This is a genomic window from Streptomyces pratensis (assembly GCF_037137275.1).
Classification (GTDB): Bacteria; Actinomycetota; Actinomycetes; order Streptomycetales; family Streptomycetaceae; genus Streptomyces; species Streptomyces pratensis_B.
The window spans coordinates 80,784-136,507 of sequence record NZ_JBBBEN010000085.1 but is presented as its reverse complement, the minus strand read 5'-3'; the positions used below and the strand labels follow the sequence as shown (position 1 = coordinate 136,507).

The window sequence follows — 55,724 nt, the reverse complement described above, 5'->3', positions numbered from 1 at the left end:
ACGAGGTCACGGCTGTCGGCGTCCAGCCGCCCGAGGCCGAGCCTGCCGTCCTCGACGCGTACCTCGATGCCGGTGGACCGCCCCAGGCCCAGCTGCTCGCGGTCGATGCGTACGACCCCGCCGTCGATCTCGGAGACGAGACTCCGGGTCCCGGGCCGCGCGGCCGCGAGGTAGCGGGGGAAGGTGAGGCCGCCGCCTCCGAGGTGGTGGGCGGCGAGCGGCTCGCCCTCGGGAAAGGCGGTGTCGACGACCGACGCGAGGGCGCGCACGTAGACGAACTCCAGGTGGGCGGGGTCGTCGATGTCGACGTAGGAGTGCCGCACGCCGTCCAGAAGCAGGGTGCGGCCGCTGTCCCGGCCGGGGTCAGCGACGATCCGGGCGCAGTGGTAGCGGGTCTCCGCGTCGCAGCCGCCGGGGGCGATCCCGGTGGCGAGGCCGCCGGCGGCAACGGTGGCGAGCGCCAGGCTCACGGCGCGCCTTCGGCGGCGTGCCCGCCGTCCGACCAGTGCGGAGCCGATCACCAGCAGGGCTCCGAGTCCGATCAGGATGGAGCTGACCGGCAGCCGTGAGACCAGGACGAACCCGGTGAGGACCGTGCCGACGATGGCGCCGAAGGTGCCCACACCGGACAGCCGTCCGACGACCGTGCCGGTCTCGGCGAGGCTGGTGAGCCGCACCTTGGTCACCAGCGGGGTCACCGCGGAGAGCAGCGCGCCGGGTACGAGGAGGGTCGCCGCCGCGACCAGCAGGAGCAGCACCGGGGCCCATTCGGCCGCGGTGCGGAGCAGCAGGGGGGTGAGGGCGACCACCACGCCGGAGACTCCGAGCGCCGGGCCGATGAGCCGGTGGGGGTCGACCCGGTCGGCGATGCGCCCGCCCAGCCAGGAGCCCAGGGCGATCGCGGTGAGGGCGATGCCGATCACCATGGTGCTGGTCTCCAGGGTGAGACCGAGATACGGGGCCAGCAGCCGCAGGGCGACGATCTCGACGACCAGGACCGCGGCCGAGGACCCGAACACCAGGACGGCCGCGGCGCGGGGGCCCAGTCGGGGGTCGCGGGGCGGGCCGTCGGCCGCGGGTAAGGAGGGCACTGAGGTCGTCACCGCAGCATCCTCGCACGCGAGCGGCCGGACTTCGGGCCCGAGGGACGACGGTTCCGGAGCCGGGCCGGCCCGCGGGGCCGCGACGCGTGCCGCGCGCCCCGTCCGCCGGTCCACCGTGCGGCGGCCCGTTCACCCCTGCCGGGAGGCGGACCGCGGCGCATCCGGTGAGGATGAGAGGTGAATCACCCGGCATACGGGGCAGGCGAGCGCAGAACCACGCAAGCCCGAGAAGGGACGCAGACCGTGGCACCACCCAGGATTCTCGTCGTCGGCGCCGGCTTCGCAGGCGTCGAATGCGTACGCCGCCTGGAGCGCAGGCTATCTCCCGGCGAAGCTCGCATCACGCTCGTCACACCGTTCTCCTACCAGCTGTATCTGCCCTTGCTCCCCCAAGTGGCCTCCGGGGTGCTCACACCCCAGTCGGTGGCGCTGTCGCTGCGCCGCAGCCGCCGTCACCGCACCCGGATCGTTCCGGGCGGGGCGATCGGCGTGGACACGAAGGCCAAGGTCTGCGTGGTCCGGAAAATCACGGACGAGATCGTCAACGAGCCGTACGACTACATCGTGCTGGCCGCGGGCAGCGTCACGCGGACCTTCGACATCCCCGGGCTGCTGGACAACGCCCGCGGGATGAAGACGCTGGCCGAGGCCGCGTACATCCGCGACCACGTCATCTCCCAGCTGGATCTGGCCGACGCCAGCCAGGACGAGGAAGAGCGGGCGTCCCGGCTCCAGTTCGTCGTGGTCGGCGGCGGTTACGCGGGCACGGAGACGGCGGCCTGCCTCCAACGCCTCACCACAAACGCCCTCAAACACTATCCGCGGCTGGACCCGAAGCTGATCAAGTGGCACCTGATCGACATCGCGCCCAAGCTCATGCCGGAGCTGGGCGACAAGCTGGGTCTGGCCGCCCTGGAAGTGCTCCGCAAGCGGAACATCGAGGTGTCGCTCGGAGTGTCCATCGACCGGGCCGGGCCCCAGGAGGTGACGTTCACCGACGGCCGGGTGCTGCCCTGCCGGACCCTGATCTGGACCGCCGGAGTGGCGGCGAGCCCGCTGATCGCCACCCTCGACGCGGAGACGGTACGCGGCAGGCTCGCCGTGACCCCCCAGCTGAAGCTGCCCGGCGCGGACGGGGTGTTCTCGCTCGGCGACGCGGCAGCGGTGCCCGACCTCGCGAAGGGCGACGGGGCGGTCTGCCCGCCGACCGCGCAGCACGCGATGCGCCAGGGCCGGGTGATGGCGGACAACCTGATCGCGTCGCTGCGCGGGGAGCCGCTGAAGGACTACGTCCACAAGGACCTGGGGCTGGTGGTGGACCTGGGCGGCCGGGACGCGGTGTCCAAGCCGCTGGGCGTCGAACTGCACGGGCTGCCCGCGCAGGCCGTGGCGCGCGGCTACCACTGGTCGGCGCTGCGGACGAACGTCGCCAAGACCCGGGTCATGACGAACTGGCTGCTGAACGCGGTCGCCGGCGACGACTTCGTACGGACCGGATTCCAGGCCCGCAAGCCGGCGACGCTCCAGGACTTCGAGTTCACCGACGCCTATCTGACGCCCGAGCAGATCAGGGCGCACACCGGGTCGGAGGTCATCAGGCACTGACCGCCGCGCACGGCGGGTGGCCGCGTCCGGCGCACGCCTGGCGCGGTCACGGCTGCCGGGAGAGGACCGTCTCCACGGTGTCCGCCTCCTGCGCGGTCTTGTCCTCCCGGTAGCGCAGCACCCGGGCGAACCGGAGGGTGACCCCGGCGGGGTAGCGCGTGGAGCGTTGCAGTCCGTCGTAGGCGATCTCCACGACCAGTTCCGGGCGTACGGTGACGACGTGTCCGTCATCGGCGGTCGCCAGCTCCCGCAGCCGTTCGGTCTGCCACTCCAGCAGGGCGTCGGTCAGTCCTTTGAAGGTCTTGCCGAGCATGGTGAAGGCGCCGTCGGGCCTCCGTGCGCCCAGGTGCAGGTTGGAGAGTTTCCCGGTGCGCCGGCCGTGCCCCCGTTCGGCCGCCAGCACCACCAGGTCCAGGGTGTGCACCGGCTTCACCTTCAACCACGCCGCGCCCCGGCGCCCCGCGCTGTAGGCGGCGGAGAGGTCCTTGACGACGACGCCCTCGTGGCCGCGCTCCAGCGTGTCGGCGAGGAACGCCTCCGCGGCCTCGCGGGCCCGCGGGTCCTGCGGGTCGGCGAGACGGACGCCGCGGACCCGCATCGCCTCGGGGAGCAGGCGTTCCAGGGCCGCGTGACGGTCGGTGAAGGGCAGGTCCAGCAGGTCCTCGTCATCGACCGACAGGGCATCGAAGAAGACCGGGACGACGGGTGCCTGCGCCGCCGCCCGGGCCACGTCCCGCCGGGAGCCCACCCGCGCGGCGGTCTCCTGGAACGCGCGCGGCCTGCCGTCCTCCCCCAGCGCGATCACCTCCCCGTCCAGGACGAAGCGGCCGGCCGGCAGCCCCGAGACGGCGGAGACGAGCTCGGGCAGCCGGTCGGTGATGTCGTCGAGAGTCCGGGTGTAGGCGCGGACCCGGTCGCCGTCGCGGTGCACCTGCACCCGGATTCCGTCCAGCTTCTCCTCGACGGCGCACGGGCCGCCCAGCCGGTCGACGGCCTCGGCCACCGAGCCGGCCGTGTGCGCGAGCATCGGGTGCACGGGCCGCCCGACGGTGAGGCGGAAGGCCGCGAGCGCTCCTGGACCGTCTGCCAGGAGCACCCGGGCGACCTCCTGGAGCGACCCGGCGAGCATCACGGCACGCCGGACGTCGGCGGGCGGCGCTTCCGCGGCGCGGGCCAGCGCGTCGACGGCGACGGCGTCCAGCGCCCCCTGGCGTAGCTCGCCGGTGAGCAGCGCCCGCAGGAAGCGCTGCTCGTCCGCGGTGGCGGCGCCCAGCAGGGCGTGCAGCCGCTCCCGCCGCAGGGCCTGGGAGCCGGGGCCGGTGACCGCGGTGAGCGCGGTCAGCTCGGCGTCGGTGCGCCTCACGGTGAGAGTGGCGTCCGCGGCGGGCGGGACGCTCTCGCCCAGGGCGCGCGGGCCGACGCCGATCCGGCCCTGGGGCAGCCGTCCGGCGAGGTAGGGGATGACGACGGGCGCCTCCTGGGGCGCGGCGTCCCGGAACAGGGCGGCGAGGAGCTCCACCTTCCGGGACCGGGCGGAGGAGGCGGCGACCTCCAGGGAGACGTGGGCGAGCTCGGCGAGCAGCATGCTGCCATGGTGCTACGGGCCGGGGCTCGCCGCCCGCCCGCGGGGCTCTGGGCAAGGCGAGGTGCGGTCCCGCCCGTCAGATGACGTTGAGGGCCGCTGCCGCGCCCACCGACCCGAGGACCATGAAGGCGGGCATCAGGACCTTGATCTCCACCCAGCTGCCGGCCCTGAAGCGCATGGCCTTGGGGGGGCCGATCGGGTACCAGCGCTTGCGGCCCAGCGGTATCGGCCACAGGATCGGGCAGCCCGAGACGGTGAGCGCGTCGCCGATGTCGTGGACGAGGGCGCCCAGCACGATGGGCAGGCCAAGCCAGAGGTACTCCTGGCCCGGCGCGTCGAACAGCCACCCGGCCCCGTGGCCGGGCTGGTCCAGGACGCCCGCGAGTATCCACGCGCTGGTGGCGCCGAGCAACCAGACCAGGACGTCGCTGGAGACCCGGGCGGCCCGCCACAGCAGGCCCTCGACCGCGAGCACCAGGTGGACGAAGAGGATCGCCAGGACCGCCCAGCGCCCGCCGGTGACCGCCGCCGCCGAGCAGCCGCCGCCGACGAGGACGGCCCACAGCCAGGTGTGGGTCAGGGTGCGGTGGCCGCCGGTGCGGCGGGGGTCGCCGGGGCCCCTGGTCGCCTTGTAGACGGCGTACGAGAGTTTGTCGACGACCTCGCAGAGGGTCTTGGAGACCGGCCCGAAGGCACGCGAGATGGTCGCGGACTTGTGGTCCAGGTCGGGGGCCAGCGCCGCGCCCGCGCAGATCAGCGCTCCGACGACCAGGACGGGCCACGGCATCGCATGGCCCGCGGCGGCTGCCGCCGCGCCCACCCCCAGCCAGGCCGCCGCCCCTGACAGCGAGTGTGCCGGTCCCATCATGGTCTGTTCCGTCCCCCGCGTGCGGCGCGCCCATCACCGCTACGGCGTGGACTGGTTGAGACCGCAGCGTATCGTCCGTGATCTTCGTGCGGTCCTCCGGTTCCCTGATCGGGGCGGACGGCATGCAAGATGGGGGCGTGACCCTCATCGACCAGCTGCCCCAGACCGCCGACCCGGACGCCCTCTTCGAGGCCTTCTCGTCATGGACCGAAACCCAGGGCATCACCCTCTATCCCGCCCAGGAAGAGGCGCTGATCGAGGTGGTCTCGGGGGCGAACGTGATTCTCTCCACCCCGACCGGTTCCGGGAAGAGCCTGGTGGCGGCGGCCGCGCACTTCACCGCGCTGGCCCAGGACAAGGTCACCTTCTACACCGCGCCGATCAAGGCGCTGGTCTCGGAGAAGTTCTTCGACCTGTGCAAGCTCTTCGGCACCGAGAACGTCGGCATGCTCACCGGCGACGCCTCCGTCAACGCGGACGCGCCGGTGATCTGCTGTACGGCCGAGGTGCTGGCCTCCATCGCCCTGCGCGACGGCAAGTACGCCGACATCGGCCAGGTCGTGATGGACGAGTTCCACTTCTACGCCGAGCCGGACCGCGGCTGGGCCTGGCAGATCCCGCTGCTGGAGCTGCCGCAGGCGCAGTTCGTGCTGATGTCGGCGACGCTCGGCGACGTCTCGATGTTCGAGAAGGACCTGACCCGGCGGACCGGCCGCCCCACCTCCGTGGTGCGCTCCGCGACCCGTCCGGTGCCGCTCAGCTACGAGTACCGCTTCACGCCGATCACCGAGACGCTGACCGAGCTTCTGGACACCCGGCAGTCGCCGGTCTACATCGTGCACTTCACGCAGGCCGCGGCCGTCGAGCGGGCTCAGTCGCTGATGAGCATCAACATGTGCACCAAGGCGGAGAAGGAGAAGATCGCCGAGCTGATCGGCAGCTTCCGCTTCACCACCAAGTTCGGCCAGAACCTCTCCCGGTACGTGCGCCACGGGATCGGCGTGCACCACGCGGGCATGCTGCCCAAGTACCGTCGACTGGTGGAGAAGCTGGCCCAGGCGGGTCTGCTGAAGGTGATCTGCGGCACCGACACGCTCGGCGTCGGCGTCAACGTGCCCATTCGCACGGTGCTGTTCACCGCGTTGACCAAGTACGACGGCACCCGGGTGCGGACCCTGCGCGCGCGGGAGTTCCACCAGATCGCCGGGCGGGCCGGGCGGGCCGGTTTCGACACGGCCGGATTCGTCGTGGCGCAGGCCCCCGAGCACGTCATCGAGAACGAGAAGGCCGTCAAGAAGGCGGGCGACGATCCGAAGAAGAAGCGCAAGGTGGTGCGCAAGAAGGCCCCCGAAGGGTTCGTCGCCTGGTCGGAGACGACGTTCGACAAGCTCATCCAGTCGGAGCCCGAACCGCTGAACTCCCGCTTCCGGGTCACGCACACGATGCTTCTCGCGGTCATCGCCCGCCCCGGCAACGCCTTCGAGGCGATGCGGCACCTGCTGGAGGACAACCACGAGCCCCGCAAGGCCCAGCTGCGGCACATCCGGCGGGCCATCGCCATCTACCGTTCCCTGCTGTCCGGCGGGGTGGTGGAGCAGTTGGAGACGCCGGACGCCGAGGGCCGCATCGTACGTCTGACGGTCGACCTCCAGCAGGACTTCGCACTGAACCAGCCGCTGTCGACGTTCGCGCTGGCCGCGTTCGATCTGCTGGACGCCGACTCCCCCTCGTACGCGCTGGACATGGTCTCGGTCGTCGAGTCGACGCTGGACGACCCCCGGCAGATTCTGGCGGCCCAGCAGAACAAGGCGCGCGGCGAGGCCGTGGGGCAGATGAAGGCGGACGGGGTCGAGTACGAGGAGCGGATGGAGCGGCTCCAGGAGGTCACGTACCCCAAGCCGTTGAGCGAGCTGCTGTGGCACGCCTACGACGTCTACCGCACGAGCCACCCGTGGGTGAACGACCACCCGGTGTCGCCGAAGTCGGTGATCCGGGACATGTACGAACGGGCCATGACCTTCACGGAGTTCACCTCGCACTACGAGCTGGCCCGGACCGAGGGCATCGTGCTGCGCTATCTGGCGAGCGCGTACAAGGCGCTGGAGCACACGGTCCCGGACGACCTGAAGTCGGAGGACCTCCAGGACCTGATCTCCTGGCTCGGCGAGATGGTGCGCCAGGTGGACTCCAGCCTGCTGGACGAGTGGGAGCAGCTCGCCAACCCCGAGGTCGAGACCGCCGAGCAGGCTCAGGAGCGGGCCGACGAGGGCAAGCCGGTGACCGCGAACCCCCGCGCCTTCCGGGTGCTCGTGCGCAACGCGATGTTCCGCCGGGTGGAGCTGGCCGCACTCGACCGGGTCCGTGACCTGGGCGAGCTGGACGGCGACGGCGGCTGGGACGAGGAGGCGTGGGGCGAGGCGATGGACGCGTACTGGGACGCGCACGAGGACCTCGGCACCGGCCCGGACGCGCGCGGCCCGAAGCTGCTGAAGATCGAGGAGGACCCGGAGCACGGGCTGTGGCGGGTCTGGCAGGCGTTCGCCGACCCGGCGGGCGACCACGACTGGGGCATCAAGGCCGAGGTGGACCTGGCCGCGTCCGACGAGGAGGGCCGGGCGGTCGTCCGGGTCACCGAGGTCGGCCAGCTGTGAACGAATCCCCGACGGGCGCAGCGGCGCACGGGGCGCGGAAGTGGAGAGTGAGCACATGACGAATCCGGCGGAACAGTTGGTCGGCCTTCTCGACCTGGAGCGGATCGAGGTGGACATCTTCCGCGGCCGCAGCCCCGAGGAGTCGCTGCAACGGGTCTTCGGCGGCCAGGTCGCGGGCCAGGCGCTGGTGGCGGCCGGCCGGACCACGGACGGGGAGCGGCCGGTGCACTCGCTGCACGCCTACTTCCTGCGGCCGGGCCGCCCGGGGGTGCCGATCGTCTACCAGGTGGAGCGGGTGCGGGACGGCCGCTCCTTCACCACCCGCCGGGTGACGGCCGTCCAGAACGGCCGGACGATCTTCAATCTGACGGCCTCCTTCCACCGCCCGGAGGAGGCCGGCTTCGAGCACCAGCTGCCGCCGGCCCGCATCGTCCCCGACCCGCAGGAGCTGCCGACGGTCGCCGACGAGGTGCGCGAGCACCTGGGCGGGCTGCCGGAGGCCCTGGAGCGGATGGCCCGGCGCCAGCCGTTCGACATCCGCTACGTCGACCGGCTGCGCTGGACGAGCGAGGAGATCAGGGACGCGGACCCGCGCAGCGCGGTGTGGATGCGCGCGGTGGGCCCGCTGGGCGACGACCCGTTGGTCCACACCTGCGCGCTGACGTACGCGAGCGACATGACCTTGCTGGACGCGGTGCGCATCCCGGTGGAGCCGTTGTGGGGCCCGCGCGGCTTCGACATGGCGTCGCTGGACCACGCGATGTGGTTCCACCGCCCGTTCCGGGCGGACGAGTGGTTCCTGTACGACCAGGAGTCGCCGGTGGCCACGGGCGGCCGGGGGCTGGCGCGGGGACGCATCTACGACCGGTCGGGGCAGCTGCTGGTCTCGGTGGTGCAGGAGGGCCTGTTCCGGCGGCTGAAGGCTTAGGGCCGGGACGCCCGAGGCTCAGGCGCCCGGCAGCGGGTCCTGTTCGACCTCGTGGCGGCGGGTGCGGATGGCCGGCGGCGCGGGGTGCAGCTTGGCGTCGCAGGAGGGCCCGAGGCCGGCCCGGCGGGAGCCCGCGCCGGTGAGGGGGCGGCCGCAGAGGCGGCAGCGGACCACGCGGCGGCCCACCGCGTCACCGGTATGCTCCTGCGGGTCGACTGCGGGCAGCGGCGCGGGGAAGAGTTCGGGAGACTGCACAGGGGGAATCCTCCCTCATCGCACGGCACAGGGCGAAGGGCCCCGAGCGGTGCGCCCGACCGTCCCCCTGTGAACGTTCCGCTGGAAAGGACCCCTGCCCCATGACCGAGATCGTGCACGTGACCGGCCCCGAACTGGTCACGTACGCCGACGAGATGGCCGAGCTGCTGGTGGAGACCGTCGAGGAGGGGTCCTCCGTCGGTTTCCTGGCCCCGCTGGAGCGGGAGGCGGCCGCCGTCTGGTGGCGGGAGCGCGCGGCGGCCGTCGAGGCCGGGCAGCTCGCGCTGTGGATCGCCCGGGAGGGCGGACGGGTGTCGGGGACGATCGCCCTGGTCCGGGCGCCGCTGCCCAACGCCCGCCACCGCGCCGAGGTCGCCAAGCTGATGGTCCGGCCCTCCGCCCGCGGCCAGGGGCTCGGCCGGGCCCTGCTGGACGCGGTGGAGGCCTACGCGGCGTCCGAAGGGATCACCCTGCTGATCCTGGACACCGAGACCGGCAGCCCGGCCGAACAGGTCTACCGCAAGGCGGGCTGGACGGCGGTCGGCAGCGTGCCGGGATACGCGGCCGATCCGGCGGGCAGCCTGAAGCCGACGACCTTCTACTACAAGGAGCTCGCCGCCGTGCGGGCGGGCGGCACCACGAGCACCACGCGATGACCAGGGAGAACTTCATGACGCTGCACGACATTCCGCTGCGCACCCTCGCGGGCGAGCCGACCACGCTGGGCGCGTACGACGGCCGGGCGGTCCTGCTGGTGAACGTGGCCTCCCGGTGCGGGCTCACCCCGCAGTACGAGGGCCTGGAGCGGTTGCAGCAGACGTACGGGGACCGGGGGCTGACGGTGCTCGGCGTTCCCTGCAACCAGTTCGCCGGGCAGGAGCCGGGCAGTGCGCAGGAGATCCAGGCCTTCTGCTCGACGACGTACGGGGTCAGCTTCCCGCTGCTGGAGAAGACCGACGTCAACGGCGCGGGACGGCACCCGCTGTACGCGGAGCTGACGAAGCTGGCCGACGGGGACGGCGAGGCCGGGGACGTCCAGTGGAACTTCGAGAAGTTCGTGATCTCGCCGGCCGGTGAGCCGGTGGCACGGATTCGCCCGCGCAGCGAGCCCGAGTCCGCGGAGGTCGTCGCGGCGATCGAGGCCCAGCTGCCCGCGTGAGCCGGGGCGGGGGCCGTCCGGGANGTCCCGGACGGCCCCCGCCGGCGTTCGGCTATCGGATCGGCACGCCCGCCAGGGTCCGGGCGATCACCAGGCGCTGGATCTCGCTGGTGCCCTCGAAGATGGTGTAGATCGCCGCGTCGCGGTGCATCCGCTCGACCGGGTACTCGCGGGTGTAGCCGTTGCCGCCGAGGATCTGGATCGCCTGCGCGGTGACGTCCCTGGCGGTCTCGCTCGCGTAGAGCTTGGACATGGAGCCCTCGGCCGAGGTGAAGGGCTTGCCCGTGGTGGCCATCCAGGAGGCGCGCCAGACCAGCAGCCGAGCGGCGTCGATCCGGGTGCGCATGTCGGCGAGCTGGAAGGCGATGCCCTGGTTGTCGATGATGGGGCGGCCGAACTGGCTGCGCGTCTTCGCGTAGTCGAGGGCGACCTCGTAGGCGGCGCGGGCGGTGCCCACGGCCATCGCGCCGACGGCCGGCCGGGAGGCCTCGAAGGTGGCCATGGCCGCGTTCTTCACCCGCTCGCCGTCCGTCTTGGCGCGCTCCCGGGCACGGGCGATGCGCTCGTCGAGCTTCTCCTTGCCGCCGAGCAGGCAGTGGCCGGGGACGCGGACGTCCTCCAGGACCACCTCTGCGGTGTGGGAGGCCCGGATTCCGTGCTTCTTGAACTTCTGCCCCTGGGAGAGCCCGGGGGTGTTCGGCGGCACGATGAACGAGGCGTGGCCCTTGGACCCGAGGTCGGGGTCGACGACGGCGACGACGACGTGGACCGCGGCTATGCCGCCGTTGGTCGCCCAGGTCTTGGTCCCGTTGAGGACCCACTCGTCCTTGGCCTCGTCGTAGACGGCCCGGGTGCGCATCGAGGCGACGTCGGAGCCGGCGTCGGGCTCCGAGGAGCAGAACGCGGCGAGCTTGACGTCGTCGACGTCGCCGTACATCTGCGGAATCCAGGTGCCGATCTGCTCCTCGGTGCCGTTGGCGAGGACGCCGACGGCCGCCAGGCCCGTGCCGACGATCGACAGGGCGATGCCCGCGTCACCCCAGAACAGCTCTTCCATAGCCATGGGGATGCCGAGCCCCGTAGGGTCGAAGAACTGCTGGGCGTAGAAGTCGAGGGAGTAGATGCCGACCTTGGCCGCTTCCTGGATGACGGGCCAGGGCGTTTCCTCACGCTCGTCCCACTCCGAGGCCGCAGGGCGGATGACATCCGCCGCGAAGCCGTGGAGCCAGTCGCGAACCTGCTTCTGGTCGTCATTGAGCTCAAGCGTGAACTCGGCCATGTTTCCCCTCCAGCGGTGCGGCGGACAGGCAAGGGTTACTTGCGGTAACAACAGTGTGTTACCGGCAAGTAGCAACTGTCAACCGCTCCGGAGCTGGTCACTCGCCCCGCCAGGCGGGGTGTTACGTTGCGCAGGCGTGCAGGAGTGATGCGACGACATCGCGTGGCCAGGGGTGGGAGAGACGACATGGAGACCGCACGAGGCGCCGAGCGGCAGCCGAGCGCGGCCAGGAGCCGCCGCCGCGAGCTGCTCGAAGCAGCCGACCGGGTGGTGCTCAGGGACGGCCCGAAGGCCTCGATGAACGCGATCGCAGCCGAGGCCGGGATCACCAAGCCCATCCTCTACCGCCACTTCGGCGACAAGGGCGGGCTCTACCGCGCGCTCGCCAAACGCCACACCGACGCGCTCCTCAGCGCTTTGCGCGCGGCCCTGGACGCCCCCGCCGACCGCCGGAAGCGGGTGGAGTCGACGCTCGACACGTACCTCGCCGCGATCGAGGCGCGCCCCCAGGTCTACCGCTTCCTGATGCACCCCTCCGACTCCCCCGCCGGCACGGCGACCCCCGCCGAGCAGGGCTTCGACGTCGGCCGGCACTCCGCCCCCCTGCTGCGGCGGCTCGGCGAGGAGCTGGGCCAGGTGATCGCGGAGCGGGTGGACCTCGGGCCGGACAGCGAGCAGACGGCCCGGATCTGGGGGCACGGGATCGTGGGCATGATGCACGCGGCGGGCGACTGGTGGCTCGGCGACCGGCCCTGCTCCCGGGAACGTCTGGTGAGCAGCCTCGCCGATCTGCTGTGGGGCCGGCTCGCGGCGGCGGGCGACCTCCAGGGCGGCCCGGGGTTCTGACCTGGTCGCCGGGACGCCGGCCGCGCTCAGCCCCCGCGGCTCCAGGGCGCCCGCCGGGCCGCACGGAGTGCTCTGGCCCTGCGCAGGCCGGTCAGCCGGTCGGTGTAGACGGTGCCCTCCAGATGGTCGCACTCGTGCTGGAGGCAGCGGGCGAACCAGCCGGTGCCCGCGATCCGCACCGGCTCGCCCGCCATGGTCAGCCCCTCGACGACCGCGTGGTCGAAGCGTTCCGTGCCCGCCTCCAGGCCGGGAAGTGACAGACAGCCCTCCGGTCCGCGTACGGTGAGTCCGTCCGCCTCGACCAGTGCGGCATTGACCACGTGTCCCAGATGGCGGACATCGTCGTCGTCCGGGCAGTCGTAGACGAACACCTTGAGCGGGACGCCGATCTGGTTGGCGGCGAGCCCGACACCGTGCGCGGCGTACATCGTGGCGAACATGTCCTCGACCAGCCTCGCGAGCGACGGCCCGAAATCCGTGACGTCCTCGCAGGCGCGGTGGAGCAGCGGGTCACCGAGCAGACTCATCTCGCGGACCAGTCCGGAGCTGCCGGGGATCGGGCGGTTGCGCATGGCGGTAAGCGTACGTTCCGCCGCCGCCGGGGAGTTCCCGTGGTGCCGCGGTGCGGTCGCCGCGCCGGACATCGATAGGCTGGGCGTGGACCGATGCAAGGAGGATCTAGGACGATGGCAGGCAACACGGAGCCGTTGTCGCCGCGGGCCAAACTGGCCGTGACGGCGGGCAAGGCCGCGGCGGCGGTGTCACGCGCCGCGGGGCGGGGCAGCGGATCGGTGATCGGCGGCCGGGTGGCGCTCAAGCTCGACCCCGACCTGCTGGGGCGGCTGGCGCAGCACCTGGACGTGATCCTCGTGTCGGCGACGAACGGCAAGACGACCACCACCCGGCTGATCGCCGAGGCACTGCGGGCCGCGGGCCCCGTCGTCTCGAACGCGCTCGGCGCGAACATGCCCGCGGGCATCACCTCCGCGCTCGCCGGCGGCTCGGACGCGAAGTTCGGCGTCATCGAGGTCGACGAGAAGTATCTGGCGGGTGTCGCGCGCGACACCACGCCGAAGGCGATCGCGCTCCTCAACCTCTCGCGCGACCAGCTGGACCGCGCGGCGGAGACCCGGATGCTGGCCGAGCACTGGCGCGAAGGCCTGTCCGGCTCCAAGGCCGTGATCATCGCGAACGCCGACGACCCGTTGGTCGTCTGGGCGGCCTCCTCCTCGGCCAATGTGGTGTGGGTCGCGGCCGGGCAGGCGTGGAAGGACGACGCCTGGTCCTGCCCGTCGTGCGGCGGCGTGATGCAGCGTCCGGGCGACGACTGGTTCTGCGGGCAGTGCGGCTTCCGCCGCCCCGCCCCGAGCTGGGCGCTCAACGGGGACTACGTCCTGGACCCGCACGGTTCGGCGTGGCCGATCCACCTCCAGCTGCCGGGCCGGGCGAACAAGGCCAACGCCACCAGCTCGGCGGCTGTGGCAGCCGTCTTCGGAGTGCCGCCCCAGGTCGCGCTGGAGCGGATGTACCAGGTGCAGGCAGTGGCCGGCCGGTACGACGTGGTGACCTTCCAGGAGCGCGAGCTGCGACTGCTGCTGGCCAAGAACCCGGCGGGCTGGCTGGAGACGTTCTCGCTGATCGACCCGCCGCCGACGCCGGTGATCCTGTCGGTGAACGCCCGCGGCGCGGACGGCACGGACACCTCCTGGCTGTGGGACGTGGACTACACCCAGCTGGCCGGCCACCCGATCTTCGTGCTCGGCGACCGCAAGCTGGACCTCGCGGTCCGCCTGGAGGTGGCCGGTCTCGACTTCCGGGTCTGCGAGAACCTCGACGAGGCCGTGCGGTACGCCCCGCCCGGCCGCATCGAGGTCATCGCCAACTACACCGCCTTCCAGGATCTGCGCCGTCGTGTCGGCAACTGACCCCGGCCCCGGCCACCTCCGGAGAGGACGAAGCATGAGCAACAACGGTCTGCGTCTGGTCTGGGTCTACCCCGACCTGCTCAGCACCTACGGCGACCAGGGCAACGCGCTGGTCGTGGAACGACGCGCCCGGCAGCGCGGGCTGGACGTCCAGCGCGTCGACGTGCGCAGTGACCAGCCGGTGCCCACGTCCGGTGACATCTACCTGATCGGCGGCGGTGAGGACCGGCCGCAGCGGCTGGCGGCCGAGCGGCTGCGCCGCGACGGCGGACTGAGCCGCGCCGCGTCCAACGGCGCGATCATCTTCTCGGTCTGCGCCGGCTACCAGATCCTCGGGCACGAGTTCGTCAACGACCTCGGTGAGCGCGAGGCCGGTCTCGGCCTGCTCGACGTGGTCTCCACCCGCGGCGAGGGCGAGCGATGCGTCGGCGATGTGCTCGGGGAGATCGACCCGCAGCTCGCCCTGCCGCCGCTGACCGGGTTCGAGAACCACCAGGGCGTCACCCACCTCGGCCCCACGGCGCGGCCGTTGGCGCGCGTGCAGTTCGGGCGCGGCAACGGCACGGGGGACGGCACGGAGGGTGCGTACAACGACACGGTCTTCGGGACGTACATGCACGGTCCGGTGCTGGCCCGCAATCCGCAGATCGCCGATCTGCTGCTGAAACTGGCCCTCGACGTGAACGCCCTGCCGCCCACGGACGACCGCTGGTACGAAGCGCTGCGCGCCGAGCGGATCGCCTCGGCGACCCAGCCCGCCTGAGTCGATTTCCGCTCAACCGAGCGGAGTCCAGCAGGCGGACGGCCGGTTCGGCCCCGCCACCCTGCGCCGGTAGGGTGGCGGGGATCTCCCACCGGACGACGTGGTCCGGTCGTCGACCCACGTTGCAAAGGTTCTCGGGCCATGCGCATTGGCGTACTCACTTCCGGTGGCGACTGCCCCGGCCTCAACGCCGTCATCCGTTCCGTCGTGCACCGTGCGGTGGTGGACCACGGCGACGAGGTCATCGGTTTCCACGACGGCTGGAAGGGCCTGCTGGAGTGCGACTACCGCAAGCTCGACCTCGACGCGGTGGGGGGCATCCTCGCCCGCGGCGGCACGATCCTCGGCTCCTCCCGCGTCCAGCCCGCGCATCTGCGTGACGGTGTGGAGCGCGCCCGCGGGCATGTCGCCGACCTCGGACTGGACGCGATCATCCCGATCGGCGGCGAGGGCACCCTCAAGGCGGCGCACCTCCTCTCGCAGGCCGGGCTTCCCATCGTCGGAGTTCCCAAGACCATCGACAACGACATCGCCTCCACCGACGTCACGTTCGGTTTCGACACCGCCGTCGGGGTGGCCACCGAGGCGCTGGACCGGCTGAAGACCACCGCCGAGTCCCACCAGCGGGTGCTGATCGTCGAGGTCATGGGGCGTCACACCGGCTGGATCGCCCTGCACTCCGGCATGGCCGCCGGCGCCCACGCCATCGTGGTGCCGGAGCGCCCCTTCGACATCGACGAGCTGACCGAGCTGGTCGGCAAGCGCTTCTCCGCGGGCAAGAAGTTCGCCATCGTGGTGGTCGCGGAGGGGGCGAAGCCGCGTGCGGGCTCCATGCAGTTCGAGCAGGGCGCCAAGGACGTCTACGGCCACGAGCGGTTCGCCGGAGTGGCCACGCGGCTCTCGGGGGAGCTGGAGCAGCGGCTCGGCAAGGAGGCCCGCCCCGTGATCCTGGGTCACGTGCAGCGCGGCGGCACTCCGACGGCGTACGACCGGGTCCTGGCGACCCGGTTCGGCTGGCACGCGGTGGAGGCGGCGCACCGGGGCGAGTTCGGCATGCTGACCGCGTTGCGCGGCACCGACATCACCATGGTCCCGCTGGCGGCCGCGGTGGAGACGCTCAAGACGGTCCCCGCCGAGCGGTATGCCGAGGCGGAGTGCGTGCTCTGACGTCGGGCGCCACCCGGTCCCTCAAACCGCCCCCGGCCGCAGTAGCGGCCGGGGGCGGTTCTACTCTGGTCCGGACAACCGGCACGAAACAGGGACGTCTCCGGACGCCTCCATCGGGAGTGAAGAGATGGATCACAGCGGGCACGGCATGACCATGGATCTGCCGCCGTTCACGCTGGGGCGGGGGCTGGAGATCTCCGCCGACCCGTTCTTCCTGACCGGCTGCGTCCTCGCGCTCGTCCTGTACGGGTACGGCGTGGTGCGGCTGCGTCGGCGCGGGGACGGCTGGCCGGTGGGCCGGATCGTGTTCTTCGGCGCGGGGGTGCTCAGCATCGCCCTGGTGATGTGCACCAAGCTCAACGACTACGGCATGGTCATGTTCAGCGTGCACATGGTGCAGCACATGGTGATCAGCATGCTGTCGCCGATCCTGCTGCTGCTCGGGGCCCCGGTGACGCTGGCGCTGCGCGCGCTGCCGCCGGCCGGCCGGGGGCGGACCGGGCCGCGCGAGGTGCTCCTGAAGCTGCTGCACAGCCGCTACATGAGGATCATCACGCATCCGGTGTTCACGATCCCGCTGTTCATCGCGAGTCTGTACGCGCTGTACTTCACTCCGATCTTCGACTTCCTGATGAGTTCCAAGCCGGGCCACCTCGGGATGATGGTGCACTTCCTCGCCGTCGGCCTGATCTTCTTCTGGCCGATCATGGGCGTCGACCCGGGCCCGCACCGGCCCGGCTACGTGATGCGGATGCTGGAGCTGTTCGCCGGAATGCCGTTCCACGCGTTCTTCGGGATCGCGCTGATGATGGCGTCGACGCCGATGGTGGAGACGTACAGCGATCCGCCGGCCTCCCTGGGCATCGACGCGCTGAGCGACCAGAACTGGGCCGGGGGGATCGCCTGGGCGTTCAGTGAGATCCCCTCCGTGCTGGTGCTGATCGCGCTGGTCTTCCAGTGGTACCGCTCCGAGCAGCGCACCGCCCGGCGCTCGGACCGGGCCGCCGACCGCGACGGCGACAAGGAGCTGGCGGCGTACAACGCCTATCTGGCCTCCCTGCAGGCGCGCGGGCAGTAGCGCCGGGGGCGCGTCCGGGGTGACCATGGGGACAACGGCCGCGCGGCCGACGAGGAGCGTGCGCGCATGTCCGGATCGACGAAGACCATGGGATACCTGACCGTCGGGGCGCTGGTCGCGGTGACCGCGTACACGGTGGCGCTGGGAAGCAGCGGCTGGCTGTGGTTCGGCTGGGTGGTGCTCGGCCTGTGCACCCTCGGCTTGCTGACGACGCAGGACACCTCCTGAGAGCCCGGCACGCCTGCCGGGCCCGATGGCGGGTACGAGCCGGGTGACCGGATCGCCACGGTCGCCCGGTGGCGCCGGGCGCTTGCCCGGACGGCGCCAGCACCACCGTGAACCGGCCCCACGCAGTCCTGACATCCACCCGGCAGAGCGAGGTGCACCCCCAGGTGTTCTATTACGTCCTGAAGTACGTGCTGCTAGGCCCGGTGCTGAGGCTGCTGTTCCGCCCCCGTATCGAGGGGCTGGAGAACATTCCGGACGAGGGCGCGGCGATCGTCGCGGGCAACCATCTCTCCTTCTCCGACCACTTCCTCATGCCGGCCATCATCAAGCGCCGCATCACCTTCCTGGCGAAGGCGGAGTACTTCACCGGCCCGGGGCTCAAGGGCCGGCTGACCGCGGCGTTCTTCCACAGCGCGGGGCAGATCCCGGTCGACCGGTCGGGCAAGGACGCCGGGCGGGCGGCGATCCGGGAGGGGCTCGGGGTGCTGGGCAAGGGGGAGCTGCTGGGGATCTACCCGGAGGGCACCCGGTCGCACGACGGGCGGCTGTACAAAGGCAAGGTCGGGGTCGCGGTGATGGCGATCACCGCGCAGGTCCCGGTGGTCCCGTGCGCCATGGTGGGCACGTTCGAGATCCAGCCGCCCGGCCAGGTCGTGCCGAAGATCAAGCGGGTCGCGATCCGGTTCGGCGAGCCGTTGGACTTCTCGCGCTACGCGGGCATGGAGGACCAGAAGGCCGCGATCCGTGCGGTGACGGACGAGATCATGTACGCGATCCTGGGCCTGTCCGGGCAGGAGTACGTGGACGAGTACGCCGCGAAGGTGAAGGCGGCGGAAGAGGGAACCGCGCAGCCCAGGAAGTTCCCCGGGCTGCGACGCTGACGGCGGATACGCCGCGGGCGTAGGAAGGCGGCCTGCCGGGGCCGCGGCTCGTAGCGTCGTGTTCATGAGCAACGGACACGTATGGGTGCTGGGAGCGACGGGCCAGATCGGGCGGGCCGCGGTGGACGCGCTGGTCGCGGACGGCTGGGAGGTGACGGCCGCTTCACGGGGCGGCGGCCGGGACGAGCGGTGGGGGGACGGGGTCCGGGCGGTGGCGCTCGACCGCGACGAGGACGGCGCGCTCGGCAGGGCGCTGGGCGACGGTTGTGACGTGCTGGTCGACCTGGTCGCGTTCGACGGGGGGCACGCCGGGCAGCTGGCCGGGCTGGCCGGGCGGATCGGGTCCGCCGTCGTGATCTCCAGCGGGGCGGTGTACGAGGACGACAGGGGCCGCAGCTTCGACACACAGGACCGCCGCGACGGCTTCCCCCGCTATCCGGTGCCGGTGCCCGAGACCCAGCGCACGGTGGAGCCGGGGGACGGCTCGTACGGGACCCGCAAGGTCGCTCTGGAGGGGCAGCTGCTGGCGGCGGGCGGGGCCCTGCCCACGACGCTTCTGCGGGCGGGAGCCGTCCACGGCCCGTACTGCCGAACGCCCCGCGAACTGTATGTCGTGAAGCGGCTGCTCGACGGGCGCGGTCGCCGGGTGCTCGCGTACGGCGGCAAGAGCCGCTTCCACCCGGTCCATGTGTCCAACGTGGCGGAGCTGATCCGGCTGGCCGCCCGGCGTCCCGGGTCCCGGGTGCTGAACGCGGCCGATCCCGAGGCCCCCGCCGTGGCCGACATCGCCTCGGCGATCGACGGGGTGCTCGGGCGGGAGACGGAGACGGTGCTGATCGACGGCGCGCCGGAGGGGCACGTCGGGGAGACGCCCTGGAGCGGAGCTCACCCCGTGGTGTACGACATGACCGCCGCGGCGGAAGAGCTCGGGTACCGGCCGGTGACGGGATACGCCGCGTCGCTGCCCAGGACGGTCGAGTGGCTCGCCGGGGAGCTGGCCGGGCGCGACTGGCGGGAGGCGTTCCCGAAGATGCTCGCCCACTACGGCGAGGGGCTCTTCGACTACGCGGCGGAGGACGCCTGGCTGGAGGCGCACGCCCGCCGACGCCGCTGAACCGACGACCCCCGCAGTGGCCGTCGGCCCGTCCGCTTCACGCATCCGGGAGAGAGGCATCGCCATGATCCGCCCCGCCGCCCGTCACGTCCTTCCGGAGTTCACCGAGCACACCTCGACCGGGGCCCGGACCTGGGACCGGCACACGGGCCGGAGCACGGAGCGGATCACCGCCGACATCGAGCGCGCCACTCTTCTCGACGCACCGGCCTCGCGCGCGTTCGGGCTGGTGGACCACGTCCTGGAGAGCCGCTCCCCCTCTCGACCACCGCACGGCGCGGGGTGATCCGCCGGCGCCGGCGCCGCGTTTCCCGCATCCTCCCGCGCCGACGCGCCGAGGGCGAGTTCGTCGACTGCCACCTGGCCGCGCTGGTCCGCGCCGGGCCGCCGTGCCGCCGCCCGCCAACTGACCGGCCCCGCACGCCGGAAGCGGACCGCTCATCGGGCCCCGCGACACGCCCGGCCCCCTCGACGGATTTCCTCGCTCGTTCGGCGCAGCAGATCACTCGCACGAATGACAGCCCAACTTGCGTTTAGCACGCGGACCGTACTCGAATCGCATCCTTTCTCCGCAGGTACGAGGCCGGCCGCCCGGCACCTTGGAGGGCGCGCATCCCACGTGTCCACCCGATTGGTTCATTGGTGATGAGACTCACAAAGCGCCGTTTCAGCTCGGAAATCCGACACTGAGTGAGTCAAGATCCCTGAGACGACAAGCCCCCGCCACCGCGGCGGGGCGGTCCGGGCGGACGCCGAGTCCTGCCGCCGCCCGGATGACTGGTCGACAGAAGTGGATCGGCAGGAGTGGAGGACCCGAGCACTACGGGCCGACCGGGAGACCGGCAGGCCCTCGGGGTGAAGCCGCCGAGCGCGGCCGGGCAACTTCGCCAGCCCGAACCCGACAGGTCATCCTTCACAGGCGGCTGACGAAGGGTTGCGCATGACTGCGCAGGTTCATGTCCCGTCTCTGTTCGCCCGGGCCGGCACGGCCTCGCTCCTCACCCTGGCCGTGACCTCCTCGATGCTGGCGCCCGGCCTGGTGGACGAAGCCGAGGCTGCCACCCACTCGACGAAGGCGCTGAAGGTCGCCGCGTCGAAGAAAGGGGCTCCCTACCAGTACGGAGCCGCCGGCCCCCGTCGCTTCGACTGTTCGGGGCTGACGATGTACTCGTTCAAGAAGGCCGGCAAGAAGCTGCCCCGCACGGCACAGCAGCAGTACAACAAGACCCGCCATATCCCGAAGTCCCAACGCAAACGCGGTGACCTCGTCTTCTTCCATTCCGGGCGCAGCGTGTACCACGTGGGCATCTACGCCGGGGCCGGCAAGATCTGGCACTCCCCCAAATCGGGAGACGTCGTGCGGCTGGCGAAGATCTGGTCCAAGAGCGTCTGGTACGGACGGGTCCGCTGACCCACCGACCGGACGCTCTTCCCGTGCGGGAGGCACGGGCTGTCCGCACCGGCCGGAGGTCTTCTCCTCGGGAAGGCGCGGGCGACCCCCGTCCGCGCGGCGGCGGGCCGCGACGCCACCGTCGGCACTCGGCAGCGCGGCGCGGCTCAGCCCGGGATCGGCAGGACCCAGGGCAGAACGATCCAGACCGTCTTGCCCCCCTCCGCGGTGGGGGTGATCTGGAGGCGTCCACCGCGTTCCTTGGCCAGCGCCCGGATGATGACCATGCCGCGCCCGTTGTCCTGCCGTACGGCGGCGGGCAACCGCTGGGGCCAACGGGGGTGACTGTCCGTCACTCCCAGGCGCAGTTCCTCGTCGCGATCGAGACGCAGATCCACCGTGAAGGTCGGTGACTGGCCGAACGTGTGCTGCACGGCGTTGGTGGCCAGCTCCGAGACGATCAGCCGGACGACGTCGGCGAACTCGGTGCCGTCCGGCAGGCCCCATGCGGCCAGGGTCGTGGCGACATGTCTGCGGGCCGAGGAGACCGAGGCCGGATCGCTCGGCAGCGTGACGGTTGCTTCCTGATGGTCTGCCATGGCGACGCCGTCCCTTCCCCACCCCGATCGACCGGTGGTCGTCCGGGCTTGTGCTTCGCGCCAGACTGCCACTGATGAAGCTCCCTGTAACGGTGTTCAGCCAAGATATGCATATATCTGTCGCTCGAAGCGGTGAATCCGGGGACCGCACGGCATGGACGGACGGCACACTGGCCTCCCTGCGGGGCCGATTCCGGCAGGGGGTCGGTCTCCCGCACAGCGGAAGGAGACCGCGATGCTGCACGGCCCCGTCGTCCGGAGGCGCAAACTCGGTGAGGAGCTGCGCAGTCTGCGCCACGCCTCCGGGCTGACCAGCCGGGAGACGGCACGGCTGCTCGGCTGGCACCAGTCGAAGGTGAGCCGCATCGAGACGGGTGCGAGCGGGGTGACGCCTGCCGACGTCTCCCGGCTGCTGGACGTCTACGCCGTGCGCGACGCCCAGTTGCGGGCCCTGCTCGAAGTCCTCGCGGGTTCGGCGGGCGGCGGCGGTTCGGGGTGGTGGCACGCCTATCGAGGGGTGATCCCCCCGCAGTACCGCGACTTCATCAGCCTGGAGTCACAGGCCGACACGGTCCGGACGCTGGAGACCTCGGTCGTGCCGGGGCTGCTCCAGACCGCGGGCTACGCCCGGTCCGTGACCCGGGCGTCGCTGGACGGGTTACCCGACGCCCGGCTGGACTCCCTGGTCGAGATCCGGCTGACCCGGCAGCGGGTGCTGCGCGCGAGTCCGCCGCTCCGGTTCACCGCCGTACTGGATGAGGCGGTGCTCCACCGCCAGGTGGGCGGTCCGGAGGTGATGGGGGACCAACTGGCACATCTCTGCCAGGTGGCCCAACTGCCCCATGTGCACATCCATGTACTTCCGTTCTCGGTCGGCGGGTACATCGGACTCACCAGCCCTTTCGTAGTTTTCTCTTTTCCGAACATTTCTGATCTGGATGTGGTCGTCCTTGACCACTTGACGAGTAGCCTTTACCTGGAGCGGAAAGAAGACCTTGAGGCGTACAGCTCGGCCTTCCGCACCTTGCAGGCGCACGCGCTGTCGCCCGAACACTCGCTGGACCTCATCACCGCGATCAGCCGCCGCCAGGCGGGCCCGGGCCGCCCGGCCGGGTTCCATCGGACCGTTTGACTGCCCGAGGGGGGCGCCATGTCCGACCGTCTCGCACCGCCCGACGCACCACAGCCGTCATCCGGGACACCATCCGGTGTTCCATGGCGGCGCAGCAGCCGCTCGACCGGGATGAACAACTGCGTGGAGACGGCCCGCTTCGGCGACGCCCTCCTCGCCGTACGCGATTCGAAGGCGGTGGGCCGGGGCGCGCTGCGCTTCTCAGCCACCGCCTGGGCCGCCTTCGTGACCGGTCTGCACGGGGAGAGAACCGGCTGATCCGTGAGCGGCGCGGCGCACCGGCACGCTGGTACCGGTCGGCCTCAGCCGCTGAGGTCCGTGCCGGCCTGCCGGGGAGCGGTGGCCACGACCGTGGCCACCGCGGTGGTGATCTGCTCCTCGGTCAGGTCGGCCCGTGCCGTCAGCCGCAACCGGGAGACCCCGTCCGGGACGGACGGCGGGCGGAAGCAGCCCACCGCCGTCCCCGCCGCGCGGCAGTCGGCCGCCCATCGCACCGCCGCGTCCGCCGACGGAGCACGGACGGAGACCACGGCCGCGTCGGGGCGGACCGCGGTCAGTCCGGCGGCGGTCAGCCGCGTGTGGAGGGCCGCGGCGACCTGGCGTGCCCTGGCGGCCCGTTCGGGCTCCCGACGCAGGACCCCGAGGGCGCCGAGCGCGCCGCCTGCCGCCGCCGGTGCGAGGCCGGTGTCGAAGATGAACGTGCGGGCGGTGTTCACCAGATGCTCGATGACCCGTGCCGGTCCCAGCACCGCGCCTCCCTGGCTGCCCAGGGACTTGGAGAGGGTGAGGGTGGCCACGACGCCGTCGCGGCCCGCCAGTCCGGCGGCGGCGAGCGCACCGCGTCCCCCCTCCCCCAGGACGCCGAGGCCGTGGGCGTCGTCCACGAGAAGGGCCGCGTTCGCGGGGCGGCACGCTTCGGCGAGGTCGGGCAGCGCGGCGGCGTCCCCGTCGACGGAGAAGACCGAGTCCGTGACGACGAGCGCCCGCCCTCCGTGGGCCCGCAGCGCCTTGGCGACGGCCTCCGGGTCGGCGTGCGCGACGACGGCGGTCTCGGCACGGGAGAGCCGGCAACCGTCCACGATCGAGGCGTGGTTGCCCGCGTCCGAGACGATGAGCGAGCCGCGCCCGGACAACGCGGTCAACGCCGCGAGGTTGGCGGCGTAACCGGAGGAGAACACGAGGGCGGCCTCGAAGCCGCAGAAGTCGGCGAGGTCCCGTTCGAGGTCGGCGTGCAGGGCGGTGGAGCCGGTGACCAACCGGGAGCCCGTGGAGCCCGCCCCCCAGCGGTGGGCGGCGGCCGCCGCCGCGGCGGTGACCTCCGGATGCCGGGTGAGACCCAGGTAGTCGTTGCTCGCGAGGTCCAGCGACTCCGGTCGGGCGCCCCGCGGACGCACGGTGCGCACGAGTCCGGCGGCGGCCCGGCGGCGGGCCTCGTCGTCGATCCAGTCGAACGGGGTGAAGGGCATGGGGCGCTCCTCGGAGTAGGCGGTCCCGGCGCGGGCGGACGCTCGGCAAGCGGTCCCTGGGCGAGCGGACCTGGGAAGGCCTTGTGCACACGGCCCGTTCTCAGGCGGTTCCTTTGTAGGCAGCCAACAGACCCTAACCGGGGGCGCAGCGGGTCAGGGTGTGGCAATACACACACGCTCGCCGGGGTCTCCTGTCTGGTTCCTCCTTGGCTGGAGGCGGTGCCGTAAGCCAGGATCATCTTCCATGGACCTGCTGAACACGCTGGTGGACAAGGGGCTGCGGCGCGAACTGCCGACCCGCGAAGAAGCGCTCGCCGTACTGGCGACCTCCGACGACGCACTGCTCGACGTGGTGGCCGCCGCCGGGAAGGTGCGCCGTCAGTGGTTCGGGCGACGCGTCAAACTCAACTACCTGGTCAATCTGAAGTCGGGGCTCTGCCCCGAGGACTGCTCCTACTGCTCGCAGCGGCTCGGTTCGAAGGCCGGAATCCTCAAGTACACGTGGTTGAAGCCGCACGAGGCGTCCAAGGCCGCGGCGGCGGGCGTGGCGGGTGGCGCCAAGCGGGTCTGCCTGGTGGCGAGCGGGCGGGGCCCGACGGACCGGGACGTCGACCGGGTCTCGAAGACCATCGAGGCGATCAAGGACGAGAACGAGGGGGTCGAGGTCTGCGCCTGCCTCGGCCTGCTCTCCGAGGGGCAGGCCGACCGGCTGCGTTCGGCGGGGGCCGACGCCTACAACCACAACCTCAACACGTCCGAGGGGACGTACGAGGCGATCACCACCACGCACACCTATGCGGACCGGGTGGAAACCGTTCAGCAGGCCCAGGCGGCCGGGCTCTCCGCGTGCTCGGGACTGATCGCCGGGATGGGCGAGAGCGACACGGACCTGGTCGACGTCGTGTTCGCCCTGCGGGAGCTGGACCCGGACTCGGTGCCGGTGAACTTCCTGATCCCGTTCGAGGGGACCCCGCTCGCTGCGGAGTGGAACCTCACTCCGCAGCGATGCCTGCGCATTCTGGCGATGGTCCGCTTCGTCTGCCCCGATGTCGAGGTGCGGCTCGCGGGGGGCCGTGAGGTGCACCTGCGTTCGATGCAGCCGCTGGCGCTGCATCTGGTGAACTCGATCTTCCTGGGCGACTACCTGACCAGCGAGGGCCAGGCGGGGCAGGCCGACCTGGACATGATCGCGGACGCCGGGTTCGAGGTGGAGGGCGCGGGCACGACGACGCTGCCCCGCCACCGTGCGGACGTCCCGGGCGGCTGCGGTACGTCCCCCGAGCCGGCCGGATGCGGTGCACACGAGGGCGAAGGCGGTTGCGGGCCGTGCGGCGGCCACTCGGCCGTGGCCGGGGAGGCGGAGCAGACCGGAGAGGCGGAGCAGGCCGCGGCGGCGACCGGCGAGAGCGTGCCCGGCCCGCAGCCGGAGGGCGCCGCGGGCGCTCGGGCCCAGGGTGCGCCGGGGGCGCGTACGGATCTGGTGGCGGTGCGCCGGCGCGGTGCGGGAACGGATCTCGCACCCAATGCCTGAAGAGCGCGCCATGCCTGACGAGCACGCCCCCGCGCGCGTCGTCCCTCCGCTCTCCGCGCTCCCTGCCCCGAAGCCGTACGCCCCCGATGAGCTGCGGGCGCTGGACCGTGCCCACGTGTGGCACCCTTACGGGCCGATGCCGGGCCGCCAGGAGCCGCTGATCGTGGAGTCGGCCGCCGGTGTACGGCTCCGGCTCGCCGAACCCGTCGAGGGCCGGAGCGAGTTGGTGGACGGCATGTCGTCCTGGTGGTCGGCGGTGCACGGCTACAACCATCCGGTCCTCAACGAGGCGGCACGCGGCCAGCTGGACCGGATGAGCCATGTGATGTTCGGCGGGCTCACCCACGAGCCCGCCGTCCGGCTGGCCACCCGGCTGGTGGAGATCACACCCGAACCGCTGCGGCACGTCTTCCTGGCCGATTCGGGGTCCGTCTCCGTCGAGGTCGCGGTCAAGATGTGCCTCCAGTTCTGGCGTTCGGCCGGACGCCCGGCCAAGCGGCGGCTGCTGACCTGGCGCGGGGGTTACCACGGGGACACCTGGCAGCCGATGTCGGTGTGCGACCCGCAGGGCGGCATGCACGAGCTGTGGTCGGGCTCCCTGCCCCGTCAGGTGTTCGCCGACGCCCCGCCGGACGGCTTCGACGCGGAATTGGACCCCGCCTACGTACGTCATCTGCGGGAGCTGATCGCGCGTCACGCCGACGAACTCGCGGCGGTCATCGTGGAGCCGGTGGTGCAGGGGGCCGGCGGGATGCGGTTCCACTCCCCCGCCTATCTGCGGGTGCTGCGCGAGTTGTGCGACGCGTGGGACGTGCTGCTGGTCTTCGACGAGATCGCTACCGGTTTCGGGCGTACGGGCAAGCTGTTCGCCGCCGGGCACGCCGGCGTCTCCCCGGACGTGATGTGCGTCGGCAAGGCGCTGACCGGCGGCTATCTCACGCTGGCGGCGACCCTGTGCAGCTCCCGGGTGGCCGAGGGCATCTCCCGCGGCGAGGTGCCGGTGCTGGCACACGGCCCGACGTTCATGGGCAATCCGCTGGCCGCCTCCGTGGCCTCGGCCTCGGTGGACCTGCTGCTCGGACAGGACTGGGAGGGCGAGGTGGCGCGAATCGGTGCGGGCCTGCGCTCCGGTCTGGCGCCGGCGTGGGGCGTCGCGGGGGTCACGGATGTGCGCGTCCTGGGCGCGATCGGGGTCGTCCAGCTCGACCACGAGGTGGACATGGCGGCGGCGACGCGGGCCGCCGTGCGCGAGGGGGTGTGGCTGCGGCCCTTCCGCGACCTCGTCTACACGATGCCGCCGTACGTCACCGGCGACGACGACGTGGCACGGATCTGCCGTGCCGTGTGCGCTGCGGCGCGGGAGGGCTGACCGCGATGGACTCGATCGTGGTGGTGTCCGGTACGGGCACCGAGATCGGCAAGACCGTGGTGACCGCCGCCGTGGCAGCGGCCGCGCGGGGCCTTCGGGTGGCGGTGCTGAAACCCGCGCAGACCGGCCTCGCCCCCGGCGAGCCGGGGGACGCGGCCGAGGTGGCACGCCTGGCGGGCGAGCACGTGACCCCGGTCGAACTGGCGCGGTTCCCAGAGCCGTTGGCCCCGGCCACGGCCGCCCGGCGGTCCGGGCTCGCCCCCGTACGGCCGCACGAGGTCGCGGAGGCGGCTCAGAAACTGGCGACCGAGCACGATCTGGTCCTGGTGGAGGGGGCGGGCGGGCTCCTCGTCCGGTTCGACGACGAGGGAGGCACTCTCGCGGACGCGGCCCGGCTGCTGGGTGCCGCGGTGCTGGTGGTGGCGCCCGCGGGGCTGGGCACGCTCAATGCCACCGCGCTGACGGCCGAAGCGCTGCGGAGCAGGGGGCTGCGGTGCCGGGGCGTCGTGGTGGGCAGCATGCCCGCGCGACCGGACCTGGCCGCCCGGTGCAACATCGAGGACCTGCCCGTCGCGGCCGGCGCGCCCCTGCTGGGTGCCGTGCCGGCCGGCGCGGGGTCCCTGCCGGGTGACGTCTTCGCCGCCAGGGCCCCGGGGTGGCTGGCACCCGAGCTCGGGGGGACCTGGTCCCCCCACCGCACGGGGTGAAGCCACGGACGTATGCCCCGACGCACTCGTCCGCGCAGGGCGACGGCGCGGTACGTGTACGGGGAAAGCGTCGGGCCGCCCGGCAGCGGCGGAGAACGGCGGGCCCACGGGGGAGAATGGCAAAGGAGCCGTACGCCCACTCCTCACGGAGGCCCCTCATGCAGCCGAGCAGCGGGAAGACCATAGGGGAGGCCGTGCACCACCCGGTCTTCGCCCGGTTCTACGCCCGGATGAGCGTGACCGCCGACCTCAAGGGCGGCATCGCCGCATACCGAGAGGAGCTGCTGTCGGGGCTCTTCGGCCGCGTCATCGAGATCGGTGCGGGGAACGGGCTGAACTTCGCCTACTACCCGGGCGCCGTCTCGGAGGTCGTGGCGCTGGAACCGGAGCGCTCGTTGCGGCAGCTCGCCGTCCGCTCCGCCCTGCACGCCGATGTGCCGGTGGACGTGGCGCCGGGTGTGGCGGAGGCGCTGCCGGCGAAGAGCGAGAGCTTCGACGCCGCCGTGGCGTCCCTGGTCCTGTGCACGGTCCGGGATCTGCCGCACGCGCTGGCGGAGATCAGACGGGTCCTGCGCCCCGGTGGCCAACTGCGCTTCTTCGAACACGGGTTGGCGCCGGGCAGAGTGTTGGCTGCGACGCAGCGAGCCGCGGACCGGACGCTGTGGCCCCTCCTCTTCGGGGGCTGCCACACCGCCAGGGACCCGTTGGCCGCCATCGAGGCGGCGGGCTTCGAGCTGGGCGCGTACCGCAGACTGCGGATTCCCGAGAAGGGCCTCCAGTTCCCCACCTCCCCCTGCGTCCTGGGCGTCGCCCGCAAGCCGTTCACGGCCGACCGGAGTCCAGGGCTCCGAGGCCCGCGCCCGGGGTGAGGAGGAGATGCGCCGCGGCCACCGTCACCGCCCTGCCGCCGGTCACCGCCCGCCTCGGCCGGTCGGATTCACGCACGCGGCTGGGCTCATACGCTCCACTGCCGCAGCTCGTCCGCGATGGCTCGCACGTCCGCCTTCCCCTGCTTCACCAGCAGCGCCAGGTCGCGGACCTGCTCGGGAGAGGTGATGACCTTGAGGCCGGAGGCGACGAGGTAGCCGTACGCGACGGCCGAGGCGAACATCGCGTTGGAGCGTTCGAGAGCGGGCACATGCAGGAGCAATTGCAGCAGAGCGGCCGCCCGCAGGTGCGGGTCGCTGTAGACGGGGCTGCCGAAGATCTCCGCCTCGTGCCGTGCGACGGCGGCGACGAGCGCGCCCCAGTCGACGACCTGAGGGTCTCCGGGCGTCTTGTGCTCAGCGACCATGAGGAGCCAGGAAAGGTCGATCCGAAGGTTCAACGGGTGCCTTCGCGCTCCGGGCCGAACTCCTCGGCGAACACCGACTCGTACTGTTTCATGAAGTCGGCGGCGGCCTCGACGAAGGTGTGCCCCACTTCGCCCGCGTCCTGCTTGACGAGTTCCTCTATATAGCGGTTCACGCTCATCCCCCTCTGCAGCGCGCGCTGCCGCGCGGCCTCGGCGGTGGCCTCTTCCACTCGAACGTTCAGCTGAGTCTTGGGCACGCCTCCCACGCTAGCGCGGTCCCGCTAGCACCGGCAAGGGGAGGACACCGGCGCGAGGAGCGACAGGAGGGGGGCAGGGGTACGCCGGTAACAGAAAGGCGCGTTGGATAATGCGTTCGACGCCCGAACGCGGCGAGTGGTGGGATGACCGGCATGCACGATCTTTCGATACGGTCCGCGTCCCCCGCCGACCTGGATGACGTCCTCGCGTTCTGGAAGACGTCCGCCGAGGGCGCCAGCATCAGCGACGACGCCGACGGGATCGCGCGCCTGGTGGAGCGGGACCCGGGTGCTCTGATCCTCGCGGAACGGCGGGGAGCGCTGGTGGGCACCGTGATCGCGGGCTTCGACGGCTGGCGCTGCCATCTCTACCGGCTCGCCGTCCACCCCGGGCAGCGCCGCCGGGGCGTGGGCAGTGCCCTGCTCGCGGCGGCGGAGGGACGGTTCGCCGCCCTGGGCGGGCGGCGCGCCGACGCCATGGTGCTCGACCGCAACGAGCGGGCGCAGCACGCCTGGCGCGCCGCGGGCTACGGGCCCCAGCCGCAGTGGAGCCGCTGGGTGAAGCGCCTGACGGGCTGACGCCACCCGGGGGCCCTGGCCACGACAGCCGTCGGGTCCGGGGCGAGGGCGCGGCGCGGGCGACCACCCGGTCGGCGAACGGGAGCCGCGCTCGCGAGCGACGGAGCCGTCCGAACGGGCCGGACCGGCCGCGCGGAGCCTCGCCGTCCGTACCCGCCTCCGGACGCCCTAGGATGGCATGTCCCCGTCCCCCAGACGAAAGGTGTGAGCGTCCGTTCATGGGCGAGCCTCCCCCCAGCCGATCCCCCGCTTGCGCCGACGTCGCGCGGTCCTCCCCCGCCTGCCCGATCATGGGACGGAGGTGAACCGATGACCGAAGTGCTTCTGCTGCTCGTCGCCCTGCTGCTCTGCTTCACCTGCGGCGCCTTCGTCGCGGCGGAGTTCTCCCTGACCACGGTGGAGCGCAGCGAACTGGAACGCGCCGCGGAGCGGGGCGAGCGGGGCTCGGCGAGCGCGCTGAAGGCCGTCCGCAGCCTCACCTTCCAGCTCTCGGGCGCCCAGCTCGGCATCACCGTCACCAACCTGGTGATCGGCATGCTCGCCGAACCGTCGATCGCCAAGCTCCTCCGCAGTCCGGCCGAGGCGACGGGAATGCCGCCCGCCGCCGCCTCCTCCCTGGCGCTCGCCCTCGGTACGGCCCTGTCCACGGTGGTCCTCATGGTCGTCGGCGAACTCGTCCCGAAGAACTGGGCGATCTCCTCTCCGCTGGCCGTGGCCAAGGCGGTGGCCACGCCGCAGCGGTGGTTCACCGCGGTGTTCCGGCCCTTCATCAGCCACCTGAACAACACGGCGAACCGGATCGTGCGCCGCTTCGGCCTGGAGCCGACGGAGGAGCTGGCTTCCGTCCGCAGCCCGCAGGAGCTGGTCGCGCTGGCCCGGCACTCCGCGAAGGCGGGCGCGTTGGAGGCGGACACCGCCGAGCTTTTCGTACGCACCCTGAACCTGTCGGAGCTGACCGCGCAGAACGTGATGACCCCACGCGTCCAGGTGACGGCGCTGGAGGTGCACGCGACGGCCGAGGACGTCGCCAACGCCACCCGCGCGACCGGCCTGTCCCGCTTCCCCGTCTACCGGGGCACGCTGGACACCGTGGTCGGCGTCGCCCACATCAAGGACGTCCTGGCGGTCCCCGCCGACCTGCGGCCCCGCACGCGCGTCTCGGAGCTGCTGCGTGAACCGCTGCTCGTACCGGAGACGCTCACCGTGGACCGGCTGCTGGACCGGCTGTCCGGGATGCCGGCCATGGCCGTGGTGATCGACGAGTACGGCGGGACGGCCGGCGTCGCGACGCTGGAGGACATCGTGGAGGAAGTCGTCGGCGAGGTCCGCGACGAACACGACCCGCACGAGACCCCCGACCTCGCCGCCGCCGGTGAGGACGCCGACGGCCGCACCCTGTGGTCCGCCGACGGGGCCGCCCGCACCGATCAGCTGCGAACGATCGGGTTGCGGGCGCCCGACGGGCCCTACGAAACCCTCGCGGGGCTGATCGCCGCCGAGATCGGGCGTATCCCCACGGTGGACGACACCGTCGAGCTGGAGGGGTGGCGCATCGACGTGGTGGACGCCTCCGGCCACCGGGCCGCGCGGGCTCTGCTGCACGCCCCTCTGCCGGGGGCCGAGAACCGGACGGAGGACGAGCGGTGATCGCCCTCCAGCTTTTCATCGGTGTGCTGATGGTGGTCGTCAACGCCTTCTTCGTGGGCGCCGAGTTCGCCCTGATCTCCGTTCGCCGCAGCCAGGTCGAGCCGGAGGCCGAAGCCGGCAGCCGCAGGGCCCGCAGTGTCATCTGGGGGCTGGAGCACGTCTCCGCGCTGCTGGCCGCCGCCCAGCTCGGCATCACTCTCAGTACCTTGGTGCTGGGCGTCGTGGCCGAACCGGCCATCGCCCATCTCCTGGAACCGGCCTTCGACGGGGTGGGGGTGCCGCACGGGCTCGTCCACCCCCTCTCGTTCGTCATCGCGCTGGGTGTGGCGACCTATCTGCACATGCTGCTCGGCGAGATGGTGCCGAAGAACATCGCGCTGGCCGAGCCGACCCGCAGCGCCCTGCTCCTCGGCCCGCCGCTGGTCGCGATGGCCCGTGCCCTGCGTCCGGTGATCTTCGCGGTCAACGCCTTCGCCAACGCTCTCCTCAAGCTTCTGCGCGTCGAGACGAGAGACGAGGTGTCCGCGACGTTCTCGGACGACGAGCTGGCGCGCATGGTGCAGGACGCCGGGGACGCGGGCCTGGTCGACGACCGCTCCGCGCAACGGCTCCACCACGCTCTGGAGCTGGGTCGCAGGCCCGTACGGGATGTGGTCATGCCCGTCGACCGGGTGCTGTACGCCAGGGTCGGCACCACTCCGGAGGAGCTGGAGCGGCTCTCGTCCGAGTACGGGTTCTCCCGCTTCCCGGTGATGGACAGCGAACAGCGCATCCTCGGCTACCTCCACGTGAAGGACGCCCTGGACGCCGCCCCCCGCGATGTGCCGTTCCCGGTGTCGGCGTTGCGCCCGATCGCCCGGGTGCGGGCCGCGACCCCGCTGGACGACGTGCTCACGGCTCTGCGTCGCAGCCGGACCCACCTGGCGGCCGTCCTGGACGACGAGGGGCGACTGGCCGGCATGGTCACGATGGAGGATGTGTTGCGCGAACTCGTCGGCAGACCGCAGGAGCGCTGACCGGCGCACGCGGCAGGCTGGGTCGCTCCGCGACGCGGTGGCGGGCGGCGGCCATCGGAGGGCGCGCAGCGCGCTCGCCAGACAGGGCCGCCGACGAGCCGTAGCGGTAGGCTTGTCGGGCCATGAAACCAAATGCCCCCTACACCAGTCTCGTCGCGGTCGGCGACTCGTTCACCGAAGGCATGTCGGACCTGCTCCCCGACGGAACGTACCGGGGCTGGGCGGACGTGCTCGCATCCCGGCTCGCGGCCAGGACCAAGGACTTCAGGTACGCCAATCTGGCCGTACGCGGAAAGCTCATCGGCCAGATCGTGGACGAGCAGGTGGGTGCGGCGGCAGCGCTCCGGGCCGATGTGGTCACGCTCGTGGGCGGCCTCAACGACGCGTTGCGGCCGAAGTGCGACATGGGCAGGGTGAGGGCACGGTTGCAGGAAGCCGTGGAACGCCTGGCGCCCTCCTGCGAGCACCTCGTGCTGATGCGCAGCCCCGGGCGCGACGGACCGGTGATGGAGCGGTTCCGCCCCCGTATGGAGGAGCTGTTCGCCCTGGTCGGAGAGCTGGCCGACCGGCACGGGGCCTCGGTGGTCGACCTCTACGGCGCGCCGTCCCTCCGCGACCCCCGGATGTGGGACGTCGACCGGCTGCACCTCACCGCGGAGGGCCATCGGCGTGTGGCCGAAGCGGTCTGGCAGACGCTGGGGCTGCCGGCCGAACAGGACTGGCGCGCCCCGCTTCCCGCGACCGTGCCGCCGCACTGGGCGGCCAGGCGGACCGAGGACCTCCGCTTCGCCCGTCGGCATCTGGCCCCGTGGATCGGGCGACGGCTCACCGGTCGGTCCTCGGGCGACGGACGCACGGGCGCACAGTTCGACGACGCGACGGGCACTGCCTTCTGGGTCACGCCCGCGGACGCCGAAGACCCCGGCCCGGTGACGGGCTGGCGCCGAGCGGCCCGCCCTTCCGTCGCGGCCGACGCCCCCGCCACCGCCGACGGCTCCGCCCCCGTTGGTGCCTCTGCCCCCACCGACGGCTCCGTGGCCCGGACGGCGCAGGCCGGCCATGCCGGCGCCCCCAGCTGACGCCGTGGCGCAGGGCCGGCTGGCGGCTGGCGGCCTCGCGATAGCCCCCCCGAGCGCGATGCGCCGCCGAGGAACCCGTGTCGTCGACGGCGCCGGGGCCGCCGGGTACGCGGCGCACACCACGCGGGCAGTCCGCCGCGGCGGCGGCGCCGGCAGACGCAGAGGCGGGGCGGTCGCCGCCGCCCCCGCGTGACACGCTCACTGCGACGGAGAGTCCTTCTGAGAAGGGGCCAAGAGGCGTCGGCGGACGAGCCGCTCCGAACCGCCAGTAGAATCTGTCCCCGTGACTGCTGTGTCTGCGAAGCCTCGCATCCCCAATGTCCTGGCCGGCCGCTACGCCTCCACGGAGCTGGCTGTCCTTTGGTCCCCCGAGCAGAAGGTGAAGCTGGAGCGTCAGCTGTGGCTGGCGGTGCTGCGCGCTCAGAAGGACCTCGGGATCGAGGTGCCCGATGCGGCGCTGGCCGACTACGAGCGCGTGCTCGACGAGGTGGATCTCGCCTCGATCGCCGAGCGCGAGAAGATCACCCGGCATGACGTGAAGGCCCGGATCGAAGAGTTCAACGCTCTCGCGGGCCACGAGCAGGTCCACAAGGGCATGACGTCCCGGGACCTGACCGAGAACGTCGAACAGCTTCAGGTCCGCCTGTCACTGGAGCTGATGCGCGACCGTACGGTGGCCGTCCTGGCGCGGTTGGGCAAGCTCTCGGCGGAGTACCGCGAACTCGTCGTAGCCGGCCGTTCGCACAATGTCGCCGCGCAGGCGACGACGCTCGGCAAGCGCTTCGCGACCGCGGCGGATGAGCTGCTGGTCGCCTACGGCCGTCTGGAGGACCTCCTCTCCCGTTACCCGCTGCGCGGGATCAAGGGGCCGGTCGGCACGGCCCAGGACATGCTGGACCTGCTCGGCGGCGACGCGGACAAGCTCGCCGACCTCGAACAGCGCATCGCCGGCCACCTCGGTTTCGCCCAGGCCTTCACCTCGGTCGGGCAGGTCTACCCCCGGTCGCTCGACTACGACGTGGTGACCGCTCTCGTACAGCTCGCCGCGGCACCGTCCTCGGTGGCCAAGACCATCCGGCTGATGGCCGGCAACGAGCTGGTGACCGAGGGCTTCAAGCCCGGCCAGGTCGGTTCGTCCGCGATGCCGCACAAGATGAACACTCGCTCGTGCGAGCGGGTGAACGGTCTGATGGTGATCCTGCGGGGCTACGCCTCCATGACGGGCGAACTGGCGGGCGACCAGTGGAACGAAGGCGACGTCTCCTGTTCCGTGGTCCGCCGGGTGGCGCTTCCTGACGCGTTCTTCGCGTTCGACGGCCTGCTGGAGACCTTCCTGACGGTGCTGGACGAGTTCGGTGCGTTCCCCGCGGTCGTGGCGCGCGAGCTGGACCGCTACCTCCCGTTCCTGGCCACCACCAAGGTCCTCATGGGCGCCGTGCGCGCCGGAGTGGGCCGCGAGGTCGCCCACGAGGCGATCAAGGAGAACGCGGTCGCCGCCGCCCTGGCGATGCGGGAGCAGGGCACCGAGCGCAACGAGCTGCTCGACAAGCTCGCCGCGGACGAGCGCATCCCGCTGGACCGTGCGGAGTTGGACGCACTGATGGCCGACAAGCTGTCCTTCACCGGCGCTGCCGGCGACCAGGTGGCCTCTGTGCTCGCCCGGATCGAGGAGATCACCAAGCAGCACCCCCAGGCCGCGGGCTACGCACCCGGTTCGATTCTCTGAGCGGCGCCGTCCTCACGCCATGACCCCCGAAGAGCTCCGCGCCGCCCGCGACCGCATCGTCCCCGATGTGGTCGCGGGCGGTCTGCGTGTGCTTTTCTGCGGCATCAATCCGAGCTTGACGACCGCGGTTACGGGCCACCACTTCGCCCACCCGGGCAACAGGTTCTGGCCGGTTCTCCACCGCTCGGGTTTCACGCCCCGGCGGCTCCTGCCGTCGGAGCAGTCCGAACTCCTCGGACTCGGACTCGGTATCACCAATGTGGTGGCGCGGGCGACGGCTCGGGCCGACGAGCTCGGCAGGGAGGAGTTCCGGGACGGCGGAGCAGCATTGGCGGTGAAGGTCGAGCGGCTCGCACCGGCGTGGCTGGCGGTGGTCGGCATCACCGCCTACCGCACCGCTTTCGGGGAGCCCCGGGCCCGTATCGGCCGCCAGGAGCGGACCGTCGGTGGCGCCCAGGTCTGGGCCCTCCCCAACCCCAGCGGTCTCAACGCCCACTGGACCGTGGAGAGCATGGCCGCGGAGTACGCCCGCCTCCGTGAGGCTGTGCTGACCGGGAACACGCGCGACTGACCTCACCCGCCCTCCGCCCCCTTCCCGGCCGCGATGAGGAACCGAAGGAAAAGCGAGCCGTGGAAAGCCCCAGGCACGTGCTCCCGCCTCTTCCCCCACCCCCGCGGGCGGCCCCCGCGGGTCGGTGGCTCGCCACCACGACTCCCAGCGCCCTCACACCGCCCGGGCAGGACCACGGCGCATCGCTGCTGACAAGCCCCGTCGTACAGGCACCACGTCCAGCTGACCGTAGACCGGAGTGCGGAGGCCGAGGAGACAGAAGGCGGGCAACGGTACGGTGCCCGTGGGCGGCCGGGCCGGCGGGGCGGGCCCTGGGGCGGAGAGGCGCGGAGCACCTGACGGTCGGCGCGGGGTCCGTGGGCGCCTGTCCGCCGGCCAGGGGCCGTGGGGCGGCGTCCTTGCCGGGAGCCTCGTGGCACGTGCCCGCGGTCCTGACCGCGGGTCGCCGCCTCAGGGCGGGTCGATCACCGTGACCACAACCGCCAGCTCGCACCCCGGTCCGTCTTCTTCCAGGAACAACCCCAGCGCCACCCAGCGGCTGCCCCTGCGCCAGAGCCTCAGATAGTCGCAGGCGGACACCAGCTCCGCCCAGGGTTCCTCGATGGCCTCACCCTCCATCATCCGCTCCTGGGCACTCCACACGCTCATCAACTGCGGTTCACCCCAACGCGAAGCCAGCAGCGTGAGCAGTGCGTCGTGCTCGGCCAAGCACTGCGCACGGTGCTGAGCGCGCAGGGGCTCGTCGTCGCCCCACAGTGGTTCGTCGACATGGAGCGATGCCGTGTGGTAGCCGGGTCCGCTGACTTCCGAGCCCGACGGGGAGCGCTCCGCGGGAAACTTCCGGGTGCACATCCCGTCAATGAGGCGGAGATGGTGTGCGGTCGTCATGGCGTCAGTAAACCGCTTTGCACGGACAATCGCTGCTCCGCCCCCATCGGCTGCCTGGGAGCGGAGTCGGCCGGTAGGTCTCAGGCGTCCCTTCTGCGCACGCTCCACCAGCCGCCCAGCAGCGCCGCCGCCGACCAAAGGGGTGTCACCGCGAGACCCGTCCACGGCCCGAGGCTGCCGTCCGGGCTCTGGTGCAGCACTATTTGTCCCGATCGGTCGGGCAGATACCGCGCAACTCCGCTGGAGACGCCCGCCAGCACGAAGGGAACGGTCAGTTGAACGGTATGAGGAGGCTGAGGACCGCGACCGGGCTGCGCGTCAGCGCCGTCACCCCTGCGGCGAACAGAGCCGTCAGCGCGAGGTAGATGCCTCCGCCGAAGGCCGCACGCAGCGCGCCCGGGTGCCCCAGGCCTATCGCGTGCTCCCCCAGAAAGAGCTGGCTGACCAGGAAGGCGGTGGAAACCGCTCAGCAGTCCCACGCCGAGTGCCAGAGCGCCCATCATGGACATCTTGGCCGCGTAGAAGAGGTTCCGGCGGGGCACAGCCGCGAGCGATATGGGCAGCGCCCCGCCGGTGAACTCCGAAGAGAGCGCTGTAGCGCCGAAACTGATGGCGGCGAGCTGTCCGAAGTGCGGAGCGTAGAACGCGTCGAATACCGGCTCAGCGTCGGCGCCGCCCGCCTCGGTTCTGCCGAAGGTCGTGGAAACGAGCACGGCCACGGCCAGCGTGGCGGCGAGGATCGCTGTCAGCGATCCAGCGGTGGAGCGCACCGACCTGATCTTGATCCACTCGGAGTTCAGTACCGATGTCGGGTTCATGGTCACATCTCTTGATGGTGGCCGACCTTGGGCATGGCAGCCGTGTGGGCGACACGATGAGCGCGTGCACCACTTCCTCGCGCCGCTGACGCGAGCGGTCACGTACAGCATCCATTGATTGCCGCACCCTCGACGATGTGGGCACAGAGATGGCGGACGGTGCTCTGGCTGGAGGTGCGGCTGCTCTTCGCGGGCGTGGCGCTCGCCGTGGTGTGGCTGCCCGTGGCCTCGTTCGACCTTGCCCTGTCGGCAGCGGGCAAGATCCTGGTGGTGACGACGTTCGAGAACGATGAGTATGTGTACGAAGCGCTGCGTGCGGGGGCGGACGGGTTTCTGCACAAGCGGGCCAGGCCGGCGGAGATCGTCCACGCCGTACGTCTGGTGGCCGAGGGAGAGTCGTTGCTGTTTCCCGCAGCGGTACGACAGCTGGCCGCCGAGTACGGCACGGACGACCATGGGGCGCCCTGGAGCGTACGGCGCTCACCGAACGGGAGGGGGCCCGTGCTCCGGCTGATGGCTCGGGGACTGTCCAACGCGGAGATCGCGGCCGATCTGATCGTCGGTACGGAGACGGTGAAGTCCCACGTCAGCGCTGCCCTGGCCAAGTTGGGCACCCGGGACCGCACTCAGGCGGTGATCGCCGCCTACGAGTCCGGGTTCGTCTCGCCGGGGCGCCCCGGGCCGCCGCTCGATCCCGGCTCCTCGCTGGTCGCCGGGCAACGGGCCAGCGAGTACGATCCGGCAGACATGCGCACGAGCAGGGAGGACACACCGTGGGCCGGCTGACCGGTGGGGACCCGTCATTGCTGCGGCGGATCAATTCCGCAGTGGTGCTGCACGCCCTGAGAGGGGCCGGCACCCCGACGCTGACGGACCTGACCCGGATCACCGGGCTGTCCCGGCCGACGGTGGAAGGTGTGGTCGAGGGGCTGTTCGAGGCGGGGCTCGTGGTAGAGGCCCTGCCCGACGAGAGCGAGGCGCGGCGCCAGGGGCGGCCCGCACGAAGGTTCCGTTTCCGAGCGGAGGCGGGTCACCTCCTCGGCATCGAGATCGGCCCGCACCGGGTATCGGCGCTGCTCTCGGGGCTGGACGGCCGCGTCGTGGGGGCGAGTTCCCGCACGGTGTCCGAGACCGCCGGGGCGGACGACCGACTCGAACAGGTCAGGGCCGTCGTCGCGGAGGTGCTTCGGCGGACCGGAGTGGCCCGGAGCAGTCTGCGCGCGGTCGGCGTCGGCAGCCCGGGGATTCTGGAGGCCGACGGAACGGTCCGGCTGGGAACGGCGTTGCCGGACTGGACCGGCCTGGCGCTCGGGGAGCGGCTGCGTCGTTCCTTCCGCTGCCCCGTGCTCGTGGAGAACGACGCCAACGCCGCAGCGGTCGCCGAGCACTGGAAGGGCGCGGCCACCGAGTCCGACGACATCGTCTTCGTGCTGGCCGGGTTGAGCCCTGGAGCGGGGTCCTTGATCGGCGGACGCCTGCACCGTGGGTTCGGCGGAGCGGCCGGCGAGATCGGCGCCCTGCACCTGCTGGGCCGGGATGTGACCCCGGAGCATCTGCTGTCGACCACGGACACACCGCTGGACCCGTTGGACGAGCACGCGGTGGCCGCGGTGTTCGCCAAGGCCCGGGAGGGCGATGCGGGAGCCCGGGCGGCGGTCGAACGGTTCCTCCAGCGGCTGGTGCACGATGTGGCGGCCCTGGCCCTGGCACTCGATCCGGAGCTGGTCGTGGTCGGCGGCTGGGCGGCCGGGCTGGACGGCGTGCTGGCCCCGCTGCGCACGGAGCTGGCCCGCTACTGTCTGCGCCCGCCGCGGGTGACCCTGTCGATGCTCGGTGAGGCCGCCGTCGCCACAGGAGCGCTGCGGCTCGCGCTGGACCATGTCGAGGAGCAGATGTTCGCGGTCGAGGGGACGGTCACTGCCCGCCGCCGCTGACCCGGCCTTGGTGGGCGGACGGGGCGCACCCGGCCACGGGCGGCTCCTGCGCGACGCCGCGCGCCGCGCGGGAAGGCGCGCCGCGGTGACGCGGCCGGACCGTCCACGAGGGGCGCGAGGAAGAGAACACCACGCGGCGAGCGCCCGGTCGCGCTCCCGGGGACCGAAGGGCCAGAGCCCGGTGTCGCCGAGGGGGGTGGGTCCTCGGCGACACCGGGCGACAGCCGGGCAGCCGAAGGCGTCAGGAAGCCCGGCGTTCCCGCCGCTCGTCGTGGCTGATCTCCAGCGCGCCGGAGTCCCCGAAGGTGAGCCGACAGGTGTCCGCTCGGTAAGTGGCCACGGACACGGCCGCCGTTCCCCCCGCGGCGAAGTAGCGGGTGGTGACGACCAGGACGGGCGCGCCGGGGAGCCGGTCCAGTTCCTTGGCGTCGTCCGCGCGCGCGGAACCGAGCTCGACGGAGCGGTCCTGGCCCTCCAGGCCGAGCCGGTGGAGCTCGCGCAGCACGTTCCGGGCGCGGAAGGCCCCGGACGGGGCGTCGAGGGCCGCAAGGTCGGGCACCGAGGACGCCGGGACGTAGAGCAGTTCGGCCGCTACCGCCTGGCCGTGAGTGTCACGGATTCGGCGCATCACGTGCACGGGCTCGGCGGGGGCCGTTCCCAGCATGGCGGCCACCGCGGCGGGAGCCTGGCCCATGGTGCAGTCGACCGGCTGCCAGGCCTCTCCGCTGACGCCGCCCGTCCATTCGTGCTGGGCCGTGGAGACGGCGACGCCCACGCGTGGCGGGGCGACGGTGGTCCCCACGCCCCGGCGGCGCTGCAGTCTGCCTTCGAGTTCGAGCTGCTCCAGGGCCTGCCGGAGCGTGGCGCGTGCGACACCGAACCGGGCGGCGAGTTCCCGCTCGTTGGGCAGGATCTCCCCCACCGCGAAGTCGGAGTCGAGTGCCTCACTGAGCACGGTCTTGAGGTGCCAGTACTTCGGCTCCTGAACCGATTCCAGCTGCGTGGTCCCCACCCTGTCCTCCGCATTCGCCCAGCGACTTTTCCGCGACATTATTTATTAAAGGTCCCTGCCTTAAGTGCAGACCCTAGGCCGGTGCACACCCTTGGTCAAGACCAATCCTTATTCCGTGACAGAGCGAAACGGGCCCCGGGCGCTGAGCGTTCACATGACGTTCGCGACAGCGTGCGACGGACGCAGCGTGGAGCCCCGCCATCGAAGTCGATGACGGGGCCCTGACCTTGCCCTGAGCGGCCCTCCGGCGCGGCGGGGGCCGTGGCGGCCGCGCCCCCGCCGCCGCCTACTCCTACGCCTACGCCTACGCCTACGCGACAGTCGATCCGATGAGCTTGTCCGGGTTACGAATAATATAGACGGATTGAATGAGGCCTTCCCTGACATCGAGCTGGAAGACGGTGTCGGGTTCCCCGCCGAGGAAGTAGACGGCGGCGGGCTGGCCGTTGAGCTCCACGTGGCGGATCTCTCCGCTCTCGTCCAACTCCCGCGAGACCGCGAAGAGGAACCGGCCGACCTTGTCCGCCGTCTCGATGATCCGCCGCGGCGCCTTCGCCTTGCCGCCGCTGTCGCTGACCAGGCGAACGTCGGGGGCGAGCAGGACGAGCAGCCGCTCGATGCCGCCTCCGGACGCGGCGGCCAGGAACCGTTCGGTCAGGTCACGCCGTTCGACCGGATCGACCTCGTAGCGGGGTCTGCGCGAGCTTCCACGTGCCGCCTGGCGCGGCCGGCGAGCTGCCGTACGGCGGCCTCGGTGCGGTCCAGGGCTGCGGCGATCTCGGCGTACGGAAAGCCGAAGGCCTCCCGGAGCACGAACACGGCACGCTCCAGCGGCGAGGGCGATTCGAGGACGACCAGCACGGCGAGCGAGACGGAGTCGGCGAGGACGACGCGTTCCACCGTGTCGGGCGCGGCGGGGCCGAAGTCGGCGATCACCGGTTCCGGCAGCCAGGGGCCCACGTAGGCCTCTCGGCGCGACTGCGCGTGCCATAGCCGGTCGATGGCCGGCCGGGCGGCGATCCGCACCAGGGACGCCCGCGGCTCGCGGACGTCCTCGCGCGCCGCGATGGACCATCAGCCAGGCTTCCCGCACCACGTCCTCGGCGTCGGCGACGCGGCCGAGCATCCGGTACGCCACGCCGGCGAGGACGGGCCGGTGTTCTTCGAGGAGCGCGGTCGCGGTATCGGCTGCCACCGCCCATCCCGCCGAGGCGCCGGGGGGTGTCCATCGGGAACCGCCGGGCCTCTTGAACTCCATGCTACCCAACGGTAATTGTTGTTGACGAGATGTCTAACCACTCCGAGACGCCCAGCCACCGCAGGGAGCAGCATGACCACCACGGCCTCCTTCACCGCCGCCACGGCCGACGGCCCCCGCCCCGTTTCCGTCGCCTACGAACGGACCGGCTCCGGTGAGCCGCTGCTGCTGCTCCACGGGATCGGCCACCACCTCCGGGCCTGGGACCCGGTGTCACGCATCCTGGCCGCCGAACGCGAGGTGATCGCCGTGGACCTTCCCGGCTTCGGCGTCTCGCCGCCGCTGCCGGACGGCGTCCCGTATGATCTCGCGACCTTCGCCCCGTTGCTCGGGGACTTCTGCGCGGAACTCGGTCTGGACCGGCCGCATGTGGCCGGGAACTCGCTGGGCGGTCTGCTCGCACTGGAGCTGGGGCGCATGGGCCTCGTCCGCTCGGTGACCGCGCTGTCACCGGGCGGGTTCTGGACCGAGGCGGAGCGCCGTTACGCCTTCGGCGTATTGCGCGCGATGCGCCGCGGCGCGCTGACGATGCCGGGCGCGATGATCGAGCGGCTCTCCCGGAGCGCAGCCGGCCGCACCGCTCTGACCAGCACCATCTACGCCCGGCCCGCCAGGCGTTCACCGGACGCCGTCGTCGCCGAAACGTTTGCCCTGCGCGAGGCGACCGGCTTTGTGCCCACTCTGGAGGCCGGGCGGACCACCCGTTTCGACCGTGACGTGGAGGGCGTCCCCGTCGCCGTGGCCTGGGGGGACCGCGACCGCATCCTGCCGCGCAGGCAGGGCGTCCGCGCCAAGCGGGCGATCACCGGCGCCCGGCTGGTGCGGCTGCCCGGCTGCGGCCACGTCCCGATGAACGACGACCCGGCGCTGGTGGCCCGCGTCATCGCGGACACCAGCCGCTGAACGGGCGCCCCGGGGCCGACGCCCGCCCGGAACGGAACGCTCCGACGCTCGCGCGGTGCTCGACGCCGGACCGCAGTCGCTCCCGTCTCGACCGGAAGGCCCCCGTCGGAGCTCCGGCCAGACCGGGCACGTTCGACGGGCGGTGTTCACCCGGGGTTGGGGCTGGGGCCGCCGCCGGGCACTAGGCATGGGGGAGACCGTCGCCGGTCCGGAACAGGGCCGTGGCCTCTCCGCCGCGACGGCCCGCCCGCCCACGCCCCCCGGAGGCCCCCGATGCCGTACCGTCCGCGTATTTCCTCACCCGGCCGCCGGGCCGTTCTGCGTGGCTCGTTGGCCGCCCCGGCCGCGGTGGTCCTGGCCCCCGCTGCCGCCGCCGCGGCGCCCGCGCTGACCCTGGCGGGCCGTCCCGAAGCGTCCTGGGGGGTGCAGGTGGGGAGCGTCACGGCCTCGTCGGCGCTGGTCTGGGTGCGCTCGGACCGGCCGGCCCGGATGCTGGTCGAGACCTCGGCGACCGAGTCGTTCCGGCGGGTGCGCAGGTGGTGGGGGCCCCTGGTCGGTCCCGGGACGGACTTCACCGGAACGACTCCTCTGTACGGCCTGCCCGCGGGTGAGCACGTGCATTACCGCGTCACGCTCGCCGACCCGGGCGACCCGCGGCGCACCGGCCGGCCGGTGTACGGGACGTTCCGCACCGCTCCGGCCCGCCGCCGTGCGGGCGTGCGGTTCCTGTGGTCCGGCGACGTGGCGGGGCAGGGCTGGGGCATCAACCCGGACATCGGCGGATACCGTGTGTACGAGGAGATGCGCCGCCTGGACCCGGACTTCTTCCTGTGCAGCGGTGACAGCGTCTACGCGGACGGGCCGCTTTGGCCGAGCGTCACGCTGCCGGACGGCCGGATCTGGCGCAACGTCATGACCGAGGAGAAGGCCAAGGTCGCCGAGACGCTGGACGAGTACCGGGGGAACTTCCGCTACAACCTGCTCGACGAGAACGTCCGCCGCTTCAACGCGCAGGTGCCCTCCATCGTGCAGTGGGACGACCACGAGGTGCGCAACAACTGGTATCCCGGGCAGATCCTCGACGACGACCGCTACACCGAGAAGAACGTCGACATCCTCGCGGCGCGCTCGGCGCGGGCCTTCCACGAGTACGTCCCGCTCTCACCCTCGTACGGCTCCGCGCGGCGGTCCCGGATGTACCGCGTCGTCCACCACGGGCCGCTGCTGGACGTGTTCGTCCTGGACATGCGCTCCTACCGCAACGCCAATTCCCCCGGCCGGCAGGCCGACGACACGACCGGCATCCTCGGGGCCGAGCAGGCGCGCTGGCTCAAGCGCTCGCTCGCCGCGTCCCGGGCGGTGTGGAAGGTGATCGCCGCCGACATGCCGCTCGGTCTGGTCGTCCCGGACGGCGCGACGGACTTCGAAGCGGTGGCGCAGGGCGATCCGGGGGCTCCGCTGGGGCGGGAGCTCCAGATCGCCGAGCTGCTCCGGTTCATCAAGCACCGCCGGGTGACCGGCACCGTGTGGCTGACGGCGGACGTGCACCACACCTCGGCCCAGCACTACGCACCGGAGCGGGCGGCGTTCAAGGACTTCGCCCCGTTCTGGGAGTTCGTGTCGGGTCCGTTGGCGGCGGGCGGCTTCCCGGCGAGCGCGTTGGACGGCACGTTCGGACCCGAGCGGGTCTTCGTCCGGGCGCCCGACCGCGCCAATGTGTCGCCGATGGAGTCTCCGCAGTACTTCGGAGAGGTCGAGATCGACGGCGACAGTGCCGACCTGACGGTCCGGCTGCGCGCGGAGGGCGGATCGGTCCTGTTCAGCAAGGTGCTCCGGCCGGGTCTCACCGGGCAGTGAGGGGCGTGACCGGCCGGACTCGGCGGACACGGCCAGCAGGCCCGAAATCTGGCCGAAAACCGACGATAGGTCATCAGATCTGCACTTAACCCATCAGTCACAAGGCGTTCGCGATCAGGCAACACCGTTCGTTCACAGTGACGCCATGACTGATGTGACATCCGCCAAGAGCGCCCGCCGTCCGCACCACTGGCGGCGGGACCTGATCGAGCTGGCCGCCCTGTTCACCGCGGTGGCCGTGGCCGACGCGATCGCCAACCTCATCGGGCACCAGCCGGACGGGCCCTACCTGCTCATGGCGTCGGCCGCGGTGCTGGTGGCCACGGCGGCGTTCCACACCTGGTGGGCCCGGCGGCACAGTCACGCTCCACCGTCCGCCGGGAGGGAGGCGGACGTGGGCGAGGCCGGGCCCGGGGGGACCCGAGCGCGCCGGGCGACGGCCGGCGAGGGAGCGCGTCACGCGAGCGAGGGGAGCGGCGCCGAGAGCGCCGGCGCGACGGAGACCGTGCTGTGGCGGGTTCGGACGACGGTCTGTGACGCCCCGGGGAGCCTGGCCGCTCTGTGCCTGGTCCTCGCCCGGCTGCGGATCGACATTCTCACGCTGCAGACCCATCCGCTCGCCCGGGGGACCGTCGACGAGTTCCTGCTCCGTGCGCCGGCCGGCCTCCAGGCTCAGGAGCTGAGCGGCGAGATCGCGGCCGCCGGCGGCTCCTCCACCTGGATCGAGCGGGCGGACGCCCATGACCTGGTCGACCCGCCGACCCGGGTGCTCTCGCTGGCCACCCGGACGGCGCTCGACGCGGCCGAGCTCCCCCTGGCCCTGCGCCAGCTGCTCGGCCGGTGCGCCATCCACTCGCTGCCCGCCGTCTCCGTCACCGGCCGCCCCGTCGGGGAGAGCGCCCCGGTCGAGGGCGTGCTGGAGGAGACGTTGATGAGACTGCGGGACCCCTCCGGCGGCGTCATCACCGTCGAGCGGCCTCACCTGCCGTTCACCCCGACGGAGTTCGCCCGCGCCCGCGCCCTGGTCGAGCTCGACGCCCGGCTGGGCCCCCGGGTGCCGCGCGGGAAGGACGTCCTCACGCTGCCCGAGGGCAACGAGATCACCGTGCGCCGGGCCGACCACGCCGATCTCACCGCCGCCAAGGCCCTCCACGACCGCTGCTCGCAGCGCACCCTGGGCCTGCGCTACCACGGCCCCGTCGGCGACGCGGACCGCTACCTGCGCCATCTGCTGAGTCCCCGCTTCGGCCGCACCCTGGCCGTGCAGACCGCCTCCGGCAAAGTGGTGGCGCTGGGCCACCTCCTGTGGGACGGCGACGAGACCGAGGTCGCCCTCCTCGTCGAGGACGACTGGCAGCGCCGGGGCATCGGCTCCGAGTTGCTCCGTCGCCTGGTGGCCCTCGCCGGTGAAGCGGGCTGCGACAGCGTGTACGCCGTGACGCAGTCCCGCAACACCGGCATGGTGGCGGCGATGCGCGCGCTGAAGCTGCCGCTGGACTACCAGATCGAGGAGGGCACGCTCGTCATCACCGCCCGGCTGCCGCGGGAGCGGGCCACGGGCGAGCGGCTCAGGAGTGGACCTGCGACGCCCGAGCAGTCTGCCCCGCCGACCGCGCCGACGGGACGGGCCGGTCGCTGAGCGCCTGGCACAGGTCCGCCCACAGGTCCTCCACGTCCTCCAGTCCGACCGACATCCGCAGCAGCCGGTCGCCCACGCCGGCCGCCCGCCGGTCCCCCTCTTCCACGATGCGGTGGCTGATGGAAGCCGGGTGCTGGATCAGCGAGTCGACACTGCCGAGGCTGACGGCGGGGGTGATGAGCCGTACGCCCGAGATCACCCGGTGCGGGTCCCCGTACACCTCGAAGGAGACCATCGCTCCGCCGATCGCCGGGTAGTGGACCCGGGCGACCCGCGGGTCGGCGGAGAGCCTGCGGACGAGTTCGACGGCGCTCGCAGAGGCGGCCCGTACGCGCACCGGGAGGGTGGACAGGCCGCGCAGCAGCAGGTAGCCGGCCAGCGGGTGGAGCACGCCGCCGGTGGCGAACCGCACCTGGCGCAGTCGGGCGGCGAACTCCTCGTCGCAGGCCACGACCCCGCCCATGACGTCCCCGTGGCCGCCGAGGTACTTGGTGGCGCTGTGCAGGACGATCCGGGCCCCGTGTTCGAGGGGGCGTTGGAGGACGGGGGTGGCGAAGGTGTTGTCGACCAGCAGCGGCACGGAACCGCAGGCGTGGGCGACGGCCCGGATGTCGACTTCGGCGAGCGTGGGGTTGGCCGGCGTCTCGACCATGACGAGCCCGGTGTCCGGGCGGATCGCGTCGGCGATCCCCGCCGGGTCGGTCCAGGTCACCTCGGTGCCCAGCATCCCGGCGCCGAGCAGGTGGTCGCTGCATCCGTAGAGCGGGCGGACCGCGACGACGTGGCGCAGCCCCATGCCGGAGCGGGCCAGCAGCACCGCGGTGAGGGCTGCCATGCCGCTGGCGAAGGCGACCGCGCTCTCGGCGCCCTCCAGCCGGGCGAGCGCCGTCTCGAAGCGGCCGGTGGTCGGGTTGTCCAGCCGGGCGTAGACGGGCGGCCCTTCGGGGCGGGCGCCGGTGGTGGCGAAGGCGTCGATGCGTTCGGCCTCACCGCGCGAGTCGTAGGACGGGTAGGTGGTGGACAGGTCGAGCGGCGGGGCGTGCAGGCCGAGGGAGGCGAGGTCGTCGCGGCCGGCGTGCACGGCTTCGGTGGCGAGTGCCCTGGTCGGGTCGGCGGCAGGGGGCGTCATCGAGACTTCGTTGTCCATGCGGGCCACTCTGAACAGTTACCGGCTCGTAGCGGAAAATACCCGTGCTACGTTCGCCGTATGGCCGATTTCGTCGCTCTGGACCCGGTTGATCTGCAAATTCTGCGGCTGTTGCAGAACGATGCGCGGACCACCTACCGCGAGCTCGCCGCCGAGGTGGGCGTGGCGGCCTCCACCTGCCTGGACCGGGTGGCCCGGCTCCGGCGCTCCGGAGTGATCCTCGGCGACCAGCTGCGGCTGGACCCGGCGAAACTCGGCCGGGGGCTTCAGGCGCTGCTCCTGGTGCAGGTCCGACCGCACCGCCGGGAGCTGATCCGGCCGTTCGTCGACCGGGTCCGGGCCCTGCCGGAGTCCCGGGCGCTGTTCCACCTCACGGGCCCCGACGACTACCTCGTCCAGGTGGCGGTCGCGGACACGGCGGACCTCCAGCGGCTCGTTCTGGACGAGTTCACCTCGCACAGGGAGGTGGCCCGGGTGGAGACGCGGCTGATCTTCCAGCAGTGGGACTGCGGGCCGCTGCTGCCGCCGTCCGACAGCTGAGGGGCCCTCGCCGGACCCCCGGTGATCGTCTTTCGGACGTCCGGAGCTCTCCGGTGATGACGCGACGTGTGCCGCCGTACGAGGATGTCCGCATGTCAGACACATCGAGCAGTGCGCTGCCCCGTCAGGTCGCCGACGCCCACGTCGACGCAATCATCGAACTCGACCCCATCACGGGCACGTATCTGGGTGTCCGCGAAAGCTCGCGGCGTCTGCCCGACTTCTCCCCCGCCGGCCAGGCAGCGATCGCCGGTCTCATCCGGTCGACGCTGCTGGAGCTGGACGCCGCGGAGCAGCGGCCCGGCGCCGACACCGACGCCGAACGGCGCTGCGGCCGGCTCCTGCGGGAGCGGCTGACGGCGGAACTCGCCGTCCACGAGGCCGAGGAGGGCCTGCGGGCCGTCTCCAACCTGCACTCGCCCGCGCACAGCATCACCGAGGTCTTCACGATCACGCCGACCGGGACGGAGGAGGACTGGGCGGCGGTCGCGGAGCGGCTGCGCGCCGTGCCCGCCGCATACGAGGGCTACCGCGCCTCGCTCGCGCTCGGCCTGGAGCGCAAGCTGTACGGCGGGCCCCGGGCGACCGCCACCTTCGTCGGACAGCTGGCGGAGTGGGGCGGCGAGAGCGGCAGCCCCGCGTTCTTCGAGGCGTTGGTCGCCGACGCGCCCGGCTCGCTGCGGGCCGAGCTCGACGAGGCCGCGCGACTCGCGACGGCCTCTGTGCTCTCGCTGCGGGACTGGATGCGCGATGTGTACGCCCCGGCGATCGAGGGGGCGCCCGACACGGTGGGCCGGGAGCGTTATGCCCGCTGGTCGCGGCTGTACAACGGCACCGACCTCGATCTCGACGAGGCGTACGCGTACGGCTGGTCGGAGTACCACCGGCTGCTGGCCGAGATGCGCGTCGAGGCCGAGAAGATCCTTCCCGGCGCGGGGCCCTGGGAGGCGCTCGCCCATCTCGACGTGCACGGCGAGCACATCGAGGGCGTGGACGAGGTCAGGGACTGGCTCCAGAACCTGATGGACGAGGCGATCGAGGCCCTGGACGGCACCCACTTCGACCTCGCGGAGCGGGTGCGGAAGGTGGAGTCCCACATCGCCCCGCCCGGCGGGGCCGCCGCGCCCTACTACACCGGTCCGTCCGAGGACTTCTCCCGGCCCGGACGCACCTGGCTGCCCACCATGGGCGAGACCCGCTTCCCGGTCTACGACCTCGTCTCCACCTGGTATCACGAGGGCGTCCCCGGCCACCACCTCCAGATCGCCCAGTGGACCCACGTCGCCGACAGCCTCTCGCGCTACCAGGCGTCGGTCGGCCAGGTCAGCGCCAACGCCGAGGGCTGGGCGCTGTACGCGGAGCGGCTGATGGACGAGCTGGGCTTCCTGCCGGACGCGGAACGGCGGCTGGGCTATCTGGACGCCCAGATGATGCGCGCCTGCCGGGTGATCGTCGACATCGGCATGCACCTGGAGCTGGAGATCCCGGCGGACTCCCCGTTCCACCCGGGCAAGCGCTGGACGCCGGAGCTGGCGCAGGAGTTCTTCGGCAACCACAGCGGCCGCCCGGCCGACTTCGTCGAGAGCGAGATGACCCGTTACCTCTCCATGCCGGGCCAGGCCATCGGCTACAAGCTCGGTGAGCGCGCCTGGCTGCTGGGACGGGAGAACGCGCGCGCCGCGCACGGGGACGCCTTCGACCTGAAGGCATGGCACATGGCGGCGCTCTCCCAGGGGTCGTTGGGCCTGGACGACCTGGTGGACGAGCTGTCCCGGCTCTGACCCGCGGCGCCGTCCCCGCGCGAGGGGCGTCGCGGGCAGCTGGGGAGGCGCCCGCCGCACGGGGCCGCACCATGGCGGCGGGCACTCTCCGGTGCGCCCCTCCGGCGTCGCGGCGAGGTGTCTCCTCAGCACCCGCATTCGGCGTCGTCGGGCGGGGCGGCACGGGTCGCGCCACCTGGAGGAGACGATCGGCCGGAGCGGCGCCCTCGGCGCCGTCACGACCGATGTCGTCCGCTCCCCCCGGTCCCCCACCGCGCGAGCGGCCGCTGAGCCGCGGCTCCGGGCGGAGGCCTCCTCACAGGCGGTGGCGCACCGACGAACCGTGCCGGTCCTTGACCACTTCGAGCCGGACCGGGATGCGGCGGCGCAGATCGGCCACGTGGCTGACGATGCCCACGCTGCGGTCCCGCTCCCGCAGGGAGTCCAGCACGTCGAGCACCTCGTCCAGAGTCTGGTCGTCGAGGCTGCCGAACCCCTCGTCGATGAAGAGGGTGTCCAGGCGCACACCGCCGGCCTCCTCCGTGACGACGTCGGCGAGGCCGAGTGCCAGCGCCAGCGAGACGAAGAACGTCTCGCCGCCCGACAGGGTCGCGGTATCCCGTTCGCTGCCGGTCCAGGCGTCCACCACATGCAGTCCCAGCCCCGCTCTGCGCCCGCCGGTGCGGGCGTCGGAGTGGACCAGCGTGTAACGGCCGGAGGACATCCGCCGCAGCCGGGCGGTGGCGGCGGCCGCCACCTGTTCGAGACGGGCGGCCAGGACGTACGCCTCCAGGCGCATCTTGCGTTCGTTGTCGGCGGAGGTGCCCGCCGCCAGGCCCGCGAGCCGGGCGACCTGCTCGTGCTCCCGGCGTACCGGGCCCAGCCGCCGGACCTCGTCAGCGGCCTGCCGCGACAGACGGGACAGCTCCGCGCAGCGTTCCTGGGCGGCGGCGAGCGAGGAGGCCGCTTCGCGCAGCCGCCGGTCCGCCTCCTCGTAGGCCCTCTGCGCGGCGGCCGGCTGCGCGGGCGCGGCCTCGGCGGCCTCGCGGGCGTCCTGTTCGGCGCGGCGGTCGGCCACGGCGGCGGCCTCGGCCTGCCAGGCGTCGATCCGGTGCTGGAGGCCGCGGTGGGCGGCGGCGTCGAGGAGGGCCGCAGCCGCGGCCTGCGGGGTGTCGAAGCCCGCCCGGAACGCCGCGTCGGACAGCCGGTCGTCGGCCTCCTTGCGTCGCCGGGCCGCTTCCTGTTCGGCGCGCACGGCGTCGGCGGCGGCCGCGAGCAACGCGACCCGGTCGGTCAGCCGATTGGCGTACGCGGCGACGGAGCCCGCGCCGGACTCGCCCCGGACTCCGGCCAGCTCGCGTTCCAGGCCGGCCTGTTCCGCGTCGAGTGCCTCCCGCAGGGAGAGGCGGGCGGCGGTGCGGCGCTCGGCCTCCTGCCGGAGTCGGAGGCGTTCGAGGTGCTCCCGCTCGGCCGCGTCGAGGGCTTCGCGGGCGGCGTGCGTCCCTGCGGCGAGGCGGTGGGCCTCGGCGTGCTCTTCGGCCAACCGCTCGACGAGGTCGTGCAGTTCGCCGACTCCTGGCCCGGGGTCCTCGTCACCGCGCCGCCCCTCCTCCTCTCCCGCCACCGCGTCACACGCTTCCCGCCGGGCCGCCGCGTGGCGTTCACGGAGGACGCCGAGGGCCTGTTCCGCGCGGGTGCGGGCCTCCTCCGCGCGCCGGTGGGCGGTCAGGGCCGCCTCCTCCGTGGCCCGGTCGACATGGCCGTCGCCCGCGGTGGCGGGGGCAGGGTGTTCCGCGGAGCCGCAGACGGTGCAGGGCGCGCCGTCCACCAGCCCCGCGGCCAGCTCCGCCGCGATGTCCCGCAATCGCCGCTCCCGCAGCCCGAGCCAGCTCTCCTGGGCGTCGAGGGCGCGCTCGCGGGCCTCGGCGAGGGTGTGCAGGGCCGCCTCGGCCTCTACGACGAGGGCGTCGCGGCGACGGGCCGCGTCCAGCCTGCGGCGGGCCGGTCCGAGGCGTCCGGCGAGCTGTTCGGCGCGGGTGGCGGCCTCCTGCGCCGTCGCGATGCGGTCCCGCAGCCCGGTGCGGAGCGCGTCCCAGCCGGACAGCCAGGCCTCCGCGTCCCGTACGGTCGCCTCGTCGGCCCGCGACTCCCGCTCCAGGCGGTCGCGCTCCCCCTTGATCTGCGCGCTGCGCCGCTCGGCGCGCTGCGCCGACTCCAGGCCCCCCAGCTCCTGACGGAGCCGCCGCTCCTGTTCGGTGAGCTGTTCGGCGCTCGCGTCGACGAGGTCGGGCGGCAGCTGCTTCCGGGCCCGGCCGAGGGCGTCGCCCGCCGTGCGATGGGCCCGCTCGGCCTCCTCCCGCAGCTCCAGGGCGGGCGCGACACGCTCCGCCCTGCGGGCCCGCTCCAGCCTCTCCCGGCAGCGGTCCCGTTCGGGCCGGAGCTGCTCCAGGGCGGCGGCACGCGCCCGGGTCTCCTCGTACCGCTGCTGGAGGCGGGCCCGTTCCCGTTCTTCGTCCAGTGCCCGCCGGGCGGCGCCCTGCCGCTCCTGAGCCCCGGCGAGGAAGCGGTCGGCGATGGCGCGGTGTTCACCGGCCGTGCTGCGGGCCACGGCCGCCCACTGGAGGGCGGCCCCGGCCAGTCCGGGCTCACCGGGGCGGGCGTCGGGCGCCGGGGCGCCGGCCGCGGCGGGCCCGGCCGCCTGCGCGATGCGCTGGGTGAGGGCGAGGATCTTCTCGTCGCCCGCCCTCACCTGGGCCTCTGCGGCCCGGCGCAGCTCGGCGAGCCGTTCCTCGACGGCGGCGAAGCGGCGGGTGTCGAAGAGGCGGCCCAGGAGCTTGCCGCGGGCTTCCGCGTCGGCGCGCAGGAAGCGGGCGAAGTCGCCCTGCGGCAACAGTACGACCTGGCAGAACTGGTCCCGGCTCATGCCGATGAGCTGGGTCAGCTCCTCACCGATCTCCTGGTGGGACTTGCTGAGGGCCTGCCAGCCGTGCTCGGGGTCGTGGACCCGCAGCCGGCTCTGGGCCTTCTCCAGGGTGAAGCCGTCACCACGCTTCTTCGGGCGGGGCTGGGCGGGGCTGCGGGTGACCTCCAGGCGGCGACCGCCGACGGTGAGCTCCAGGCACACCTCGGTCGGCAGACCGGCCGGGGCGTGGTCGCTGCGCAAGGAGGCCCCGGGGCTCTGACGGGCGCCGGGGACAGCCCCGTACAGGGCGTAGCAGACGGCGTCCAGGACGGACGTCTTCCCCGCGCCGGTGGGCCCGTGCAGAAGGAACAGTCCACCGGTGGAGAGCGCGTCGAAGTCGACTTCCTGGGTGGCGCCGAACGGGCCGAAGGCGGTGACGGCGAGGCGGTGCAGTCTCACCGGGACACCTCCCGGACGCTCTCGTCCACCCGTACGTCGTCGAACGCGCCGCGCAGGACGGTGCGTTCGAGATCGCTGGGGCCGCTGCCGCCGCGGACGTGGGCGACGAAGTCCTCGGCGATCTGGTGGTCGTCGCGGCCCCTCAGACGCTGGGCGTAGGAGGCCAGGGGGTCTTCGGGTGGCCGCTCGGGGTCGAAGACGAGGCTGAGGATGTGCGGGAAGCGTTCGGCGAGGCGGGCCATCGGTTCTGCTGGGCGGTCCGGGTCGGTGAGGGTGGCCTCCACCCAGGCGTTCTCGTGGCGGCCCAGGGCCGGGTCCTCCAGGAGGGTGTCGAGGCGCCCGCGGAGCCGGGCGAGGGGGCGCTCGGCGGGGCAGTCGATCCGTTCCGCCGCGGCGAGGTTCCCGTCGCCGTCCAGGTCGATCAGCCACATGGTCTTGCGGTGGTCGGCCTCGGAGAAGGAGTAGGCGAGCGGGGAGCCGGAGTAGCGGACGCGTTCGGTGACGCGCTGGCAGCCGTGGAGGTGGCCGAGGGCCACGTAGTCGACGCCGTCGAACACTCCGGCCGGAACGGCGGCGACTCCGCCGACGGTGATGTCGCGTTCGCTGTCGCTCGGTTCCCCGCCCGCCACGAAGGCGTGGGCCAGGACGACGGAGCGGGTGCCGGGGGGCCGGGCGGCGAGGTCGGCGCGGACCCGGCCCATGGCGGCGGTGAGGACGGCCTCATGACCGGCCTTGTCGGCCCGGAGGGCGTCCTTGACCAGGGCCGGCTCCAGGTAGGGCAGCCCGTAGAAGGCGACGTCGCCGTGGTCGTCGGCGAGGACGACGGGGGTGGCACAGCCCTCGGGGTCGGTCCGCAGGTGGACTCCGGCACGCTCGAAGAGTCCCGCGCCGACGCCGAGCCGGCGGGCCGAGTCGTGGTTGCCCGAGATCATGACCGTGGGGACCCCGACGGCGGCGAGCCGGTGGAGCACACGGTCGAACAGCTCGACCGCGCTGAGCGGTGGCACGGCCCGGTCGTACACGTCGCCGGCGACGAGGACCACGTCGGCCTCCCGTTCCAGGACGGTCGCCACCAGGTGGTCCAGGTAGGCGGCCTGGGCGTCGAGCAGCGGGACGCGGTGGAAGGACCGCCCCAGGTGCCAGTCCGAGGTGTGCAGGATTCTCACGCCATCACTCCGCCGGTCTCTGCCTGCATCGTCTTCGTCCTCCACCCGTGGGCCACGCCTCCGCGGCTGTGATCCGCCGTCGGCACCGAACACGCTAACGGCACCGGGCCGCCGATCCCGCATCGACCATGAAGGGAGGCCCGCGAGCGGGGCGCGCGTGCCCCGGCGCTCACACGTCGCCGTACGCCTCGCCGCCCAGCTCCAGCGTGGCGGAACCGGCCGTCGCGTCCGCCAGCCAGGCGGTGAACGCCTCGACGTCGGCGTCCGGCAGGCCGATCTCCAGGGTGACGGCCTCGGCGTACCGCACCTCGCGGACGTCGCGGCCGGTGGCCCGCAGATCGTTCTCCAGCTTTCCCGCCCGCTGGTGGTCGACGCGGACCGTGGCCAGCCGGAAGCGCTGCCGGGTGAGGGTGCCGAGCTCGTCGAGGGCTTCGCCGACCACTCCCCCGTACGCGCGGATCAGTCCGCCCGCACCGAGTTTGACGCCGCCGAAGTAGCGGGTGACGACCGCCGCGACGTAGCGCATCTCCCGCCGCATGAGCATCTGGAGCATGGGGGCGCCCGCGGTGCCGCCGGGTTCGCCGTCGTCGCTCGCCTTCTGCACGGCGGCGTCGGCGCCGATCACGTACGCGAAGCAGTTGTGGTTGGCGCTCGGGTGCTCCCTGCGGACGCGGGCGACGAAGTCCTGCGCCTCCTGTTCGGTGGCGGCGGGGGCGAGGGAGCACAAAAAACGCGATCGGTTGATCTCGCTCTCGTGCACGCCCGCGCGGGCGACGGTCCGGTACTGCTCCTGCATCCGTCCACCCTATGCGTCCGCTCGGCGGCGGATTCCGGCGGGAATGACGGGCGGGGGCCGCCGGTTGTCCGGGCATGTACCCAGACGCGGAGACAGAGACGATCCGGCGCGTTCTTCAGGACACGGGCGACACCTGGGCGGTGGTGGGCCTGTCCGACAACCGGTCCCGGGCGGCCTTCGGGGTGGCGGCCGTCCTGAAGCGGTTCGGCAAGCGGGTGGTGCCGGTGCATCCGAAGGCGCAGACCGTGCACGGTGAGCGGGGGTACGCCTCGCTGGCAGAGGTCCCCTTCCCGGTCGACGTGGTGGACGTGTTCGTCAACAGCGAGCTGGCGGGCGGGATCGCGGACGAGGCGGTGGCGGTGGGCGCGAAGGCGGTGTGGTTCCAGCTGGGGGTGGTGGACCCGGCCGCCTACGAGCGGACGCGGGCGGCGGGGCTGGACATGGTGATGGACCGGTGCCCGGCGATCGAGATCCCGCGGCTGGCCCCCGGCTCCTGACCGTCCCCGGAGCACCGTGCGGCGTCCTGGGGAAGGCCCCGCGGGGCGCCGGGAGCCGGTGGCCGCTACGGGACAGCCCTTACGGGGGGTCGGGCGCCTCTTCGAGTGCGGTGAGCGCCAGGAGCTGCTCGGGCGTGACGCCTTCGGGGATGGGCACGGGCGCGGGCGTGCGCAGGGGCGGCTGCCAGCCTTTCTCCGGGTCCCAGCTGCGGACGACGCGGGCAGGGGCCCCCGCGACCACCACGCGGTCGGGGACCTCGCCCCGCACGACCGCGCCCGCGGCGACCACCACGTTCCGGCCGATCCTCGCGCCGGGCAGGATCACCGCGCCGGTCCCGATCCAGCAGCCG

General features: G+C 72.5%; 53 protein-coding genes and 3 pseudogenes (2 of these 56 cut by a window edge). 35 read left to right on the top strand and 21 right to left on the bottom strand.

The window, feature by feature from the left end; translation table 11 throughout:
- Positions 1-1,103 carry the 5' portion of a fused MFS/spermidine synthase gene (locus tag V9U70_RS12395; RefSeq protein ID WP_419723971.1) on the bottom strand. 439 nt of this gene lie to the left of the window's left edge, so only the first 1,103 of its 1,542 coding nucleotides appear in the window; its start codon is at positions 1,101-1,103; its stop codon lies off the left edge, out of view.
- A gap of 243 nt (positions 1,104-1,346) precedes the next feature.
- Here V9U70_RS12395 and V9U70_RS12390 point away from each other — a divergent pair, with 243 nt between their 5' ends.
- Positions 1,347-2,708, top strand: coding sequence for an NAD(P)/FAD-dependent oxidoreductase (locus V9U70_RS12390; RefSeq protein WP_336674725.1), 1,362 nt, complete (start codon positions 1,347-1,349; stop codon positions 2,706-2,708).
- A gap of 46 nt (positions 2,709-2,754) precedes the next feature.
- Here V9U70_RS12390 and V9U70_RS12385 read toward each other — a convergent pair whose 3' ends face one another.
- On the bottom strand, positions 2,755-4,293 hold the full coding sequence (locus V9U70_RS12385) for an ATP-dependent DNA ligase (RefSeq protein ID WP_336674724.1): 1,539 nt from the start codon (positions 4,291-4,293) through the stop codon (positions 2,755-2,757).
- Positions 4,294-4,369: 76 nt separating this feature from the next.
- The gene (locus V9U70_RS12380) at positions 4,370-5,161 is read right to left on the bottom strand and encodes a metal-dependent hydrolase (protein ID WP_336674723.1); all 792 of its coding nucleotides are present in this window, start codon (positions 5,159-5,161) and stop codon (positions 4,370-4,372) included.
- Between the two features lie 137 nt (positions 5,162-5,298).
- Here V9U70_RS12380 and V9U70_RS12375 point away from each other — a divergent pair, with 137 nt between their 5' ends.
- A complete protein-coding gene (locus V9U70_RS12375) occupies positions 5,299-7,812 on the top strand; it encodes a DEAD/DEAH box helicase (RefSeq protein WP_336674720.1) in 2,514 nt (837 codons plus the stop codon).
- Positions 7,813-7,867: 55 nt separating this feature from the next.
- A complete protein-coding gene (locus V9U70_RS12370) occupies positions 7,868-8,740 on the top strand; it encodes an acyl-CoA thioesterase (RefSeq protein ID WP_336674718.1) in 873 nt (290 codons plus the stop codon).
- Positions 8,741-8,758: 18 nt separating this feature from the next.
- Here V9U70_RS12370 and V9U70_RS12365 read toward each other — a convergent pair whose 3' ends face one another.
- Positions 8,759-8,995 carry a DUF6011 domain-containing protein gene (locus tag V9U70_RS12365; protein WP_419723970.1) on the bottom strand — a complete coding sequence of 79 codons (237 nt, stop codon included), beginning with the start codon at positions 8,993-8,995 and terminating at the stop codon, positions 8,759-8,761.
- Positions 8,996-9,096: 101 nt separating this feature from the next.
- Here V9U70_RS12365 and V9U70_RS12360 point away from each other — a divergent pair, with 101 nt between their 5' ends.
- Both V9U70_RS12360 and V9U70_RS12355 read left to right on the top strand, forming a co-directional pair.
- On the top strand, positions 9,097-9,651 hold the full coding sequence (locus tag V9U70_RS12360) for a GNAT family N-acetyltransferase (RefSeq protein ID WP_336674716.1): 555 nt from the start codon (positions 9,097-9,099) through the stop codon (positions 9,649-9,651).
- Between the two features lie 14 nt (positions 9,652-9,665).
- Positions 9,666-10,154, top strand: a complete 489-nt coding sequence (locus V9U70_RS12355) for a glutathione peroxidase (protein WP_336674714.1) — start codon at positions 9,666-9,668, stop codon at positions 10,152-10,154.
- A gap of 52 nt (positions 10,155-10,206) precedes the next feature.
- Here V9U70_RS12355 and V9U70_RS12350 read toward each other — a convergent pair whose 3' ends face one another.
- Positions 10,207-11,433: an acyl-CoA dehydrogenase family protein gene (locus tag V9U70_RS12350; protein WP_336674712.1), complete on the bottom strand. Its 1,227-nt coding sequence runs from the start codon at positions 11,431-11,433 to the stop codon at positions 10,207-10,209.
- 186 nt (positions 11,434-11,619) lie between these two features.
- Between V9U70_RS12350 and V9U70_RS12345 the strand changes: the two genes are divergently transcribed.
- On the top strand, positions 11,620-12,279 hold the full coding sequence (locus V9U70_RS12345; RefSeq protein WP_336674711.1) for a TetR/AcrR family transcriptional regulator: 660 nt from the start codon (positions 11,620-11,622) through the stop codon (positions 12,277-12,279).
- A 26-nt stretch (positions 12,280-12,305) separates the two neighbouring features.
- Here V9U70_RS12345 and def read toward each other — a convergent pair whose 3' ends face one another.
- Positions 12,306-12,851: a peptide deformylase gene (gene def / locus V9U70_RS12340; RefSeq protein ID WP_336674709.1), complete on the bottom strand. Its 546-nt coding sequence runs from the start codon at positions 12,849-12,851 to the stop codon at positions 12,306-12,308.
- A 114-nt stretch (positions 12,852-12,965) separates the two neighbouring features.
- Between def and V9U70_RS12335 the strand changes: the two genes are divergently transcribed.
- The 9 genes from V9U70_RS12335 (at position 12,966) to V9U70_RS12295 (ending at position 20,846) form a co-directional block, all read left to right on the top strand.
- Positions 12,966-14,204, top strand: coding sequence for a MurT ligase domain-containing protein (locus V9U70_RS12335; RefSeq protein ID WP_336674707.1), 1,239 nt, complete (start codon positions 12,966-12,968; stop codon positions 14,202-14,204).
- A gap of 34 nt (positions 14,205-14,238) precedes the next feature.
- A complete protein-coding gene (locus V9U70_RS12330; RefSeq protein ID WP_336674706.1) occupies positions 14,239-14,967 on the top strand; it encodes a type 1 glutamine amidotransferase in 729 nt (242 codons plus the stop codon).
- 141 nt (positions 14,968-15,108) lie between these two features.
- Positions 15,109-16,134: a 6-phosphofructokinase gene (locus V9U70_RS12325; protein WP_336674704.1), complete on the top strand. Its 1,026-nt coding sequence runs from the start codon at positions 15,109-15,111 to the stop codon at positions 16,132-16,134.
- Positions 16,135-16,261: 127 nt separating this feature from the next.
- Positions 16,262-17,212: a cytochrome c oxidase assembly protein gene (locus tag V9U70_RS12320; protein WP_336674702.1), complete on the top strand. Its 951-nt coding sequence runs from the start codon at positions 16,262-16,264 to the stop codon at positions 17,210-17,212.
- 66 nt (positions 17,213-17,278) lie between these two features.
- Positions 17,279-17,440, top strand: a complete 162-nt coding sequence (locus V9U70_RS12315) for a hypothetical protein (RefSeq protein ID WP_336674700.1) — start codon at positions 17,279-17,281, stop codon at positions 17,438-17,440.
- 164 nt (positions 17,441-17,604) lie between these two features.
- On the top strand, positions 17,605-18,321 hold the full coding sequence (locus tag V9U70_RS12310) for a lysophospholipid acyltransferase family protein (RefSeq protein WP_336674975.1): 717 nt from the start codon (positions 17,605-17,607) through the stop codon (positions 18,319-18,321).
- An 85-nt stretch (positions 18,322-18,406) separates the two neighbouring features.
- Positions 18,407-19,435 carry an NAD-dependent epimerase/dehydratase family protein gene (locus V9U70_RS12305; protein WP_336674974.1) on the top strand — a complete coding sequence of 343 codons (1,029 nt, stop codon included), beginning with the start codon at positions 18,407-18,409 and terminating at the stop codon, positions 19,433-19,435.
- 64 nt (positions 19,436-19,499) lie between these two features.
- Entirely contained in the window at positions 19,500-19,721 is a 222-nt protein-coding gene (locus V9U70_RS12300) for an ATP-dependent Clp protease proteolytic subunit (RefSeq protein WP_336674698.1), read from the top strand.
- A gap of 654 nt (positions 19,722-20,375) precedes the next feature.
- The gene (locus V9U70_RS12295) at positions 20,376-20,846 is read left to right on the top strand and encodes a C40 family peptidase (protein ID WP_336674696.1); all 471 of its coding nucleotides are present in this window, start codon (positions 20,376-20,378) and stop codon (positions 20,844-20,846) included.
- Between the two features lie 146 nt (positions 20,847-20,992).
- Here V9U70_RS12295 and V9U70_RS12290 read toward each other — a convergent pair whose 3' ends face one another.
- Entirely contained in the window at positions 20,993-21,424 is a 432-nt protein-coding gene (locus V9U70_RS12290; RefSeq protein WP_336674694.1) for an ATP-binding protein, read from the bottom strand.
- Between the two features lie 235 nt (positions 21,425-21,659).
- Here V9U70_RS12290 and V9U70_RS12285 point away from each other — a divergent pair, with 235 nt between their 5' ends.
- Together V9U70_RS12285 and V9U70_RS12280 are read left to right on the top strand one after the other, a co-directional pair.
- Entirely contained in the window at positions 21,660-22,556 is an 897-nt protein-coding gene (locus V9U70_RS12285) for a helix-turn-helix domain-containing protein (RefSeq protein WP_336674693.1), read from the top strand.
- A gap of 18 nt (positions 22,557-22,574) precedes the next feature.
- Positions 22,575-22,814 (top strand): DUF397 domain-containing protein, encoded by a 240-nt coding sequence (locus tag V9U70_RS12280; protein WP_336674691.1) that lies wholly within the window; start codon positions 22,575-22,577, stop codon positions 22,812-22,814.
- 44 nt (positions 22,815-22,858) lie between these two features.
- Here V9U70_RS12280 and V9U70_RS12275 read toward each other — a convergent pair whose 3' ends face one another.
- Complete coding sequence (locus V9U70_RS12275; RefSeq protein WP_336674690.1) at positions 22,859-24,022, bottom strand: 8-amino-7-oxononanoate synthase; 1,164 nt, start codon at positions 24,020-24,022, stop codon at positions 22,859-22,861.
- A gap of 244 nt (positions 24,023-24,266) precedes the next feature.
- On the opposite strand from V9U70_RS12275, the gene bioB reads away from it, so the two are divergent.
- From bioB to V9U70_RS12255, 4 genes are all read left to right on the top strand, one after another.
- Positions 24,267-25,553, top strand: coding sequence for a biotin synthase BioB (gene bioB / locus V9U70_RS12270; protein WP_336674688.1), 1,287 nt, complete (start codon positions 24,267-24,269; stop codon positions 25,551-25,553).
- A gap of 10 nt (positions 25,554-25,563) precedes the next feature.
- Positions 25,564-26,922 carry an adenosylmethionine--8-amino-7-oxononanoate transaminase gene (locus V9U70_RS12265; RefSeq protein WP_336674687.1) on the top strand — a complete coding sequence of 453 codons (1,359 nt, stop codon included), beginning with the start codon at positions 25,564-25,566 and terminating at the stop codon, positions 26,920-26,922.
- Between the two features lie 5 nt (positions 26,923-26,927).
- Complete coding sequence (gene bioD / locus V9U70_RS12260; RefSeq protein ID WP_336674686.1) at positions 26,928-27,629, top strand: dethiobiotin synthase; 702 nt, start codon at positions 26,928-26,930, stop codon at positions 27,627-27,629.
- A gap of 158 nt (positions 27,630-27,787) precedes the next feature.
- A complete protein-coding gene (locus tag V9U70_RS12255) occupies positions 27,788-28,498 on the top strand; it encodes a class I SAM-dependent methyltransferase (protein ID WP_336674685.1) in 711 nt (236 codons plus the stop codon).
- 86 nt (positions 28,499-28,584) lie between these two features.
- Here V9U70_RS12255 and V9U70_RS12250 read toward each other — a convergent pair whose 3' ends face one another.
- Both V9U70_RS12250 and V9U70_RS12245 read right to left on the bottom strand, forming a co-directional pair.
- Positions 28,585-28,956 carry a fic family toxin-antitoxin system, toxin component gene (locus tag V9U70_RS12250; protein ID WP_336674684.1) on the bottom strand — a complete coding sequence of 124 codons (372 nt, stop codon included), beginning with the start codon at positions 28,954-28,956 and terminating at the stop codon, positions 28,585-28,587.
- Positions 28,953-29,180, bottom strand: coding sequence for an antitoxin (locus V9U70_RS12245; RefSeq protein WP_336674683.1), 228 nt, complete (start codon positions 29,178-29,180; stop codon positions 28,953-28,955). Before V9U70_RS12245 ends, V9U70_RS12250 begins: the two co-directional genes overlap by 4 nt.
- Before the next feature lie 144 nt (positions 29,181-29,324).
- Here V9U70_RS12245 and V9U70_RS12240 point away from each other — a divergent pair, with 144 nt between their 5' ends.
- The 6 genes from V9U70_RS12240 to mug all read left to right on the top strand — a co-directional run bounded on the left by V9U70_RS12240 (position 29,325) and on the right by mug (position 35,798).
- Positions 29,325-29,759, top strand: a complete 435-nt coding sequence (locus V9U70_RS12240; protein ID WP_336674681.1) for a GNAT family N-acetyltransferase — start codon at positions 29,325-29,327, stop codon at positions 29,757-29,759.
- A 309-nt stretch (positions 29,760-30,068) separates the two neighbouring features.
- Complete coding sequence (locus tag V9U70_RS12235) at positions 30,069-31,406, top strand: hemolysin family protein (RefSeq protein WP_336674679.1); 1,338 nt, start codon at positions 30,069-30,071, stop codon at positions 31,404-31,406.
- Positions 31,403-32,422, top strand: a complete 1,020-nt coding sequence (locus tag V9U70_RS12230) for a hemolysin family protein (protein ID WP_336674677.1) — start codon at positions 31,403-31,405, stop codon at positions 32,420-32,422. Before V9U70_RS12235 ends, V9U70_RS12230 begins: the two co-directional genes overlap by 4 nt.
- A 122-nt stretch (positions 32,423-32,544) precedes the next feature.
- On the top strand, positions 32,545-33,501 hold the full coding sequence (locus V9U70_RS12225; RefSeq protein WP_336674676.1) for an SGNH/GDSL hydrolase family protein: 957 nt from the start codon (positions 32,545-32,547) through the stop codon (positions 33,499-33,501).
- 283 nt (positions 33,502-33,784) lie between these two features.
- Positions 33,785-35,227 (top strand): adenylosuccinate lyase, encoded by a 1,443-nt coding sequence (purB, locus tag V9U70_RS12220; RefSeq protein ID WP_336674675.1) that lies wholly within the window; start codon positions 33,785-33,787, stop codon positions 35,225-35,227.
- A 19-nt stretch (positions 35,228-35,246) separates the two neighbouring features.
- Entirely contained in the window at positions 35,247-35,798 is a 552-nt protein-coding gene (gene mug / locus V9U70_RS12215) for a G/U mismatch-specific DNA glycosylase (RefSeq protein WP_336674673.1), read from the top strand.
- Positions 35,799-36,248: 450 nt separating this feature from the next.
- Here mug and V9U70_RS12210 read toward each other — a convergent pair whose 3' ends face one another.
- Both V9U70_RS12210 and V9U70_RS12205 read right to left on the bottom strand, forming a co-directional pair.
- Entirely contained in the window at positions 36,249-36,686 is a 438-nt protein-coding gene (locus V9U70_RS12210; protein WP_336674671.1) for a hypothetical protein, read from the bottom strand.
- Between the two features lie 80 nt (positions 36,687-36,766).
- Positions 36,767-37,504: pseudogene (locus V9U70_RS12205) on the bottom strand (ABC transporter permease).
- A 258-nt stretch (positions 37,505-37,762) separates the two neighbouring features.
- Here V9U70_RS12205 and V9U70_RS12200 point away from each other — a divergent pair.
- Positions 37,763-38,176 (top strand): annotated as a pseudogene (locus V9U70_RS12200) (LuxR C-terminal-related transcriptional regulator); the annotation flags it as partial.
- A 101-nt stretch (positions 38,177-38,277) separates the two neighbouring features.
- Positions 38,278-39,438 carry an ROK family protein gene (locus tag V9U70_RS12195; RefSeq protein WP_336674669.1) on the top strand — a complete coding sequence of 387 codons (1,161 nt, stop codon included), beginning with the start codon at positions 38,278-38,280 and terminating at the stop codon, positions 39,436-39,438.
- 241 nt (positions 39,439-39,679) lie between these two features.
- Here V9U70_RS12195 and V9U70_RS12190 read toward each other — a convergent pair whose 3' ends face one another.
- The 4 genes and pseudogenes from V9U70_RS12190 to V9U70_RS30565 all read right to left on the bottom strand — a co-directional run.
- Complete coding sequence (locus V9U70_RS12190) at positions 39,680-40,450, bottom strand: GntR family transcriptional regulator (RefSeq protein ID WP_336674667.1); 771 nt, start codon at positions 40,448-40,450, stop codon at positions 39,680-39,682.
- Positions 40,451-40,760: 310 nt separating this feature from the next.
- The gene (locus tag V9U70_RS30575; protein ID WP_419723977.1) at positions 40,761-40,907 is read right to left on the bottom strand and encodes a hypothetical protein; all 147 of its coding nucleotides are present in this window, start codon (positions 40,905-40,907) and stop codon (positions 40,761-40,763) included.
- A 197-nt stretch (positions 40,908-41,104) separates the two neighbouring features.
- Entirely contained in the window at positions 41,105-41,476 is a 372-nt protein-coding gene (locus tag V9U70_RS30570) for a sigma factor-like helix-turn-helix DNA-binding protein (protein ID WP_419723969.1), read from the bottom strand.
- 40 nt (positions 41,477-41,516) lie between these two features.
- Positions 41,517-41,708: pseudogene (locus V9U70_RS30565) on the bottom strand (sigma factor); the annotation flags it as partial.
- Positions 41,709-41,780: 72 nt separating this feature from the next.
- Here V9U70_RS30565 and V9U70_RS12180 point away from each other — a divergent pair.
- From V9U70_RS12180 to V9U70_RS12170, 3 genes are all read left to right on the top strand, one after another.
- On the top strand, positions 41,781-42,611 hold the full coding sequence (locus V9U70_RS12180) for an alpha/beta fold hydrolase (RefSeq protein WP_336674666.1): 831 nt from the start codon (positions 41,781-41,783) through the stop codon (positions 42,609-42,611).
- A gap of 273 nt (positions 42,612-42,884) precedes the next feature.
- Positions 42,885-44,468 (top strand): alkaline phosphatase D family protein, encoded by a 1,584-nt coding sequence (locus tag V9U70_RS12175; RefSeq protein ID WP_336674665.1) that lies wholly within the window; start codon positions 42,885-42,887, stop codon positions 44,466-44,468.
- A gap of 154 nt (positions 44,469-44,622) precedes the next feature.
- On the top strand, positions 44,623-46,107 hold the full coding sequence (locus V9U70_RS12170; RefSeq protein WP_336674973.1) for a GNAT family N-acetyltransferase: 1,485 nt from the start codon (positions 44,623-44,625) through the stop codon (positions 46,105-46,107).
- Here V9U70_RS12170 and V9U70_RS12165 read toward each other — a convergent pair.
- The gene (locus V9U70_RS12165; RefSeq protein WP_336674663.1) at positions 46,037-47,254 is read right to left on the bottom strand and encodes a trans-sulfuration enzyme family protein; all 1,218 of its coding nucleotides are present in this window, start codon (positions 47,252-47,254) and stop codon (positions 46,037-46,039) included. The genes V9U70_RS12170 and V9U70_RS12165 overlap by 71 nt on opposite strands.
- Positions 47,255-47,314: 60 nt before the next feature.
- Between V9U70_RS12165 and V9U70_RS12160 the strand changes: the two genes are divergently transcribed.
- Together V9U70_RS12160 and V9U70_RS12155 are read left to right on the top strand one after the other, a co-directional pair.
- Positions 47,315-47,794, top strand: a complete 480-nt coding sequence (locus tag V9U70_RS12160; RefSeq protein WP_336674662.1) for an Lrp/AsnC family transcriptional regulator — start codon at positions 47,315-47,317, stop codon at positions 47,792-47,794.
- A gap of 92 nt (positions 47,795-47,886) precedes the next feature.
- The gene (locus V9U70_RS12155) at positions 47,887-49,575 is read left to right on the top strand and encodes a DUF885 domain-containing protein (RefSeq protein ID WP_336674661.1); all 1,689 of its coding nucleotides are present in this window, start codon (positions 47,887-47,889) and stop codon (positions 49,573-49,575) included.
- A gap of 295 nt (positions 49,576-49,870) precedes the next feature.
- Here V9U70_RS12155 and V9U70_RS12150 read toward each other — a convergent pair whose 3' ends face one another.
- From V9U70_RS12150 to V9U70_RS12140, 3 genes are all read right to left on the bottom strand, one after another.
- Positions 49,871-52,915, bottom strand: a complete 3,045-nt coding sequence (locus tag V9U70_RS12150; protein ID WP_336674660.1) for an SMC family ATPase — start codon at positions 52,913-52,915, stop codon at positions 49,871-49,873.
- The gene (locus V9U70_RS12145; protein WP_336674659.1) at positions 52,912-54,081 is read right to left on the bottom strand and encodes an exonuclease SbcCD subunit D; all 1,170 of its coding nucleotides are present in this window, start codon (positions 54,079-54,081) and stop codon (positions 52,912-52,914) included. Before V9U70_RS12145 ends, V9U70_RS12150 begins: the two co-directional genes overlap by 4 nt.
- Positions 54,082-54,250: 169 nt before the next feature.
- Entirely contained in the window at positions 54,251-54,877 is a 627-nt protein-coding gene (locus V9U70_RS12140; protein ID WP_336674657.1) for a YigZ family protein, read from the bottom strand.
- Positions 54,878-54,951: 74 nt separating this feature from the next.
- Between V9U70_RS12140 and V9U70_RS12135 the strand changes: the two genes are divergently transcribed.
- A complete protein-coding gene (locus V9U70_RS12135) occupies positions 54,952-55,374 on the top strand; it encodes a CoA-binding protein (protein WP_336674656.1) in 423 nt (140 codons plus the stop codon).
- Positions 55,375-55,453: 79 nt separating this feature from the next.
- On the opposite strand, the gene V9U70_RS12130 is transcribed toward V9U70_RS12135, so the two are convergent.
- On the bottom strand, positions 55,454-55,724 hold the 3' end of the coding sequence (locus V9U70_RS12130; protein ID WP_336674654.1) for an acyltransferase. 479 nt of this gene lie beyond the right edge of the window; the window shows 271 of its 750 coding nt (coding positions 480-750); the start codon falls outside the window, past its right edge; the stop codon is at positions 55,454-55,456.

What these genes read in the sequence shown, in the direction of transcription:
- V9U70_RS12385 (WP_336674724.1), bottom strand. Translation starts at nt 4,293, where the DNA reads ATGCTGCTCGCCGAGCTCGCCCACGTCTCCCTGGAGGTCGCCGCCTCC.
- V9U70_RS12380 (WP_336674723.1), bottom strand. Translation starts at nt 5,161, where the DNA reads ATGATGGGACCGGCACACTCGCTGTCAGGGGCGGCGGCCTGGCTGGGG.
- V9U70_RS12370 (WP_336674718.1), top strand. Translation starts at nt 7,868, where the DNA reads ATGACGAATCCGGCGGAACAGTTGGTCGGCCTTCTCGACCTGGAGCGG.
- V9U70_RS12360 (WP_336674716.1), top strand. Translation starts at nt 9,097, where the DNA reads ATGACCGAGATCGTGCACGTGACCGGCCCCGAACTGGTCACGTACGCC.
- V9U70_RS12355 (WP_336674714.1), top strand. Translation starts at nt 9,666, where the DNA reads ATGACGCTGCACGACATTCCGCTGCGCACCCTCGCGGGCGAGCCGACC.
- V9U70_RS12350 (WP_336674712.1), bottom strand. Translation starts at nt 11,433, where the DNA reads ATGGCCGAGTTCACGCTTGAGCTCAATGACGACCAGAAGCAGGTTCGC.
- V9U70_RS12345 (WP_336674711.1), top strand. Translation starts at nt 11,620, where the DNA reads ATGGAGACCGCACGAGGCGCCGAGCGGCAGCCGAGCGCGGCCAGGAGC.
- def (WP_336674709.1), bottom strand. Translation starts at nt 12,851, where the DNA reads ATGCGCAACCGCCCGATCCCCGGCAGCTCCGGACTGGTCCGCGAGATG.
- V9U70_RS12335 (WP_336674707.1), top strand. Translation starts at nt 12,966, where the DNA reads ATGGCAGGCAACACGGAGCCGTTGTCGCCGCGGGCCAAACTGGCCGTG.
- V9U70_RS12330 (WP_336674706.1), top strand. Translation starts at nt 14,239, where the DNA reads ATGAGCAACAACGGTCTGCGTCTGGTCTGGGTCTACCCCGACCTGCTC.
- V9U70_RS12325 (WP_336674704.1), top strand. Translation starts at nt 15,109, where the DNA reads ATGCGCATTGGCGTACTCACTTCCGGTGGCGACTGCCCCGGCCTCAAC.
- V9U70_RS12320 (WP_336674702.1), top strand. Translation starts at nt 16,262, where the DNA reads ATGGATCACAGCGGGCACGGCATGACCATGGATCTGCCGCCGTTCACG.
- V9U70_RS12315 (WP_336674700.1), top strand. Translation starts at nt 17,279, where the DNA reads ATGTCCGGATCGACGAAGACCATGGGATACCTGACCGTCGGGGCGCTG.
- V9U70_RS12300 (WP_336674698.1), top strand. Translation starts at nt 19,500, where the DNA reads ATGATCCGCCCCGCCGCCCGTCACGTCCTTCCGGAGTTCACCGAGCAC.
- V9U70_RS12295 (WP_336674696.1), top strand. Translation starts at nt 20,376, where the DNA reads ATGACTGCGCAGGTTCATGTCCCGTCTCTGTTCGCCCGGGCCGGCACG.
- V9U70_RS12290 (WP_336674694.1), bottom strand. Translation starts at nt 21,424, where the DNA reads ATGGCAGACCATCAGGAAGCAACCGTCACGCTGCCGAGCGATCCGGCC.
- V9U70_RS12285 (WP_336674693.1), top strand. Translation starts at nt 21,660, where the DNA reads ATGCTGCACGGCCCCGTCGTCCGGAGGCGCAAACTCGGTGAGGAGCTG.
- V9U70_RS12280 (WP_336674691.1), top strand. Translation starts at nt 22,575, where the DNA reads ATGTCCGACCGTCTCGCACCGCCCGACGCACCACAGCCGTCATCCGGG.
- V9U70_RS12275 (WP_336674690.1), bottom strand. Translation starts at nt 24,022, where the DNA reads ATGCCCTTCACCCCGTTCGACTGGATCGACGACGAGGCCCGCCGCCGG.
- bioB (WP_336674688.1), top strand. Translation starts at nt 24,267, where the DNA reads ATGGACCTGCTGAACACGCTGGTGGACAAGGGGCTGCGGCGCGAACTG.
- V9U70_RS12265 (WP_336674687.1), top strand. Translation starts at nt 25,564, where the DNA reads ATGCCTGACGAGCACGCCCCCGCGCGCGTCGTCCCTCCGCTCTCCGCG.
- bioD (WP_336674686.1), top strand. Translation starts at nt 26,928, where the DNA reads ATGGACTCGATCGTGGTGGTGTCCGGTACGGGCACCGAGATCGGCAAG.
- V9U70_RS12255 (WP_336674685.1), top strand. Translation starts at nt 27,788, where the DNA reads ATGCAGCCGAGCAGCGGGAAGACCATAGGGGAGGCCGTGCACCACCCG.
- V9U70_RS12240 (WP_336674681.1), top strand. Translation starts at nt 29,325, where the DNA reads ATGACCGGCATGCACGATCTTTCGATACGGTCCGCGTCCCCCGCCGAC.
- V9U70_RS12235 (WP_336674679.1), top strand. Translation starts at nt 30,069, where the DNA reads ATGACCGAAGTGCTTCTGCTGCTCGTCGCCCTGCTGCTCTGCTTCACC.
- V9U70_RS12225 (WP_336674676.1), top strand. Translation starts at nt 32,545, where the DNA reads ATGAAACCAAATGCCCCCTACACCAGTCTCGTCGCGGTCGGCGACTCG.
- mug (WP_336674673.1), top strand. Translation starts at nt 35,247, where the DNA reads ATGACCCCCGAAGAGCTCCGCGCCGCCCGCGACCGCATCGTCCCCGAT.
- V9U70_RS12210 (WP_336674671.1), bottom strand. Translation starts at nt 36,686, where the DNA reads ATGACGACCGCACACCATCTCCGCCTCATTGACGGGATGTGCACCCGG.
- V9U70_RS12180 (WP_336674666.1), top strand. Translation starts at nt 41,781, where the DNA reads ATGACCACCACGGCCTCCTTCACCGCCGCCACGGCCGACGGCCCCCGC.
- V9U70_RS12175 (WP_336674665.1), top strand. Translation starts at nt 42,885, where the DNA reads ATGCCGTACCGTCCGCGTATTTCCTCACCCGGCCGCCGGGCCGTTCTG.
- V9U70_RS12165 (WP_336674663.1), bottom strand. Translation starts at nt 47,254, where the DNA reads ATGGACAACGAAGTCTCGATGACGCCCCCTGCCGCCGACCCGACCAGG.
- V9U70_RS12160 (WP_336674662.1), top strand. Translation starts at nt 47,315, where the DNA reads ATGGCCGATTTCGTCGCTCTGGACCCGGTTGATCTGCAAATTCTGCGG.
- V9U70_RS12155 (WP_336674661.1), top strand. Translation starts at nt 47,887, where the DNA reads ATGTCAGACACATCGAGCAGTGCGCTGCCCCGTCAGGTCGCCGACGCC.
- V9U70_RS12140 (WP_336674657.1), bottom strand. Translation starts at nt 54,877, where the DNA reads ATGCAGGAGCAGTACCGGACCGTCGCCCGCGCGGGCGTGCACGAGAGC.
- V9U70_RS12135 (WP_336674656.1), top strand. Translation starts at nt 54,952, where the DNA reads ATGTACCCAGACGCGGAGACAGAGACGATCCGGCGCGTTCTTCAGGAC.